The organism is Streptomyces malaysiensis subsp. samsunensis, assembly GCF_024519315.1.
GTDB lineage: Bacteria > Actinomycetota > Actinomycetes > Streptomycetales > Streptomycetaceae > Streptomyces > Streptomyces malaysiensis.
This window is the reverse complement of record NZ_JANIIC010000016.1, coordinates 1-57,671: the sequence shown is the minus strand read 5'-3', so window position 1 is coordinate 57,671 and position 57,671 is coordinate 1. Positions and strand designations below refer to the sequence as shown.

Sequence of the window (57,671 nt, the reverse complement as noted above, 5' to 3'; positions counted from 1 at the left end):
ACGCCTTCCGCCCGTACGCCGTCCACTCCTCAGACACATCGCAGGCGATCAGCCGGCCGTCGGCGGGCAGCGCCCGGGCCATGGCCAGCGCGGAGAAGCCGGTGAAGGTGCCGACCTCGACCACGTGGCGGGCGCCGGTCAGCCGGACCAGGAAGGCCAGCAGCGGGGCCTGCTCCTCGGCGGACTGCATTCCGGCCTGCTGGGGGAGGTTGCGGTGGGTGACCTCGACGAGCTCGCGCAGGACGGGGTCGAGCGGCGGATTGTGCCGCAGGACGTAGTCGTACAGCTCGGCCGTCACCGGTGTGCTCTTGCTCTCGGCCATCGCGGCCTCCTCTTCGGCTCCTCGGCTCCCCGACCCCTCGCGTTCAGCTTCCCAGATGGCGCGGAACGGCGAGCACCCGGCGGCCGCAATCCGGGTTCCCGGAGTTCGAGCTTCTCGAAGATGGCGTTGATCTGCTTCTCGACGGCGCCGCGGGACACAGTGCGACCGCCGCCGCCGGACCGGCGCCGTCCGGTCGGCTCACCGGCCGGGCCACCGGCCTGGTGGACGCGCCGGACGGCCGCCGCCGGTCCGGCCCGCCGATATCGGCCGGACCGAGCGCCGCTTCGGGCCGCACGGCACCAAGGCGGTCTTCTTCGGGCGCGAGGTGCCGGTCTTCCGCGGCGTGATCTCGGTTCCGGCCGGTATGGGCGCGGCCGTCCCGCTCGGGGGTGATGTGGTCAGTCCCGGCCGCGGGAGACGGCGCGGATGACCTGGCTGCGGGCACGGGCCCAGGTGACGGAGGAGCGCTCGCCCAGAGCGCGGACGATGGCCTCGCCGGCCGCGACGCCCGTCTCCTCGACCACGGTCAGCTGGGGTGCCGTCCAGCCGACGTCGGCCAGTTCGCCGTGGCCGGGGCGCCAGGCGCGGTCGGCGGCGAGCAGCAGATCGGCGTCGAGCAGCGAATCGCCCGCGGCGAGCACCTCGTCCGCCCCGGTGCGGCTCTTGATCTCGGCGACGGCCGCGCTCTTGGTGAGCGGCTTGGGCACGGCGTAGATCTTGCGGCCTTGCAGGGAGACCGTCCAGCCGCGCGGCTCGGCCCACTGGGTGAGCTCCTTGACGTAGCTCCCGGGCAGCAGCTCCCGTTCGACCACGAGATAGGCGAACAGGTCCTCGGCCACTCGCTCCTTGAGCAGCCAGGCGGGGTCGGCGGTGGCGCTGAGGTGGGCGCGCACCTCCTCCAGGGGCGCGCATCCGTCGGCGAGCGCGGTGCGCACCCGCTGCTGCCAGTCGGTGTCGGGCTCGCCGTTGACCAGCAGTTGGCCGCCGTTGGCGCAGATCGCGAAGCGGGGGTCGGGGCCGGGGAGGCGGATGCGGCGGTACTGCTCGACGGTGCGGGTGGTCGTGGGGACGAAGACGGAGGTGCGGACCAGCTCGGCGAGCAGACCGGCGGCGGTCTCCGTCATGTACGAAAGCGGCCGGCCCTCGTACGTCTCGACGCACAGCAGCCGCGGGGCCTCGGCGTCCGGCATCTCGAGGCCGAGCGCGGCCGCGGAGTAGATCAGGGTGCGGTCGAGGTCGCTTGCCACCAGAACGCTCATCGTGCCGCCACCGTTCTCTCGTCTCTGCCGGCGATGTCCGCGGTGCTCGCCTTACCGGTGCTGTCTGCCGTGTTCGCCTTACTGGTAGCTGTGTGCGCCGTGCCGACCGCCTTACCGTCGGCTCCGGTGGCGCCCCGGGTGTAGCGCGGGTGGATCAGCCCGACGCAGGTGTACGGAAGCCCGTCGATCTCCTCGACCGGCACTCCGCGCTGCTCGGCGAGCAGCCGCACATGGTCCAGGTCCGCGCCCGCGCCGCGCTGGGCGAGGATCTTCCACGGGACGCGGCGCAGCAGCACCCGGGTGGTCTCGCCGACGCCCGGCTTGACGAGGTTGACGTCGTGGATGCCGTATTCCTGGCTGATCCGCTCGACCGCCGCCCACCCCTCCCAGGTGGGGGTGCGGTCGGTGGCAGCGAGCCGCCCGGCGTCGGCCACGGCCGCCTCGGCGACCTCGGTGAAGCGGGCCGAGACGGTGTCCAGGAAGTGCCCGGAGACATCGGAACCGGCCAGTTCGCGGTAGTACTTCGCGCCGTGGAAGTCGTTCGGCCCGACGAGGTCGGCGCGCAGCACGGTGCGCGATATCAGCCCGGAGACGGTCGAGTTGAGGCATGCGGAGGGGACGAGGAAGTCGTCCCGGGTGCCGTAGGTGTCCACACAGCGGCCGGGGTCGGCGAGCACCGCGATCCGCGGATCGAAGTCCGGGTACGGGGCGACGGCGTCCGACAGCTCGCGGGTGATGGCGCCCTTACCGGTCCAGCCGTCGACAAAGACGACGTCGGACGGGTCGTGGTGGTCGGCCAGCCAGCGCAGCGCGGCGGTGTCGATACCGCGGCCGCGCACGATGGAGATCGCGTAGTGCGGGAGGTCGAGACCGTGGGCATGGCGCGCCCAGCGGCGCATCAGCACCCCGACGGGGGTGCCGGCGCGGGCGAGCGAGACCAGGACGGGGCGTGGGGAGCGCTCCGCGAGCACGAGCTCGGTGACCGCACCGACGGCACGGGCGATCCGGGCGGCGGAGGCGTCCAGGGCTGCCCGGAAGAGCTCCTGGTAGCGCTCGTTCGGCTGGTACTCCACGGGCAGCGACTCGGCGTAGTGCGCGCCCCCGCTCTGGATCGCCTCCTCCCGCTCCTCGGTGGGCGCTTCGAGGGTGACGTGGGAGAAGTCCTGGAGCAGCCAGCCGACCTCTTCGGGCGCGTAGGACGAGAAGTCCGGTCCGCGCAGGGGCTCGTACGACGGTTGGTGCATGTGCGGGGCCTGTCGTTCGGGGACGGAGCGGGGGGTGGGTGGGGTGTGGGGGCGGTAGGACGGCAGGGCGGCCAGCACCAGCCGGTCCGTCTGCGCGCCCAGCGCGGCGAGCAGCCCGTCGGGGGCGTGCAGCGCGGGCGTGTCCGCGGTCGAGTCGACAACGGCGACGACGGCGTCGAAGCGGCGGTCCGGATCGGCGCCGGGCGCCACGTTGTAGGCGTAGCGGGGACCGGGGCCGTCGGCGGGCCCGTCGTGCGCGGGGAAGGTCAGCCGGGTCCGGATGGCGTACCCGGGGTCGTCCACGGCGAGCACGGGCGAGCGGGTGGTGGTCGAATACCGCACCTCGACCCCGTCGAGCGCCTCGTCGAGCGCCTCCGCGATACGCAGCGGCGCGTACATCAGCTCCTCGAACCCGAGGACCAGGACGCGGCGCAGGGGGCGGCGGGGCAGGTCCGGCCCCTGCGTCAGGGCGGCCGTGAGGCGGGTCGCCATGGTGGGGAGGGCCGCTTCCAGGCGGGCGCGGTGGGCGGGGGTGAAGCCGTGACGGCCGCCGTCCGGGAGCCCTTCGGGCCAGCCGAGGTCCACGCGGAGGGCTGCGCCTGCCGGGGGTGCCGTGGGGCCGGGCGCGCCCTCCTGGTCCGCCGCGGCCGCCTCGTGCGCGGCCACCAGTCGCGCGCCGCGCTCCAGGACGTCGTCGGGGAGGTGGACCGCTCCGGCCGCGGCGGCGACCAGGTCGACGCGGGCGCCGAGGTCGGCCGCGAAGGCGTCCAGGCGGGCGCGGTCCCCGGGCGAGCGCATGTCCACCAGGGCGACCACCACATAGTGGTCGCGGGGGAAGCGGCGGTGGAGGGCGGCGATGGTGTTCAGGACCGTACGGCCCGTGGAGAACTCGTCGTCCACGAGCACCAAGGGGCCGGTCGAGGCCAGCAGTCCGGGGTCCTCGGGGAGCAGCAGATGGGAGGTGGCGTGGCTGTGCTCCTCCTCGAAGCCGCCCACCGTGGCGACGCCCGGGACCGGGCGGCGGGTGGAGTGCAGGTACGGGGCGAGGGCGAGGCCGTCCGCGACGCTGTGGCCGAGGCCGGTGGCGGTCTCCGCGTACCCCAGCACCACGGCGCGCGCCGCCGCCTCGTCGCCCAGCAGCTCCCGCACCCGGCGGCCGAGCCGCACCCCCGCGCCGTGGACCGTGGCGGGGCGCTGCGGGACATGCTTGCCGAGGACGTTGGAGACCAGCAGATGCGCCCGCTTGGGGTTACGCCGCAGGGCGAGCCCGAGCAACTCGCGCAGGGCAGCGCCGCCGTCGCCGCGTTGGACACCCTGACGGTCATCGCCGTCGCCGCCGTCCTGGATGCCCTGACGGCCGCCGCCGTCGTCGCCGCCGCCCCGGACACCGTCGCCGTTCCCGCCACCGGCACCGTCGCCACGCTGGGCGCCCTGACCACCGTCGCCGCCGCTGCCGCCGACCCGGACACCGTCGCCACTGGCACCGCCGCCGCCGTCGCCACTGGCACCGCTGCCGCCGTCGCCACCCGGACCGCTGCCGCCGTCGCCGCCGAGGGCGCCCTGGCAGCCGTCGCCGACCCAGCCGCCCGCGCCGCCCCAGCGGCCGTCGCCATCGCCGTCCAGCCGTACTCCCAGCCGGTCCGCGACCCACTGCCCCGACCACACGTTGCCCACGCTCACGCCGTCCTGCGCCTCGTTTCCGTCGTCAGTCGCCCGGGGACGCCCCGGGCCCGTCCCGTCCCGTCCCGGCCCGGTTCGCTCTACGTCCGCAGGCTCGCCGCCAGCAGTTCCACGAAGCTCACATCCTCCCGGGCCACCCCGAAGACCTCCGCGCGGCGCAGGGTCCGCTCGGCCCAGGCACGGTGCGGCTTCACCTCGTTCATTTTGTTGGTGTACGAGGAACGCAACACCCCGCCCCCGCCGCGCTGGGGCTCGAGGATGTCCACCGCGTCGCTGAACTCCTCATGGCTGACGACGGACAGCGCGTGTACGGGGGCCACATGGGTGGGGTGGATGCAGGTCTTGCCCTGGAGGCCGTTGGCCCGGTCCAGCTCGATCTCGCGGAGCAGCCCGTCCATGTGGTGTTCGATCAGCGCGGTGCGCAGGGATTCGGCGCGGCCGCTGCTGAAGGGGCTGATCCGCAGCTGCGGTTTGAACATCCGCTCATGGGGTGTGAAGTACTCCCACACAGGTCCGGTGATCGTGAAGCCCGTGCCATCGGCCCGGCCCAGCATGTTCACCACGTCCGCGATCACGGACGCGACCAGCTGGACGTCGTAGGCGGTCATGTCCGGCGCCCGGCGCAGCCCGTACGCCGAGCACAGATCGGTGACCCCGAGGCGCAGCGCCAGCACCCGCTCCCGGTACTTGTCGACAATCCGGCTGATGCCGCTCAGGGTGTCGGTGCGCGTCTCGCGGTGCATCAGCTCGGGCGATTCGAGAACCGGCATGGCGAAGAGCGGCCGACCGCCCAATGCCTCGGTCACCTGGGCGTTTTCGGCCGACATCAGCGCCTCGAAGAAGGCTCCGCCACGCTCTTCGGTGAACTTCGGCAGTACGAATCCGGACAGCAGTCGTACGCCCGCTCCGAGCCGGTCGATGAGATCCACGATCTGCTCCGGGGTGCGGACCCGGATGAAGAGCAGCGGCAGCTGGGTGCCGGGGCCGAGCCGGGACAGCTCCGCGAGCTGCCGTACGAGGTTCTCCTCCGCCCCCGGCACCTCGGCGTCGTCGATGGAGTCCTCCAGGCACAGCACCATGGACACCACGCCGTGACCTGCCTGTTTCACGATGTCCTCGGCGAGCCGGGGCCGGGTCGCCGGGCAGTACAGGGTCGCGCCGAGCGCGACGGCCAGCGTCCGGGCGGGGGAATCCACGCCGAATTCACCGGGCTCCTGGTGGAAGAGGCTCGCCCGCACCTCGCCCGGCAGATGTTCGAAATGCCGCATGTTACTCCCCGTACTGCCGGTACGCCGCCTCGGTCACGCCGACCCGCGGTTGGCCGATAATCGTACGTGTGGCCATGGGTCAAAAGTTCCCCAAGGGCGTGAAAATCACGTAACCCATGTGCGTCCACGCGGTGTCCGGCATGCCCGCCCTGCCGTCCCGTACCACCTCCGCACCGCCACCCGCCCCGCACCCCTGCGTTGTCCCGGCACCCCCCGGGAAGGCAGGATTGCCGCCATGACGCAGGCGATGCTCAAGGGATCGAACATCCCGCTGGAGGCCACAGCCATACGCGCGGTGCTGCGCTGGACCCCCGGCACGGACGTACCCGATGTCGACGCCTCGGCGCTGCTGCTGGGCACGGACGACCGGGTGCGCTCGGACGAGGACTTCGTCTTCTACAACCAGCCGAACCACCCCTCGGGTCTGGTCCGGCATCTGCCCAAGAAGCCGTTCCAGGACGCGCTGACGGACACCATCGAGGCCGAGTTCTCCGGGCTGGAGCCGGGGGTGCGCCGGGTGGTGCTCGCCGCGTCCGCCGACGGGGGCGCCTTCGGGCAGGTACGGGACCTGAGCCTGCTGCTGTACGACGCCTCCCCCGGTGCGCCGGACGGGCCGGACGCCGAGCCGATCGCGATCTTCGCGGTGCTGCCGGAGACCGGTAAGGAGGCCGCGCTGATCTGCGGGGAGCTCTACCGGCGCGGCGACTCCTGGAAGTTCCGGGCCCTCGGGCAGGGCTATGAGTCGGGACTGGTCGGGCTGGCCACGCAGTACGGGATCTCTGTGGAGGACGGCGAGGACGAGGGCGGCTCGGAGGGCGGCGGAGCCACGGACGCGCCGGGAGCCACCGCCGCTCCCGAGCCCATGGCCGCATCCGCTCCCGAGCCCCCGGCCACCGGGGCGCCCGAGCCCATGGCCGCCGCGGCGTCCGCACCCCCCGCACCGCCTGTCGCGGCGTCCCCGGCGGCCCCCGGCACCACGCCCCCGCAGTCGTCCGAGGAGCCGACCCAGGCCCACCCGCCGGCGTACGGCTATCCGCATCCTGCGCCCGACCCCTGGGACCCGCATCGCACCCAGCCCATGCAGCCCCCCGGGCCGGGCGACAGCTACGCCTATATGCCGTCGCAGGCGCCGCCACCGCCCCCGCAGGCCCCGGGCGCCGGTTACCCCCAGCCGCCCGCCCAGCCCCCGGCACAGCCCGGCTACGGCTATCCGCCCCCGCAGCCGGCGTACGGCTATCCGCAGCCGCCCGCGTACGGCTATCCGCAGCAGGTGCAGCCGACGGGGCCGGTGCCGCCGCCCCCGCCGCCGATCCCGGCCCAGGTGCCGGACCCGCACTTCGTCCTGCCGCCGCAGGGGCCGCAGTTCCAGAACAGATAGCGGACGAGGGGCGGCGGGGCCGCGGGACGGGCCTGCCGCACCCCGGACCGGGGTCACACCCGGCCCGGGGCCGCGCCAGGGCCCCGGGCCGCACCCCGGACCCGGGTCACACCTTGGACTTGTAGCCCCGGCCCCACTGGAGCCCCCATCCGTACAGCCGGTCCAGCTCCGCCTGGAAGCCGTAGACGTACTTCACCTCGCGGCGGACCGTCATCTCGCCCTTGACGTTCTCGATCAGCACGACGGCGCAGGAGCGCGCCTGCGGGGCCCGCTCGTCGAGCGGGATCTCCACCCGCGGCCCATTGCTCGGGTAGAGCGTCACCAGGCCGTGGGTGCGGTCGAAGGCGGGGGTGCCGTCGTAGATGTAGACGAAGACGAGCAGTCGCTTGATGTCGTCCTTGTGGTCCATGTTGACGTAGACCGTCTCACCGGACCCGGAGCCGAACCGGTCGTCCCCGCTGAGCTTGATGTACGGCGGTTCGTTGAGATTGCCGAAGAACTCGCCCAGTGGCTGCACCACGCCCTTGGCGCCGCTCTTCAGCTCGTACATGACCGCGAGGTCGAGGTCGACATTGACCATCGCGGGCCCCTGGGCCTGCACCGGCTCGGGCTTGAACATCCGCAGGGGGTGACGCAGCGAGCCGCGCCCCGCCCTGCTGTTGAAGTCCGAGGTGCGCATCTGCCAGGAGAGGTTGATCCGCAGATTGCCGGTGGCGGCCCCCTGCTTGGTCAGTGAGATCGTCGCGTTCCTCTTGGTCAGTTCGACCACACCGGACGCGTCACCGCTGTCGAACTGACGCCATGCGGACCGTCCCCAGTTGCTCCAGAACGCCATGGTGCGCACCCCCACCCTTCGTGGCTCCGCTGCTTCAAAGCCGCCCGAAAACCTGCCCAACTGCCGCGGGGCGGCCGGGAGGTCGAAGACCTCGGCCGCCCCGCTGAGAGCGTTCCTCAAACGCCGCCGCGTCACACTCCCGGAGGTCAGACTCCGGAGGTGACTTCCGTCTTGGTCTCCGAGCCCTCCCCGGCGGCCGCCTCCCGGCGGTTGCGCACGACCGAGGACCAGTACGAGGCGGCGATCAGCACCACGCCCACCAGGCCGGTGATGACCTCGTTGATCTCGTACTTGATCGTGACCAGCAGGATGACGGCGAGCGCGCCGATCGCGTAGTGCGCGCCGTGCTCCAGGTAGACGTAGTCGTCCAGGGTGCCCCTGCGGACCAGGAAGACGGTCAGCGACCGGATGTACATGGCGCCGATGCCCAGACCCAGCGCCATCTCGAAGATGTCGTTGGTGATCGCGAAGGCGCCGATGACCCCGTCGAAGGAGAAGGACGCGTCGATGACCTCGAGGTAGAGGAAGAGGAAGAACGCGGCCTTACCGGCGAGGCCGACCACGGAGGCGCCGCTGGAACCACGGGCGCCATTACCGCCCCGCTGTGGGCTCGCGGCGGTCTTCACGCCCTCGCCCTCCTCCACGGCCTCGTCGCCCTCGGCCTCTTCGTCGTCCTCCTCGTCCTCTTCGAGCTTGTCCTCGAAGTAGCCGGAGATCCCGCCGACGATCAGGTACGTGAGCAGACCGGCGACGCCGGACAGCAGGACGGTGGCGCTCTTGTCACCGCCGCCATGAGCCACGTCGGTGGCCACGGTGGTGGCGGCGATCAGCAGCGCGACCAGGGCGACGACGATGGAGAACGTGTCCAGCTTGCCCAGCTTGGCGAGCGGCCTCTCCAGCCACCCCAGCCACCGGATGTCCCGCTCCTCGAAGATGAAGTCGAGGAAGATCATCAGCAGGAACATCCCGCCGAAGGCCGCGATGGCCGGATGCGCCGCCGTGACCAGGTGCTCGTACTTGTCCTTGTCGTTGATCGCGAGATTGACGGCCTCGATGGGGCTCAGCTTCGCCGTGACGGCGACGATGATCACCGGGAAGACCAGACGCATACCGAAGACGGCGATCAGAATGCCGATGGTCAGGAAGATCTTCTGCCAGAAGGCGTTCATCTTGCGCAGGATGCCTGCGTTGATGACCGCGTTGTCGAATGAGAGCGAGATCTCCAGGATCGAGAGGATCCCGACGATGGCGAGCCCCTGCCACCCCCAGAGGACGCCGGCCAGGGCCAGACCGATCGCCGTGACGGCGAACGACCAACCAAAGGTTTTCAGGAGCACTGCCTACCCAATCCTTCGTCGTAAGGTCTCCCCCGCGCGAGATACGCGGCTTTACGAAACGTTGACTCCGAAGTCTAGAGCGATGCCACGCAGACCCGACGCGTACCCCTGCCCCACGGCCCTGAACTTCCATTCGCCGCCGTAGCGATAGACCTCACCGAAGATCATCGCGGTCTCGCCGGAGGCGTCCTCGGAGAGGTCGTAGCGGGCCAGCTCCTGGCCGTCCGCCTGGTTCACCACCCGGATGAAGGCATTGCTGACCTGCCCGAACGTCTGGCGCCTGGCCTCGGCCTCATGGATGGAGACGGGGAAGACGATCTTGTCGACCTCGGCCGGGACCTTGCTCAGATCGATCAGCAGGGATTCATCGTCGCCCTCGCCCTCACCGGTGAGGTTGTCGCCGGTGTGCTCGACGGAGCCCTCGGGGCTCTTGAGGTTGTTGTAGAAGACGAAGTACTCATCGCCGAGCACCCGCCCCGACCGGCACAGCAGCGCGCTGGCGTCGAGGTCGAACGGCGCTCCGGTGGTGGAGCGCGCGTCCCAGCCCAGGCCGATGAGCACCTGCGTGAGATTCGGAGCGGCTTTGGAGAGGGAGACATTGCCCCCCTTGGCGAGTGTGACGCCCATGATGCTGGTTCCTCCCCGGGGTGATGCGTGGGTGATGCGCGTCCGGCGCCGCACCCCTGCCTCTGGGGCCAGGGATGCGGCGCCGGATATGGCCTCGTACGGGCCGGACGCGGCCTCGCGGGGCCCGATACGGCCTCGTACGGGCCCTTGACCGGCCTCCGCCGGTTTTCGACAGCCTGCGGCGGCTTTCGACGGCCTGCGGCGGTCGCGGGACCTACCCGCTCAGACGTTGACGCCGAAGTCCTGCGCGATACCGCGCAGCCCCGAGGCGTACCCCTGGCCGATGGCGCGGAACTTCCACTCCGCGCCGTTGCGGTACAGCTCGCCGAAGACCATGGCGGTCTCGGTCGAGGCGTCCTCGGAGAGGTCATAGCGGGCCAGCTCATTGCCGTCGGCCTGGTTCACCACGCGGATGAAGGCGTTGCGCACCTGGCCGAAGCTCTGCTGGCGGGTCTCGGCGTCGTAGATCGACACCGGGAAGACGATCTTGGCGACATCGGCGGGGACACCCGCCAGGTTCACCTTGATCTGCTCGTCATCGCCCTCGCCCTCACCGGTGAGGTTGTCACCGGTGTGCTCGACGGAGCCGTCGGGGCTCTTGAGGTTGTTGAAGAAGACGAAGTTCTGGTCGTTGGCGACCTTGCCCTCGGTGTTGGTCAGCAGGGCGCTGGCATCGAGGTCGAAGTCCGTGCCCGTGGTGGTACGGGCGTCCCAGCCCAGACCTACGACGACCGCGGTCAGGTTCGGGGCTTCCTTGGTCAGCGAGACGTTGCCGCCCTTGCTGAGGCTGACTCCCACGAGTCCTCCCAAAAAAGGTTCGTCAGGAGCACTGCGTGCCCCTTCATCAAAGGTTTCCCATCAGGATCAACGCGTCGATCCTAGTGAGCGGTTCCCGGGCGCTACAGGGTTTCGAGGGCCTTGACGTAGTCGTTCAGGTCCCGGGCGTCGGGCAGGCCGTTGACGACCGTCCAGCGCACCACGCCCTCCTTGTCGATCACGAAGGTGCCGCGCACCGCGCAGCCCTTGTCCTCGTCGAAGACGCCGTAGGCGCGGCTGGTCTCGCCGTGCGGCCAGAAGTCCGACAGCAGGGGGTAGTCGAGACCCTCCTGCTCGGCGAAGACGCGCAGGCTGAAGGGCGAGTCATTGGAGACCGCCAGCAGCTGGACCTCGTCGTTGACGAACTTCGGCAGCTCATCGCGGAGCGCGCACAGCTCGCCGGTGCACACGCCGGTGAAGGCGAACGGGTAGAAGAGCAGCACGACGCTCTTCTCGCCCCGGAAGTCGGAGAGCCTGACCGACTCGCCGTGCTGGTTCTTCAGCTGAAAGTCGGGGGCCTTCGCGCCGACCTCTATCGCCATGGGGATATCCCTTCGTTCTCGTTCGAAAGATCACGTTCGAAAGATCACGTTCGAAGGACGCTCGAATTGATCACGCTCGAATGATCATGTGGTGCGCGTCCACCCTATGTGCAGAGCCCCCCTCCGAAAGGGCACGGAGGGGGGCTCTGGGGTGTGGATTCGCCGGCTTCAGCGCTTGCCGCTGCGAGCGGCCTTGGGCGTGACCAGACGGCTGCCCGTCCAGTCCTTGCCCGCGTTGAAACTCTTGGTCTGGGACAGGCCGGCGGTAGTCGCGGCCTCGTTGATGTCGCTCGGCTCGACATAGCCGTCACGGCCGGTCTTGGGCGTCAGCAGCCAGACCGGTGCGCCGTCGTCGATCATCTGGATGGCGTCCACCAGCGCGTCCGTCAGATCGCCGTCGTCCTCCCGGAACCACAGCACAACGGCATCGGCCACATCGTCATACTCCTCGTCGACGAGCTCCTGGCCGGTGATCTCCTCGATGGCCTCGCGGAGCTCCTTGTCGACATCGTCGTCGTAGCCGATCTCCTGGACCACCTGTTCGGGCTGGAAACCCAGCCTCGCGGCAGGGTTGGTCCGCTCCTCCGCGTGGTCCGCGGTCGCGCTCACGGATTGCCTCCTGTCATCTTGCATTCACTCTTCGAGTCTGTACGTCCCGCGCGCGTACGCGGGGGCTTGGGCGTAGTCCACACGGGCCGGGCGGATCGCGCAAGTACCCGGCCAGCGATCCCGCCCAAACGTTGACGTGTCGCCGCAACTCCCATCATGGAGGAACGACACGCGACGCCGCACGGCCGACCGGATTGCCCGGAGATGTCCGGCTTACGTGTGTGACTAGCCACCTTACGCCGCCACGGGGCCGAACGGTCGTACGCAGACGACCCCGGTCGTGGGCGTAAGGTTGCGATTCGGCCGTCGCACGCCGAGAGCCGTCGGAGCGCCCGTCTCCCCCGGTGATGGTTACCACTGGGTAGAGGTGACGTATCCCGTACCCGAGGTACACGATGGAGAACGGCGCGACAGCAGCAGAGCACGAATCCATGTCCGTGCACAGCACGACCGAAAAGCGAAGGAATAGCGTGGCTTCCGGATCCGATCGCAACCCGATCATCATTGGCGGCCTTCCCAGCCAGGTCCCGGACTTCGATCCCGAAGAGACCCAGGAATGGCTCGACTCGCTCGACGCAGCCGTCGATGAGCGAGGCCGGGAACGTGCCCGCTACCTGATGCTTCGCCTGATCGAGCGCGCCCGCGAGAAGCGCGTCGCCGTGCCCGAGATGCGCAGCACGGACTACGTCAACACCATCGCCACCAAGGACGAGCCGTTCTTCCCGGGCAACGAGGAGATCGAGCGCAAGGTCCTCAACGCGACCCGCTGGAACGCGGCGGTGATGGTCTCCCGGGCGCAGCGCCCGGGTATCGGGGTCGGTGGCCACATCGCCACCTTCGCCTCGTCCGCCTCACTGTACGACGTGGGCTTCAACCACTTCTTCCGCGGCAAGGACCACGACAGCGGCGACCAGATCTTCTTCCAGGGCCATGCCTCCCCCGGTATCTACGCCCGCGCCTTTCTGCTCGACCGGCTGAGCGAGGACCATCTGGACGGATTCCGTCAGGAGAAGTCCAAGCTCGGTCACGCGCTGTCCAGCTACCCGCACCCGCGGTCGATGCCGGACTTCTGGGAGTTCCCGACGGTCTCCATGGGCCTGGGCCCGCTCGGCGCGATCTACCAGGCGCGGATGAACCGCTATATGGAGGCGCGCGGCATCGTCGACACCTCCAACTCCCATGTCTGGGCGTTCCTGGGCGATGGCGAGATGGACGAGCCGGAGTCGCTCGGCCAGCTCTCCCTGGCCGCCCGTGAGGGCCTGGACAACCTGACCTTCGTGGTCAACTGCAACCTCCAGCGGCTCGACGGCCCGGTGCGCGGCAACGGCAAGATCATCCAGGAGCTGGAGTCGCAGTTCCGCGGCGCCGGCTGGAATGTGATCAAGCTGGTCTGGGACCGCACCTGGGACCCGCTGCTGGCGCGGGACCGCGACGGCATCCTGGTCAACAAGCTGAACACCACGCCGGACGGTCAGTTCCAGACGTACGCGACCGAGACCGGCGCCTATATCCGCGAGCACTTCTTCGGTGAGGACCAGCGGCTGCGCAAGATGGTCGAGGGCATGACCGACGACCAGGTCCTGCACCTGGGCCGCGGCGGCCACGACCACAAGAAGATCTACGCGGCGTACTCGGCGGCCAAGGCCCACAAGGGCCAGCCGACGGTGATCCTCGCGCAGACCGTCAAGGGCTGGACGCTCGGCCCGAACTTCGAGGGCCGCAACGCGACCCACCAGATGAAGAAGCTGACGGTCGACGACCTCAAGCGCTTCCGCGACCGGCTGCACCTGCCGATCCCGGACAAGGAGCTGGAGTCCGGCCTGCCGCCGTACTACCACCCGGGCCGGGACTCCGAGGAGATCCAGTACATGCACGACCGCCGCAAGGCGCTGGGCGGCTACGCGCCGACCCGTGTCGTGCGGGCCAAGCCGCTCCAGCTGCCGGGCGACAAGACCTACGCCACGCTGAAGAAGGGCACCGGACAGCAGCAGATCGCCACCACCATGGCGTTCGTACGGCTGCTCAAGGACCTGATGCGGGACAAGGAGATCGGCAAGCGGTTCGTGCCGATCGCGCCCGACGAGTACCGCACCTTCGGTATGGACTCGCTCTTCCCCTCTGCGAAGATCTACTCCCCGCTGGGCCAGACATACGAGTCGGTCGACCGTGAGCTGCTGCTGGCCTACAAGGAGTCGGCGACCGGTCAGATGCTGCACGACGGCATCTCCGAGGCGGGCTGTACGGCCTCGCTGATCGCGGCGGGCTCCGCGTACGCCACGCACGGCGAGCCGCTGATCCCGGTCTACGTCTTCTACTCGATGTTCGGCTTCCAGCGCACCGGCGACCAGTTCTGGCAGATGGCCGACCAGCTGGCGCGCGGTTTCGTTCTGGGCGCGACCGCCGGCCGTACGACCCTGACCGGTGAGGGCCTCCAGCACGCGGACGGCCACTCCCAGCTGCTGGCCTCGACCAACCCGGCGGTCGTCGCGTACGACCCGGCGTTCGGCTTCGAGATCGCGCATATCGTCCAGGACGGTCTGCGCCGGATGTACGGCGAGAACAGCGAGGATGTCTTCTACTACCTCACCGTCTACAACGAGCCGATCCAGCACCCGGCCGAGCCCGAGAACGTGGACCGCGAGGGCATCCTCAAGGGCCTCTACCGCTACCGGCAGGGCGAGAAGGGCGCCATCCCGGCGCACATCCTCGCCTCCGGTGTCGCGGTGCCGTGGGCCGTGGAGGCCCAGCGCGTCCTGGCCGAGGACTGGAACGTCAAGGCGGACGTCTGGTCGGCCACGTCCTGGAACGAGCTGCGCCGGGACGCCGTCGAGACCGAGGAACACAACCTGCTCCACCCGGAGGAGGAGCAGCGCGTTCCGTATGTCACCCGGAAGCTGGCGGACGCGGAGGGCCCGAAGGTGGCCGTCTCCGACTGGATGCGGGCGGTTCCCGACCAGATCGCGCGCTGGGTGCCCGGCACGTACCAGTCCCTGGGCGCGGACGGCTTCGGCTTCGCCGACACCCGCGGCGCGGCGCGGCGCTTCTTCCACATCGACGCCGAGTCGATCGTGCTCGGTGTGCTGACGGAGCTGGCGCGTGACGGCAAGATCGACCGCTCGGTCCTGAAGCAGGCGATCGACCGCTACCAGCTGCTGGACGTCGCCGCGGCCGACCCGGGCCCGGCGGGCGGCGACGCGTAGCCGTCTACGACGGCAGTGACCCGTGACGCGGGGGCGAGCTGGATTCCCAGCCCGCCCCCGCGTCGTCGTACGCCCTGCCCTGGCCAGCACAACCAAGCACGGGGGCTTAGCCCCCGCACCCCGGGTTGGGGTACGGGGGACCCACCCCCGCACCCCCACCCGGCCCGAGGCCATGGGACCCGCCGCGGCGCGGGCCGGGGTCCAGGCGGCTGGGTTTGGGTTCGCCCGGCGCTTCTCGGCGCGGTCATGGACGCGGTGCCGGGCGGCGGGGTCGCATCGGGTCATGGGCGTCCGGCGGGCGCGGACCGGTCGGATGAGCGTCGGGGTCCAGGGGCGGAGCCCATGGTTCGGGAAGGGGCGGGGTGGGGAACGATCAGCCCCCGATGACCGACCGCCCGGGGGCCGGGCAGAGCCCCGCACCCCGGGCGGCGGCGGGATCCGGTGCAGGCCCCGGCCGGGTCAGCCTTCCCAGATCTTGAAAGCCCGTACCTGGTACGGGGTTTCGGGGGACCAGGAGCCCGTGGGATAGGTGTGGAACTCCGCCGTCTCGGCGCATTCGCGGCTCTGATACGCCGTCACCGGACGGCCCGTGCGGTTCGCCAGGGAGGCCGCGGTGGTGCCGGCCGGCAGCGGCACACAGCTTTCGATGTCGACATCGGCCAGTTCATGGGCCTGGCGCGCCCCCGTGAAGCCGTCGCCGCGCCACAGGCACAGCTGACCGGCGGCGCAGTTGCCCAGCCGCGGTGGCGCCGCGGACCGGGCCGCCGCGGCCGGGGCGAGGGTGGCGGTGAGGGCCAGTGCCGAGACGGCGGCCGTAATGATCTTGCGCATGGTGCTTTCGCTCCCCGTGTGGAAAGAACAGAACGGGAGCCAGCGTGTCCGCCGGCTCCCGTTCCCCACCATGGGGTCGATCAAGGTCCACCCTGATAGGGGGTTGACCGCGAGGGGTCAGATATGAACGGCCCCTCCGGCCGCGTCCGCGTTCTCGCCGCGCTTGGTGAAGGCCGCGACCAGGGCCGCGACCACCGAGACGACAGCGGCCACGGTGAAGGCGAGGCCCATCCCTGACACGAAGGTGTCATGCGCGACGGCCGTGATCTTGCCCGCGATCTCCGGCGGAGTGCCCTTGGCGACCGGGGCGATGCCGACCTCGACGGCGTCCGACGCCTTGGACTCCGCGCCCTCGGGCATCGGCGGCAGCCCGGCGTCGGCCCACTTGTCCGACAGCGTACTGTCCACCCGGCCCGCCATGACCGCTCCCAGGACGGCCGTGCCGAGGCTGCCGCCGACCTGCATCGCGGCCTGCTGGAGGCCGCCGGCGACACCGGCGTGCTGAATCGGGGCGTTGCCGACGATGACCTCGGTGGCGCCGACCATCACCGGGCCGAGGCCCAGGCCCAGCAGGGCGAACCACACGGCCATCTCCAGGCCGCCGCTGTCCACGTCCAGCCGGGACATGCCGAACATCGCCACGGCGGTGATCACCATGGCGATCACCAGCGGCGTCCGCGGCCCGAACTTGGTGATCACCGCACCGGCCAGCGGCGAGGCGACGATCATCATCGCGGTGAGCGGCAGCAGCCGCAGTCCGCTGTCGACGGGGCTCATCCCGTGCACGTTCTGGAGATAGAAGGTGACGAAGAACAGCCCGCCCATGAAGCCGAAGGCCATCAGCACCATCAGCACGGTGCCCGCGCTCAGCGGCACCGAGCGGAACATGCTGAGCGGCAGCAGCGGCTCCGGCGTCCGGCTCTCCCAGAAGACGAAGAGGCCGAAGCAGACCACCGCCAGCCCCAGGAAGAGCAGTGTGCGCTGGTCGGTCCAGTGCCAGTCGGCGGCGTTGATGAGCGCCCAGATGAGGCAGAACATCGCGCCGGACAGCAGCACGATGCCGGGGATGTCGAAGGACCGCGGGGCCTTCTCGGCGCGGTGGTCCACCAGGAGCAGCAGTCCGAGGACCACGGCCAGCACGCCGACGGGCGCGTTGATGAAGAAGACCGACTGCCAGTTGACATGCTCGACGAGCAGTCCGCCGACGATGGGCCCGGCGGCGGTGGAGGCGCCGATCACCGCGCCCCAGATGCCGATGGCCATGTTGAGCTTCTCGGCGGGGAAGGTGGCGCGCAGCAGCCCGAGCGCCGCGGGCATCAGCAGCGCGCCGCACAGCCCCTGGAGCACCCGGAAGGCCACGACGAGCGAGACCTCGCCGGAGAAGCCGATGGCCGCGGAGGAGATGGCGAAGCCGACGACGCCGATCAGGAAGGTCTGGCGGTGGCCGAAGCGGTCGCCCAGCTTGCCGGCGGTGATCAGCGCGACGGCGAGGGCCAGCAGATAGCCGTTGGTGATCCACTGCACATCGGCCAGCGAGGCGCCGAGGTCCTTCTGGATGGCCGGGTTGGCGATGGCGACGATCGTGCCGTCGAGGGCGACCATCGTCACGCCGAGGGCGACGGTGAGAAGCGTCAGCCATGGATGACCCCGAAGCCCCTTCGGGCGTTCGGTTATGGGAGGTTCCGGCGCCGAATCGGCGACGGCGGTCGAAGAGGTCATGACCGGAGGCTAATGTCAGCATCTGACAATTGACAAACTGATTCATCCGCCGGTAACTGACGTTTTAGTCACAGGTATCCTGAGCAGCCGCGACGCGGCCCGAAACCGGTAGAAAGCGAGCCGATAGGTGACGACGGACGAGGCAGTGGCGGACACGGGGACACCGCCACCGGCCGGGTTGCGCGAGCGCAAGAAGCGGCGGACGCGGAACGCCCTGGTGCGTGCGGCACTGGAGTTGTTCACCCGTCAGGGATACGAGCGGACCACGGTCGACGAGATCACCGAGGCGGTCGAGGTCTCCCAGCGCACCTTCTTCCGGTACTTCACCAGCAAGGAGGACGTCGCCTTCGCCAGCCAGGAGGCGGCCGAGTGCCACTTCTTCGCCGCCCTGTGCGGCCGCCCCGCGGACGAGGCGCCGCTGGCCGCGCTGCGCGGTGCGGCGCTCGACGCCTGGGGGAGCATCGGGGACTCCATCGAGCAGATGGTGCCGCCCGAGCTCCACATCCGGATGTACCGGGTGATCGAGTCGACGCCGAGTCTGCTCGCCGTGCATCTGCGCCGTATCGCCGAGATGGAGGAGCGGCTGGCGCGCGAGATCGCCCGCCGCGAGGGGCTGGACATCGACGCCGATCCGCGGCCGCGGCTGGTGGTCGCGATGTTCGGCGGGGTGATCCGGGTCGCCGGGAAGCTGTGGGGCGAGAGGGACGAGGGAGACGAGGAAGAGGGGGACAGCGTGGTCACATTGCGAGACCTCACCGCGTTCCATCTTGATTACGTGGGCCCCAGTCTCGCCAAACAATGGGATAAATAGCATCAATTCCGACATAGCTCCCAGGAATTCCCACCCTCAAACGTGAGATGAATCACGGCATTTGGCGCCCGGCACCACGCTTCTCCTAGGGTGTCCCGCGGTGACTTCCTTCTCGGAGCTCGGCTCCCCCTCTCCTGGTTCCACCGCCTGGCGCGCCCTGCTCGCGCTGGCGGTGGTCTTCATCCTCCTCGCCACCACCGGCTGGACGGCCGTGAAGAGCCATCGAGGAGCTCCGGACGCGCTCTCCGCGTCGATCAGCGCCTGGCGCCACGGATCGCTCGGCGGCCGCGCGCTGCCCGATCCGTACGGCTCGCCGCGCACCCTCGGCCGCTGGTTGGACTCGCTCACCACGGCCCAGACGGACCGTCTGGTGCGGCGCTATCCGCTGGCCGTGGGCAATCTCAACGGCGCGCCGGTGGACCTGCGCTACCGCGCCAACCGCGTCGCCCTGACCCGGGCGCGCGCCGATGAGCGCAAGCGGATGCACGACACCCGGCTCACCCCGCTGGGCCGCTCCGACGCGGCCCGCCGGATGCACCGCTATGAGGACCTGCTGATCGCCGGGCGGCAGATCCTCTCCTTCGACCCCTCGGGCGCCGGACGGGCCGCCGAGGTCTTCGGCGACCTCGCCCACGCCAACCGGGTCTCGATCGTGGTGCCGGGCGTGGACACCGACATACTGACGTTCCAGAAGACCGGGCGCCCGTACACCGCGACGGTCGGGATGGCCCGAGCGCTCTACGAGAACCAGCGGGCCGACGCCCCGGACGCCAAGACCGCCGTCATCGCCTGGGCCGACTACACCTCCCCGGCCGGGATCGGCATGGACGCGGCCACCGGCAAGCTGGCCGCCCAGGGCGCGGTGCGGCTGCGCGCGCTGGTCGACGCGCTGCCCTCGCTCTCCCGGGTCTCGCTGATGTGCCACAGCTACGGCTCGGTGGTGTGCGGGGTCGCCGCCCGCGATCTGCCGCCCAAGGTCACCGATATCGCGGTGGCCGGCAGCCCCGGGATGCGCGCCGACCGCGTCTCCGATCTGGGGACCGGCGCCCGGGTGTGGGCTGATGCGCGACTCCGGCGACTGGATCCAGGACATTCCGCATCTGGAGTTCGGCGGGCTCGGCCATGGCGCGGACCCGGTCGCCTCCGGGTTCGGCGCCCGGGTGCTGTCCGCGGACGGGGCGGATGGACACGCCGGATACTTCGAACCGGGCACGACCAGCCTGGACAACTTCGCGCGGGTGGGAATCGGTGCCGTCCAGTCCGTGAGCTGCGGCAACGGCGACGACTGCACCGCGGGGCTACGCTGAGGCCGGGCGCAAACACCGGAAACTCTAGTGACGCGCGTAGCCTCAAAGGGGGACGGGCGGGCCGCCGCCGCATACGATGAGCCGCATGGGTGATGTGCTGGCCGGTTTTCAGACCGTCTGGGAGTTCGACACCGACTCCATGCTCATCCGCTTCGAACGGGGGATTCGTACGCCGAAGCTGCTCCAGGCGCTCGGCGAACGCCGCATCCCCTTCGAGGCGCTGTCCGGGGTGGAGCTCGCCGTCGGCAAACGGGGCACGGTGGTGCTGCGCGCCGTGCCCAGACCAGGCGCCGACCCACTGATGGACGCCGCCGACGGCCAGCTCAAGGACGCGTACGACCCGTACCGCCTGGTGCTGCCGGCCGAGCGGGAGACGCTCGCCGACTACTACGCCGAGCGGATACGCGAGTCCCTCGGCCCCGAGGCGGACCTCCCCGCCGAGGCACATCTGGTGACCGTGCCGACGCCGCCGCTGTCCTTCAAGGCGTACGACGGCAAGGCGTCCTTCGACGGCAAGGCGATCTCCTTCCGCTGGTTCTGGACCGGCGCCTCCTCGGAGAAGTGGAAGGTCGGGGACCAGCGCTTCCGGATCGACGAGCTCACGGGTGTGGAGTGGCGCTCCCCGGAGAGCCGGGGCTCGGCGGGCACCGCCCCCAGGGAGGGCGCCGCCAAAGGCGGTGCCGCCAAGGACGGCACGGCCAGGAACGGCATCGGCAGGGGCTCCCCCAAAGGCGGTGGCCACGGCCATCTGCGGCTGCTGCTGCGCGCCACCGAGAACCAGCCCCCCGGCCGCCCCGACCAGGACCCCGCCGCCGTCGTCTTCGGGATGGGCTACGGCCTCGTCCACCAGTCGCTGCCGTTCGCCGCGGCCGTCCTGGAGGCCGTACGGGCCTCCTCCCCCGTGCCGTGTGCCGAGGGCGCCCCGGCCCCGAACCGGGCCGCCGCCCCGCGCCGCGACCCCGCCGACATCGCCGAGCGCATCCGTCATCTGGGCGAGCTGCACACGGCCGGACTGCTGACCGACGACGAGTTCAGCGCGAAGAAGGCCGAGCTGCTGGCGGAGCTGTAGGTGTCCGGCCCCTCCTCCGCGGCCACCGGCCCGGCGCCGGCCGCCGCCTCCTCCACCGCGCACGAGAGCCTGCCCAAGGCCGCCCGGCGGCAGGCGGGCGCCCTCGCCCGCGCCCTGGTGACCCCCAGTTATCCGGCGACCCCGCTGTTCGCCCAGTCGCCCAGGCGCCGGCTGCGCCGGGTGCCGTACGGCGTGGCGATGGTCCTCACCGCGATCCTGGTCCCCAGCACCGCCCAAGTCCTCTCCCATGACTACGGGGTGGGCGGCGGCGTCGCCACACTGCTCGGCATCGCCCAGACCACCCCGCTGCTGCTGTCCGTCACCCGCCCCCTCCAGGCGTGGTGGATCGTCTTCCTCTCCGATCTCGTCTGCGCCTTCGTGGTGCTCGGCACCGCGGACCACCTCCAGAACCGGGTGTGGCCCTGGCTGCCGGGCGGCATCATCGGCTATCTCTTCCTGCTGCTCGCCCTCGCGCTGCGCGAACCGCGCCGCACCCTGGTGGCGGTGTGGCTGGTCACCGGCGCCGCGGGACTGGCCCTCGGCATGGCCTTCCCGGACAAGAGCAACGGCAGCAATGTGATCCTGTTCGTGCTCAGCGGGGTGGTGCTGCTCGTCGCCGGGGCGCTGCGCGAGCGCGGCGACGCCCAGCGGCGGCTGGCCGAGCAGGAGACGATCAGCGAGGCCGAACGGGCCCGTCGCACCCTGCTGGAGGAGCGCGCCCGGATCGCCCGTGAGCTGCATGACGTGGTCGCCCACCATATGTCCGTGATCACCGTGCAGGCCGACAGCGCCCCGTACCGGATCGGCGGGCTGCCGTCCGACGCGGAGCGGGAGTTCTCCACCATCGCCGCCACCGCCCGGGAGTCCCTCGCCGAAATGCGGCGGCTGCTGGGCGTGTTGCGCAGCGAGGAGACCCGTGGCGAACGGGCGCCGCAGCCAGGTCTCGGGCAGGTGCCACAGCTGGTCGAGGCGACGGTACGGGCCGGGATACCGACCACGCTGACCGTCGCGGACGATGTGGCCGGGCTCGAACCGCTACCGCAGGCCGTGGGGCTGTCCGCGTACCGCATCGTGCAGGAGGCGCTGGCCAATGTGGTGCGCCACGCGCCGGGCGCCGCGACCCGGGTGGCCATCTCGGCCGAGGACCGCTCGGCGCTGACCCTGCTGGTGGTCAACGGCCCGCCCGACAGCGCGCCCACCAAGCCCCTGGAGACCAGCGGCACCGGCCATGGCCTCATCGGCATGGTCGAACGCGTACGGCTGGTCGGCGGCGTGCTCGACACCGGCCCGCTCCCCGACGGCGGCTTCCGCGTCGCGGCCCGCCTGCCCCTGGTAGACCTCGAAGAGACGGACCCGTCATGACCATCAAGGTGATCATCGTCGACGACCAGGCGATGGTGCGGGCGGGGTTCGCCGCCCTGCTCGCCGCGCAGAGCGATATCGACGTCGTCGGCGAGGCGCCGGACGGGCGGGAGGGCGTGGCAGTCAGCCGCCGCACCCACCCCGATGTGGTGCTGATGGACGTCCGGATGCCCGAGATGGACGGGCTCGAGGCGGCCCGGAAGCTGCTGGACCCGCCACGCGGAGTCACCCACCGGCCCAAGGTCCTGATGCTCACCACCTTCGATGTGGACGACTACGTCTACGAGGCGCTGCGCGCCGGGGCCAGCGGCTTTCTGCTCAAGGACGCCCCACCGGCGGATCTGATCTCCGCGGTCCGGGTGGTGGCGGCGGGCGAGGCGCTGCTCGCCCCGTCCGTCACCCGCCGGCTGATCGCCGACTTCGCCCGCCAGCGCCCCGCCCCGCGCCGCGCCGGCCCCGCCCTGCGGCTGGGCGGGCTGACACCACGGGAGACCGAGGTGCTGGAGCTGATCGCGCGGGGCCTGTCCAACCAGGAGATCGCCGAATCGCTGGTACTCGCGGAGCAGACGGTGAAGACCCATATCGGCCGGGTGCTGGCCAAGCTGGGGCTCCGCGACCGCGCCCAGGCGGTGATCTTCGCCTATGAGTCCGGCCTGGTGACCCCGGGTCAATGACCCCGGCCCGGCCACGACCCCTACTGGGGTATGACATCCCACTTGGCACCGGGGGGTGACGTACCGCCACCCGACGGCTCCCTACCCTTCCCTCCGCCACCGATGGAACCACCGAGGGAAGGGGTGAGGACGCGGCCATGTCCCAGACGCCACGCACCGGGCACTACGCGCGACGCCTGATCACCGCCGCGCTCACCATCACCGTCATGGCCGGGACGGCCGGCTGGACCGTGGCGCACGAGGAGCAGGCCATCACCGGGCCGCCGCCGGGGACCGCCGCATGGCGGTCGGACCATTCGCTGGGCGGAGCCGGGCGCGAGCTGCCCGATCCGGCCACCGCCTCGCCCGCCGAGATCGCCCGGTTCTTCGGCCGGCTCACCGACGTCCAGCGGAAGGCGCTGGTCATCCGGCACCCGGACGTGGTGGGCAATCTGGACGGCGCACCGCTGGGCCTGCGTTACGAGGCCAACGCCCGGGCGATCCGGGCCGCCTGGCACAAGGAGCGGACCTCCGACCCCAAGAGCACGCCGGCCCGGCGGTACGCGGCGCTCCTCGAACCCGGCCGCCAGATCCTCGCCTTCGATCCGCGCGGACGCGGCCAGGTGGCGGAGGTGTACGGGGACCTGGCGACGGCCCGGCGCACGGCCGTGATCGTGCCGGGCTCGGACATCGACCTGGACGACTTCGACCGCGCGGGCGACCCGTACGGCGCCCCCGCCGGAATGGCACGGTCGCTGCGGGCGCGGATGGCCGAGGACGCGCCCGCCACCCCGACCGCCGTGATCGCCTGGGTCGGCTACACGACCCCGGTCGGGCTGGGCCCGGACGCCGCCACCAGCCGGCTGGCCAGGGCGGGCGCGCCCCGCCTCGACCGGTTTCTGGCCGGGCTCGCCGTGGCCACCGCGGCGACCGCCGACGCCCCGCCCACCGTCTTCTGCCACAGCTACGGCTCGGTGGTCTGCGGCCTCGCCGCCTCCGCGATGGACCGCGCCCGCGTCTCCGACCTGGTGGTGCTGGGCAGCCCGGGGATGCGCGCGGACAGCGCCGAGGGGCTGCGCACCGGGGCCCGGGTCTGGGCGGCGCGGGACCGCACCGACTGGATCCGGCGGGTGACCGGCTACGACTTCCTGGGCCTGGGCCACGGCGACGACCCGACCGATCCGTCCTTCGGCGCCCGGGTGGTCTCCGCCGAGAGCGCCCACGGCCACACCGGCTACTTCGCCCCGGGCACGGACTCGCTGCGCAACTTCTCGCGGATCGCGCTAGGGGACTTCGAGGCGGTCCGATGCGCAAACGAAGACCGACCCGATCCGGCCCCGGGCCCGGGGCGGGGGCCGGGCCCGGACTGCCACGCGGGCCTCACCTGACCGTGCCCCTCACGGACGGGCCCCGGGCCGCCGCCGCGCCACGCGCCACCACGCCACACGCCACCACGCCACACGCCACCACGCCACACGCCACCACGCCACACGCCACCACGCCACACGCCACCGCGCCACACGCCACCGCCGCGGTCGTCACGCTGTGCGTGAGACCGCGGCGGCGGCAATCCGCCAAACCGCGCCGTCCGGCGCTATTCGCGGCCCGCGCTCGTCGCGCTCATATCGGCGTAGCGGGCGCCCGCCACCTGTGCCGCGATCGGCTCCAGCGCGGCCAGTTCCTCCGCGCTGAGCTTGATGCGGGTCGCGCCGGTGTTCTGCTCGACGCGGGCGCGGGTGCGGGTGCCGGGGATCGGCACCACGGCGAGCCCGTGCACCTGAGCCTGCTGCTGCACCCAGGCCAGCGCGATCTGGGCGAGCGTGGCCCCGCGGACCTCGGCGATCTTCCGGAGCGGCTCCAGCAGCGCGGCGTTGGTGGCCGCGTTGTCGCCGGTGAACCGGGGCTGGAGGCGGCGGAAGTCGCCCTCGCCCAGTTCCTGCTCGGCCTGGACGAAGGAGCCGGTGAGGAAGCCGCGGCCGAGCGGCGAGTACGGGACGACGGTGACGCCCAGCTCACGGGCGGTCCCCACGACGTCCTTCTCGATGTCGCGGCTGAACAGCGACCACTCCGACTGCAACGCCGCGATCGGATGCACGGCGTGCGCCGCGCGCAGCTCCTTCGCGGTGACCTCGCTCAGCCCGAGGTGCTTGACCTTCCCCTCGGCCACCAGCTCGGCCATGGCGCCGACGCTCTCCTCCAGCGGCACCTCGGGGTTGCGCCGGTGCATGTAGTACAGGTCGACATGGTCGACGCCGAGCCGGCGCAGGCTGCGCTCGATGGCCTCGCGGATGTAGGGGCGGTCGTTGCGGATCCGCTGGCGGCCGAACGGATCGTTCTCCTCGCGCACGATGGCGAACTTGGTGGCCAGGGTGATCCGATCGCGGTTGGCCCGGACGAAGGGGGAGATGAACTCCTCGTTCCGCCCGAAGCCGTAGACATCGGCGGTGTCGAAGAGCGTGACGCCCAGCTCCAGGGCCCGCTCCAGCGTGGCCCGCGCCTCCGCCTCGTCGTGGGTCGGTCCGTAGGCCCAGCTCATGCCCATGCAGCCCAGGCCCTGGACGCCGACCTCGGGACCGCCGACTCCGAGGGCGGCGGTCGCGATCGTCTCGTTGGTGCTGTCGCTCATACGGGGTTCAGACCCTCTCCGACGCCCTTCGGGCGTCAGCGTAGACGTCGATCTTGTGGTCGAGGACTTCGAGCGTGCTCCGGAGCTCGGCGATCCGCTCCCGCACGTTCTCGCGGTGCGCGGTCAGCAACTCCTCGCGCTCGGCGAAGGTGTGCTCGCCCTCCCGCACCAGCTCGGCGTAGCGGACCATGTCCGCGACCGGCATCCCGGTCAGCCGCAGCTTGCCGACGAGGTCGAGCCAGTCCAGGTCGCGGTTGGTGAAGCGGCGCTGGCCGGTGTGCGTACGGTCCACGTGCGGCATCAGCCCGATCCGCTCGTACCAGCGCAGGGTGTGCGCCGTCAGCCCGGTGTGGGCGACGACCTCGCTGATCGAGTAGCGGTCCTGCCCGGTGGGCCGGGGGTGCCCGGTGTCCTCCGCGCAGGTGTTCCGCGCCTTCACCGGAGCTCTCTCCATCACGGTCATGCCGATTCACCTCTCGCAGGTCGCCGATCCGCACGCCTCATCGACGTCCTCAACGCTATTGACTTGGAGTGCACTCCAAGCAAGGGGAGATTTGGGGGAACCTTGGGCGCCGTGAGTCGGCGCGGTGCCCGGCACTAGGCTCTGGGTCATGGAGAGCCTGCGGATGATCGAGAACTGGCCGGTCCCGACGGCGGCGGCCGCCGTCGTACGCGCGGACGGCACCCTGGCCGGATCGTACGGCCCGACCGGCCACCGCTTCCCCCTCGCCTCGGTCACCAAGCCGCTCGCCGCGTACGCCGCGCTGGTCGCCGTGGAGGAGGGCGCGGTGGAGCTGGACGAACCGGCGGGGCCCGAGGGCTCCACGGTGCGCCATCTGCTGGCGCACACCTCCGGGCTCGCCTTCGACGAACACCGCTCGGTCGCCGCGCCGGGCAACCGCAGGCTCTACTCCAACGCCGGGTTCGAGGTGCTGGGCGACCATATCGCCAAGGCCACGGAGATCCCGTTCCCGGAGTATCTGCGCCAGGCGGTGCTGGAGCCGCTCGGCATGACCGCCACCGAGCTGCCCGGCTCGCCCGCCAAGGACGGCGTCTCGACCGTGGACGACCTGACGCTCTTCGCGGCGGAGCTCCAGGCCCCGCGGCTGCTGGCGGCCGAGACGCTGGCCGAGGCCACCTCCGTGGTCCACCCGGGCCTCACGGGTGTGCTGCCCGGCTACGGACACCAGCGGCCCAACGACTGGGGGCTCGGCTTCGAGATACGCGACGGCAAGTCGCCGCACTGGACCGGGGCCTCCTCCTCGCCGCGCACCTTCGGCCATTTCGGCCAGTCGGGGACATTCCTCTGGGTGGACCCGGACGCCCGCGCCGCCTGTGTCACCCTCACCGACCGGGCCTTCGGCCCCTGGGCGATCGAGGTCTGGCCCACGTTCACCGACGCGATCCTGGCCGAGCTCCAGCCCCCGGAGCCTCAGGGGCTCGGGCACCCTCAGCCGTAGACCGGCTCCGTGTGCATCTCCCAGATCAGCAGCTCGGCGGGGCCCTCGGCACACGCCTCCAGCCCCTCGGCGCCGGAGATCCGGGCCGCGTCGCCGGGGGTGAGGGTCTCCCCCTCGATGCGCACCGCGCCACGCACCGCGTGCGCGTACACCCAGGGCGCGTCCGGCAGCGCGGTGCGCTCACCGTCCGCCAGCCGCCGCACATGCAGCACCGCCTCGGTGCGCTCCAGCGCGTACGGGGTACCGTCGGCGATGCCGCGCACCACCTCGTACCCGGGGTCCGTCGCGGCGGCGGGGCCCGGCATCAGCCACATCTGGACGAAGGTGAGGGGTTCCACACCCGCGTTGCGCTCGGTGTGCCGCACTCCGCTGCCGGCGCTGAGCCGCTGTACGTCGCCGGGGCGCACCACGGTCCGCGCACCGGTGGAGTCCTCGTGGGTGAGCTCGCCCTCGACGACCCAGGTGACGATCTCCATGTCGCGGTGCGGATGTTCGGCGAAGCCCGCACCGGGGGCGAGCCGTTCCTCGTTGCAGGCGACGAGGGACCCGAACCGCACATTGCCGGGGTCGTAGTGCCCAGAGAAGGAAAAGGCGTGGCGCGTCTCGATGCCCGCGCCCTCCCCGCCCGGATACCGTGCATCGGACCGCTGTATCCACATCACCCGGTCCACGGTAGTGCGCCCCGGACCGCCCGCCCCTGCCCCACCCCCTACCCCCGCGTAAACCTCCCGCCCCCAGCGCACACCACCCGATAAGGCAGTCTTGTCCTCGTGCCTGAACCAGCCTCGAACGCCCCGCATCCGCACAGTGCCACCCTGCGCCGCCTGGAGAAGTCCTCCGGGAAGCTCGCCGCCAACGCCATCGCGCGCATGGACGAGCAGCTGCCGTGGTACCGCGCGATGCCGCCCGAGAACCGCTCCTGGATCGGGCTGGTGGCGCAGGCGGGCATCGCGGCGTTCACCGAATGGTTTCGCCACCCCGAGGCGCCCCAGGCGATCAGCACCGATGTGTTCGGCACCGCGCCGCGCGAGCTGACCCGGGCGATCACCCTGCGGCAGACCGTGGAGATGGTCCGCACGACCATCGAGGTCATGGAGTCGGCGATCGACGACGTGGCGGCCCCGGGCGATGAGTCGGTGCTGCGCGAGGCGCTGCTGGTGTACGCGCGGGAGATCGCCTTCGCCACCGCCCAGGTGTACGCGCAGGCGGCCGAGGCGCGCGGCGCCTGGGACGCCCGGCTGGAGTCGCTGGTGGTCAACGCGGTGCTGTCCGGCGAGGCCGACGAGGGGGCGCTGTCCCGCGCCGCCGCCCTGGGCTGGAACTCCCCCGAGCATGTGTGTGTGGTGCTGGGCACCGCCCCCGACGGGGACAGCGAGCTGACCGTGGAGGCGATCCGGCGGGCCGCCCGCCATGCCAAGCTCCAGGTCCTCACCGGGGTGCTCGGCGACCGTCTTGTGGTGGTCGCGGGCGGTTCGGACAATCCGCTCCAGGCGGCGAAGGCGCTGATCGGGCCGTACGCCCCGGGTCCGGTGGTGGCCGGTCCCGTGGTCTCCGACCTGCTGGCCGCCACCCGCTCGGCGGGGGCGGCGGCGGCCGGGCTGAAGGCGTGCACCGCCTGGCCGGACGCACCCCGCCCGGTGCTCGCCGACGATCTGCTGCCCGAGCGCGCGATGGCCGGAGATCCGGCCGCCCGCGAGCAGTTGGTGGAGGAGATCTACAGACCGCTGGAGGAAGCCGGCTCGGCCCTGCTCGAGACGCTGAGTGTGTACCTCGAACAGGCGAGCAGTCTGGAAGGCGCGGCCCGAATGCTCTTCGTTCACCCGAACACCGTCCGCTACCGGCTACGACGTGTGACGGACGTCACCGGATGGTCACCTTCGGACGTCAGGTCAGCGTTTACTCTGCGCATAGCCCTGATCCTGGGCCGTCTCGCGGACGCGAACATATTGCCCTGACCGTTTGTCGGACCCCCACAATTCCCCTGACGGTTCTTCGTCCTTGTCCTCACGGGCGATTCGACCCGTCCGCAAGAGAGAGTGTGAGAGTGCTCGTACTCGTCGCTCCCGGCCAGGGTGCTCAGAAGCCCGGCTTCCTGACCCCCTGGCTCGACCTCCCCGGCGTCACCGAACGCCTGACGTGGTGGTCGGCCGTCTGCGGCCTGGACCTCATCCACTACGGCACCGAGGCCGATGAGGAGGAGATCCGCGACACCGCGGTGGCCCAGCCGCTGCTGGTGGCCGCGGGTCTGGTCGCCGCCCACGCGCTGTTCGAGGGCATCGGGGGCGCGACCGGACTCGCGGGGCTGCCGAACCGTATCGGCGCGGTCGCGGGCCACAGCGTCGGCGAGATCACCGCGGCCGCGGCCGCCGGTGTGTTCACCGACGAGGCGGCCATGGTGCTGGTCCGCAGACGCGGACTGGCCATGGCGGAGGCCGCGAGCCGCACCGAGACCGGAATGGCCGCCATACTGGGTGGTGAGCAGGACGATGTCGTCGCCCACCTCGACAAGCACGGACTGACCCCGGCGAACGTCAACGGCGCCGGGCAGATCGTGGCCGCGGGCACCGCCGAGCAGCTGGCGGCGCTGGCCGAGGACAAGCCGGAGGGGGTGCGCCGCGTCGTACCGCTCAAGGTGGCCGGCGCGTTCCACACCGACCACATGGCTCCGGCGGTCGCCGCCCTCGAGGCTCTGGTCGCGGGTGTTCCGGTGGCCGATCCGCGGACCGCTTACGTCTCCAACCGTGACGGCGGGGTCGTGACGTCCGGGGCCAGGGTGATCGAGCGGCTGGTCGCCCAGGTGTCCAACCCGGTGCGGTGGGATCTGTGCATGGAGACCTTCCAGAAGCTGGGCGTCACGGCGCTGGTCGAGGTGGCCCCGGGCGGGACCCTCACCGGCATCGCCAAGCGCGCCCTGCCGGGCGTCACCAACCTGGCGCTGAAGACTCCGGACGATCTCGACGCGGCCCGTGCGCTGATCGAGGAGCACGCCGTCCCCGCCCTCGCCACACCGGCCGAAGAGGAGCTCCGAGAAGCATGACCGCGAAGATCAAGCCCAGTAAGGGCGCCCCGCACGCGCGCATTCTCGGCGTCGGTGGCTACCGTCCCACCAGGGTGGTGCCGAACGAGGAGATCCTGAAGCACATCGACTCCTCGGACGAGTGGATCCGTTCCCGTTCGGGCATCGCCACGCGTCACTGGGCCGGTCCGGACGAGACGGTCGCCACCATGTCCGTGGAGGCGGGCGGCAAGGCCATCGCCGACGCCGGACTGTCGCCGGAGCAGATCGGCGGCGTGATCGTCTCGACGGTCTCGCACTTCAAGCAGACCCCGGCGATCGCCACCGAGATCGCGCATCTGCTGGGCACCGGCAAGCCGGCCGCGTTCGACATCTCGGCGGGCTGTGCGGGCTTCGGCTACGGACTGACCCTCGCCAAGGGCATGATCACCGATGGCACCGCGGAGCATGTGCTGGTCATCGGGGTCGAGCGGCTTTCGGATCTGACCGATCTGGAGGACCGGGCGACGGCCTTCCTGTTCGGCGACGGCGCCGGCGCCGTGGTGGTCGGCCCCTCCGAGGAGCCCGCGATCGGCCCGACCGTCTGGGGCTCGGAGGGCGACAAGTCCGACACCATCACCCAGACGCTGCCCTGGGACGTCTACCGCGAGCAGGACGCCGCGGAGGTGCGCTACCCGGCGCTGCGCCAGGAGGGCCAGGCCGTCTTCCGCTGGGCCGTCTACGAGATGGCGAAGGTCGCCCAGCAGGCCCTGGACGACGCCGGGGTCAGCGCGGACGACCTCGACGCGTTCATCCCGCACCAGGCCAATATGCGAATCATCGACTCGATGATCAAAACCCTCAAGCTGCCGGAGCACGTCACGGTCGCCCGTGATGTGGAGACCACCGGCAACACCTCGGCCGCCTCCATCCCGCTCGCCATGGAGCGGCTGTTGGCGACGGGGCAGGCGAAGAGCGGCGACACCGCGCTCGTCATCGGATTCGGAGCGGGTCTCGTCTACGCAGCGACGGTCGTTACCCTCCCTTAGGCTCCATAGTCCATATCCACGCAGCCCCGCAGAAGTCGGACGCTGCGCCACCACCGCAACACACCGAAGAAGGAGCGCCGCAATGGCCGCCACTCAGGAAGAGATCCTCGAGGGTCTCGCCGAGATCGTCAACGAGATCGCCGGTATCCCGACCGAGGACGTCCTGCTGGACAAGTCCTTCACCGACGACCTGGACGTCGACTCGCTGTCCATGGTCGAGGTGGTCGTCGCCGCCGAGGAGCGCTTCGACGTGAAGATCCCGGACGACGACGTCAAGAACCTCAAGACCGTCGGCGACGCCGTCGACTACATCCTCAAGCACCAGGGCTGAGCCCGAATCAAGGCCGGTTGTCGCCACCCATGCGGTGGCAGGTCCAGCACCTTCTACACGTGGAGTAGGAATTCCTGTGAACTCGACCAATCGCACCGTGGTCGTCACCGGTGTTGGTGCCACGACGCCGCTGGGTGGCGACGCCTCAACAACCTGGGAGGCCATGCTGGCCGGCCGGTCCGGCGTCCGCCTCCTGGAGGAGGAATGGGCGGCCGAGTTGCCGGTCCGCATCGCCGCGAAGATCGCGGTGGAGCCGGGCACGATCATTCCGCGTCCGCAGGCCCGCAAGCTCGACCGTTCGGCGCAGTTCGCGCTGCTGGCGGCTCGTGAGGCATGGGCGGACGCGGGCTTCACCGCCAGGGCGGGCGAGGACTCGTCGATCGACCCCGACCGGCTCGGCGCGGTCGTCGCCTCCGGCATCGGGGGCGTCACCACCCTGCTCGACCAGTACGACGTGCTGCGCGAGAAGGGCGTCCGCAAGGTCTCCCCGCACACCGTGCCGATGCTGATGCCCAACAGCCCGGCGGCGAACGTCAGCATCGACCTCAACGCCCGGGCGGGCGCGCACACCCCGGTGAGCGCGTGTGCCTCCGGCGCCGAGGCCATCGGGTACGCCATCGAGATGATCCGCACCGGCCGTGCCGATGTGGTCGTCGCGGGCGGCACCGAGGCATCCATCCACCCGCTGCCCATGGTCGCCTTCGGCAACATGATGGCGATGTCCAAGAGCAACGACGACCCTCAGGGCGCCTCGCGCCCGTTCGACGTCGACCGCAACGGCTTCGTGATGGGCGAGGGCTCGGGCGCCATCGTCCTGGAGTCGGCCGAGCACGCGGCCGCGCGCGGCGCCCGGGTCTACGCACAGGCCATCGGCCAGGGCATCTCGGCCGACGCCCACCACATCACCCAGCCCGAGCCGTCCGGCAACGGCATCGGGAACGCGCTCCAGAACCTGGTGGAGAACACCGGCATCAGCAGTGCCGAGATCGCGCACGTCAACGCGCACGCGACCTCGACGCCGCAGGGCGACCTGGCGGAGATCAAGGCGCTGCGCAAGGTGTTCGGCGACGATGTGGACCACATGGCGGTCTCCGGCACCAAGTCCATGACGGGCCATCTGCTCGGCGGCGCGGGCGGTGTGGAGACGGTGGCCAGCGTGCTCGCGCTGTACCACCGGCTGGCCCCGCCGACGATCAACATCGGCACGCTCGACCCGGAGGCGGACGCGGACATCGTGACCGGCGAGGCGCGGGCGCTGCCGGCCGAGGGCCCGATCGTGGCGCTCAACGACTCGTTCGGCTTCGGCGGCCACAATGTGGTGCTGGCCTTCCGCACGGTCTGACGCGTTTGACACGTTTGACACATCTGACGCGTCCGGCGCTCCGTCGGCCTGACGCGGCGATACGCGGGTGCGGCCCGCCCCCGGCTCCGGCCGGGGGCGGGCCGCTCGTATGCCGGGTTCGTGTGTCAGGGGGCCTCGCCGTCGAAGCTGGCGAAGTACGAGGCCACCATGTCCTCGTCGCCGTGGCCCGCCGCCATGGCGCGGTGGAACCGCTCACTGCCCGCGGCCGCCAGATCCAGCCGCACTCCGGCGCGCTCCCCGGCCTCCACGATCAGCCGGGCGTCCTTCGCGGCGGTCTTGGTGGCGAAGCTGGGCTCCAGGTCGCCCCGGAGCACCTGGGCCGACTTGGCCCGCATATAGCCGTTGTCCAGCGGTCCGCCCGCCACCCCGTCCAGAAAGCCCTGCCAGTCCACGCCAAGCCCCTTGGCGAGGGCCACCGCCTCGGCGGTGGCGTGGGTGACGTTGAGAACCCAGCTGTTGAGCACCAGCTTGAGCCGGGTGGCGGCGGCGGACTCCGCGCTGTCGCCGACCCACACCGTACGGCTGCCGATGGCGTCGAAAACCGGCCAGACCACCGGGCGGACGGAGGCGGGCCCGGCGGCCAGCACCAGCAGCTGACCGTTCTCGGCGGGCTGCTTGGTGCCGAGGACGGGCGAGTCGATGAGGGCGAGTTCCTTCTCACGGGCGAACGCGACGATGGGTTCCAGCGCCTCCAGCCCCGCCGTGGTGGCCTGGGCCCATACGGTCCCGGGGCGCAGCGCGGAGGCGGCCCGCCGCATCGTCTCGAGCGCCACGGCGCCGTCGTAGAGCATCGTCAGGACGACATCGGCGCCGTCCACGGCCTCCGCCGGGGTGTCGGTGACGCGTACGCCGTCCGCGGCGAGCGGCTCGGCCTTGGATCGGGTGCGGTTCCACGCACGGACCTCGAGCCCGGAGCGGGCGAGGTTGCGGGCCATTCCGGAGCCCATGATGCCGGTGCCGAGGACCGCGACGGACGTTGCCGGGAGTTGTTCGGTCATTCCGCCACGCTAAGACCCGTAGCGCGCTCCGGGCCAAAGGGATGGCGGCGCGTCAGGCGATCAGACGACCTGGTGCAGCCAGCGGACGGGGGCGCCCTCACCCGCGTAGCGGAACGGCTCCAGCTCATCGTCCCAGGGCTTGCCCAGCAGCTTGGCGATCTCCGCTTCGAGGTCGCTCTCGCCGCGGACGGAACGGGCGAGGGCGGCGCGCAGCCGGTCCTCGGGGATCAGGATGTCGCCGTGCATTCCGGTGACCGCATGGAAGATGCCCAGCTCAGGGGTGGAGCTATAGCGCTCGCCCTCGGCGGTGGCGCAGGGCTCGGCGGTCACCTCGAAGCGCAGCAGATGCCAGCCGCGGAGCGCGGAGGCCAGTTTGGAGGCCGTACCGACCTCGCCCTGCCAGGAGAACTCGGCACGCCAGGTGCCGTTCGCCGCGGGCTGCTTGATCCAGTCGAGGGTGACACGCACGCCGAGGACGCCCGCGATGGCCCATTCGACATGCGGGCACAGCGCGCGCGGAGCGGAGTGCACATACAGAACTCCACGTGTCGTCACCGGGGCCTCCTGTGCGGTTCGAGGTGCGCCTTCCCCAGCGGCCTCGCGCCCGTAACGGTTCCGCCCGGGACATCGGATCACATTCTGCCCTAGTGATCACTCCCACACCAGTCTCGACGTCACCTTGTGTGAAATTTATCGCGCAGAATTCTCTAGAAAGTGGACAGGATGTGACGGGGCGTAATGTGCTCGTACCGCATAGCGCGTCATGTCGCCGGGGCGGCGCTCATCCGGACAAGAAAAACGTACCGTGGGGACCAGCCGGAGGAGTGACGTACCGTCGGTCCGGATAGATATCACCCAACAGCCGGAGGGGGAACAGCCATGCGGGTCAGTGCGACACGCCGGAAGCGATCGGCGGCCGCTTCTTCGACCACGCGTACGATCGTGCGCCCGTCCCCGCGCACCACCTCACGTACCACCCCGCGCGCCTTCGGGCGCGCCGGTGCGGTGCTGTTCACCACCGCCGCGGTGCTGAGCTCGGCGGGCTGTTTCGGCAGCTCGGACAACCCCTCCCGGCACGGTCCGACCCGTGCGGACAAGAGCCCCGGCGCCAAGCCGGCGATCGTCTGGAACACCAAGCCGACGTCGATCGCCTCCCTGGGCGACTCCATCACCCGCGGCTTCGACGCCTGTTCCGTGCTCTCCGACTGCCCCGAGGTGTCCTGGTCCACCGGCACCGATGTGGACAGCCTCGCCCAGCGGCTGCTGTCCGCCGCCACCGCCCGCGCGGGGACGCACAGCTGGAACTTCGCCAAGACCGGCGCCGTCGTGGCCGACCTCCCCGGCCAGATCGAGGCGGCCGCGGCCCGCAAGCCGAAGCTGATCACCGTGATGATCGGCGCCAATGACGCCTGCCGGAACTCGGCCGACGACATGACCTCCACCGAGCAGTTCCGCACCACCTTCACCTCGGCGCTCACCCGGCTGCGCCGCGATCTGCCGAAGACCCAGGTGTATGTGGCCAGCGTGCCGGATCTGAAACGGCTGTGGTCGGAGGGCCGGAAGAACGTCTTCGGCAGGCAGATCTGGAAGCTGGGCATCTGCCCGTCGATGCTGAAGGACTCCCAGGACCTGGACGCGGCCTCCAACGACCGCAGGCAGCGGGTGGCGGACCAGGTGACGGAGTACAACAAGGTGCTGAAGGACGTCTGTGGGCGGGATGTGCTGTGCCGGTACGACCCGGCGGTGCACGAATACCGCTTCACCACCGATGAGCTGAGCAAATGGGACTGGTTCCACCCCAGCAAGGCGGGCCAGCGGCAGCTCGCCGAAATGGCCTACCGCCGCATCACCGCCTCCGCGCCCTGACCCCGAACGGCGGCCCGGCTTCCCGGCCGGGGCCGGGAGGCCGGGGCGCCCCTCCCTTTATGCGGCTCCGCCGCACGGCAGGGACTCCGCCTCTGGCCCCCGGGGCCAGAGGTGCGGCCCCTGCCCTCCGGGGTCTGGGGCAGAGCCCCAGGTTCGGGAAGGGGCGGGGAGGGGAACAGCCCGCCGCAGGCGTCGCGATTCGTCGGCCCCCCTCTGACCGGCGGACACGAGCATCCTCGCCGCGCGCCGGACGGCGTAGCTCAGCTCGTCGTCCGCACGGGCACCGGCGCCGATACGCGCCGGTCGGCGACGCTGCGGCCTGCTTCCGCCGTGTAGTCGCCCGGGATCAGGCGCCAGGTGCCTGCCGTCTCGTCCCAGATCTCCGCCGCCCGGCGGGGCAGGGGGATGACCGCCTCCGCCGTCTCCCCCGGGTCCGCGGTGAGCGAGGCGAAGCCCGCGAGGCGCCGGACCGGACGCTCCTCGGCGTCGTCCTGGGCGTCATGCTCGGCGTCGCGCTCGGGCACGGTGAGGTACAGCTGCACGACCTCACGCCCGGCCCGGGTCCCCGTATTGCGGACCCGCACGGTCACCGTGCCCAGCGATTCGCCGTCCTCCGCGGGGGTGAAGTCCATCGCCTCGTACGCCCAGTCGGTGTATCCGAGGCCGTGCCCGAACCAGTACGCCGGAGCGATCCCGTCCCGCCGCTCCCAGGCCCGGTAGCCGATGAACACGCCCTCGTCGTAGGCGAGTCGGCCCTCGCTCGGTGTCACCTCGCTGACCGGGGCGTCCTCGAGCCGCTGGGGCCAGGTGGTGGGCAGCCGGCCGCCGGGCTCCTCCGCGCCCAGCAGGACATCGGCGAGCGCGGCCCCCGCCTCCTGGCCCGGGAACCAGCTCAGCAGCACCGCGGCGACCTCCTCCCGCCACTCCATCTCGACCGGGGAGCCGGCGTTGACCACCACCACGGTGGGGGTGCCGGTGGCGGCGACCCGCCGCACCAGCTCGTCCTGACGGCCCGGCAGCCTCAGATGGCGGCGGTCGAACCCCTCGCTCTCGACCCGCTCGGTGGTGGCGACCACCACCACGGCCACCTCGGCCGCCGAGGCCGCGGCGACAGCCTCCCGGATCAGCTCCTCGCCGTCCCGCTCCGGGACCCGGTGCAGCAGGCTGAAGGAGACGGCGTCGAGCAGGGCGTCCTCGGGCCGGGCCACTGCACAGGTGAGGCTGACCTCCACCGGCTCGCCCGCCGTGAGCTCCACCTGGCCCCGGGGCACCGGTGAGCCCATGAACGCCTCGAAGGGGTCGTCGACGTCCGGCGGGAGCTCCTCCCCGTCGAAGACCACCTTGCCGTCCACCACCAGCCGGAGGCCGCCCAGCCCCCTGGTGCCGAAGAAGTGCGCGCCGCTCTCGCGCGGGGTGAAGGTGCCGACCGTCTCCACGGTGTGCAGCTCCTCGAAGCGCACGCCCTCGGGGAAGTCGCCGATCCACTGGACCTGCCCGCCCGGCAGCCGGGTCTCGCCGAGCACCCGCCCGTCGGCCGCCCGGACGACGGCGCGCAGCTCGAACCCCTGGGCGGCGGGGGCGAGTTCCTTGGTGGGGTCGGCCCCCACGGCGTAGTCGAGCCGGATGTCCGGCGGCAGGGCGGCCCGCAGCCCGTCCAGCGGGGAGACCACATGGTCGGGGAAGACCACCGCCGAGCCGCCGCCCAGCACCCGGGCGTCGCGCGCCGCGGCGCCGATCAGGGCCAGCGACCGCACCCCGCCGGGGGCTGCGGTGTCGAGGGGCAGCACCGCCTCCCGGCCGCCCGCGGGCTCGTTCCGCAGCAGCACGAAGGACCGCCGGGCGATCTCGCGGGCCAGCGCGTCCCCGTCGATGGGGCCGGGCCGGTCGGCGGGGGCGACGGCCGGGGCCGCGCCGTCCAGGACACCGACGCGGGCGGCCAGGGTGAGCAGCCGCCGCACCGCCTCGTCCAGCTCCGCCTCGGTCACCCGGCCCTCGCGCACCGCGGCGGCCAGCGCCTCGCCGTAGACGGTGCGCGGGCCGGGCATCGCGACATCGAGCCCGCCCTTGATCCCCCGCACGGTGTCACGGGCCGCCAGCCAGTCGGAGACGATGAAGCCGTCGAAGCCCCACTCTCCGCGCAGCACCCCCTGCTGGAGCTCGCGGTGCTCGGTCATGCTCGCGCCGTTGACCCCGTTGTAGGCGGCCATGACGCCCCAGGGGCGCGCGTTCTTGACGATGGCTTCGAAGGGGGCGAGGTACAGCTCGCGCAGCGCCCGCGCACCGATCTGATTGTCGACGGTGAAGCGCTCGGTCTCGGCGTCGTTGGCCACGAAGTGCTTGACGGTGGTGCCCACTCCGCCTTCCTGCACCCCCGTCACATAGCCGGTGCCGATCTCGCCGGTGAGATATGGATCCTCGCTGTACGCCTCGAAGTGGCGGCCGCCCAGCGGGGAGCGGTGCAGATTGACCGTGGGCGCGAGCAGCACATGGACGCCCTTGCGCCGCGCCTCCTGCGCGAGGAGGCGGCCCGCCCGCCGGGCGAGCTCCGGGTCCCAGGACGCGGCGAGCGCGGTGGGGCTGGGCAGGGCGATGGAGGGGTCGTCGGCGGTCCAGTGGACACCGCGGACGCCGATCGGGCCGTCCGACATCACCAGGGAGCTCAGCCCGATCTCCGGAACGGCGGGCAGGCTCCACATGTCCCGCCCGGACAGCAGCCGCGCCTTGGTGTCCAGATCCAGCAGGCCCAGGGCCTTCTCCACGGCCTGGGCCGTGCCGTCCTCGCCGATCGCGTCCGCCATCGCTCGCCCCTCCCGGTGCGGTTCCCGTCCGGTCTCGTTCAGTCTCGTCCGGTCTCGTTCGCGGCCATCGTGGACCCGAGAACCTGTCACCCGGTAGGTACCGTTATCGATTCGTTACCAAACATGCTCTACGGTACGAGCATGGAGAGGGCGACGGAGCGCGGTACCAGACGCGGTGCGGAACGGCGCGCGGAGATCGTCCGCTCCGCGCTCGAAGTGATCGCCGAGCGCGGCTACCGAGGCACGACCCTCGCGGCGGTCGCCGAGCGGGTGGGGCTGACCCAACAGGGGCTGCTCCACTACTTCCCCACCAAGAACTCCCTGCTCATCGCCGTGCTCGAGGAGCGAGACCAGTGGGACACCGGCTCCGCGCGGCGCGACGGGGGGAACGTATGGCCGCTGGACCTGCTCACCTCGCTGGTGGAGTACAACGCGATGCGCCCCGGTATCGTCCAGACCTTCTCCGCGCTCCTCGGCGAGAGCGTCACCGACGACCACCCCGCGCGCGGCTTCTTCACCCAGCGCTATGCGAAGGTGCGCGCCGACATGGCGGCCACCCTGCGCGGCGAGTTCGGCGACCGGCTCCCCGGCGGGCTCACCCCCGAGGCCGCCGCGCCGCTGGTGGTGGCGGTGATGGACGGGCTCCAGTTCCAGTGGCTGCACGACCGGGACGCGGTGGACATGCCCGCCCTCTTCCGGGCCTTCGTCTCCCTGCTGGGGCAGGGAGACGAAACGGCCCGGGGGTGACGGCGCCCGCGGGCCCTCCCATGACGCCGGTTCAGCCGTCGGCTGCGCGGTGGGCGCGGCTCAGCCGTCGACGGCCGTGGGAACGGACGAAGTCCCCCGGCTCGCCACCAGTCTGACCTCCCGCTCGACGCCGACCGTGGTCCTCGGCAGCGGAACGACGGAGTCGCCGCCGTCGAACTTCAGCAGCGTGCCCTCGGCGTCCGCGGGGCCCGGCCCGTACTGCCCCACATCCGCCCCGTCGATCATCCAGCGGTGCCGCTGTCCGTCGCAGACCGCGTTGTGGCCGCCGAGGCCGTGGCGCTCCTGGCCCTGGGCGAGGGTGATGAGAACGCTCGCCCGTACGTTCTCCGATTCTCCCGGGACACACCGGTAGCTGCCGTACAGCGAAACCGACCCGTCCGGGGTGACGTCCCCGGTGCGGTCGATGGTCAGGTCGTCGGTCCAGAGCATGGGCAGACGCGGCCCGTCGGGCCGCTCCCCCCAGGCGGCCGGGCCCGAGCCGGGCCGCGGTGACGGGCGGTCGGGCACGGCGGGCGCGGCCTGGGCGGCCGGTGCCGCCATGAGGAGAGCGGTAAGGGCGCCGAGGGCGCGGCGGCGGTTGCGCATGGACGTACGTACCTCCTGGGGCGGGGAGCGGATTCCCGTTGCCGATTCCCGCGGCGGATGTCCCACCGCGGGCTCCCGCCGCGGATTCCGCCGCGTCCTCCCGGGCGGAGTCGCCGGAACGGATGCCCGTGAGCGGGAGCTCATTGCCCGTACAGCTACCGGGCGCCCGAATCCGTCCGGGGGAACCTCACCCCCGGGCGGCGTGTCCGGCACCGCCCAATGGGTGGCCGCCGGGCGCCCTGTTGACTCCGCGGCGCCCTTACGGTGCCCGTCCCTCCGGGGCCGCCTCTCCGAACGTCTCCTCCGCCGGGGTCACTTGGCGCGGTGTCACGGGATCGCCCCGCAGCCCCGGGGCCAGGGTCAGGGTGACGGCGACGGAGACCGCCGCCATCACGGCCATCGCCACGGCCGGTGAGGTGGGCTGGGCCAGCGCGCCCGCGAGGGCGGCGGACACGCCCTGCATGGTGAGCATGCCGGAGGAGTGCAGCCCCAGGGCCTGGCCGCTCATCTCGTCCGGCGTCAGGGCCATCAGCCGCTGCTGGAGCGGCAGTGTGGCCGAGAAGCCGATCGAGGCGAGGGCGACGGCGGCCAGTGCGAGCGGCAGCGGCGGATGCAGGGCGAAGACCAGATACGGCGCGGCGAGCAGCAGCCGCAGGGGCGCCGCGAGCCGCTCCCGCCGGTGCGGCGGCAGCAGCCGTCCGGTGAGGAGGTCCCCCGTCAGCATGCCGAGGGAGCCGACGGCGAAGAGCAGTCCGGCGTGGCGGGGAGCGTAGGGCACGAAGAGGGATTCACAGCCGACGATCAGCCCGTTGGGCACCCAGAGCGCGTAATAGACGTGGCGGCGGGGCGCGGAGGACCACAGCCGGGCGTTGCCGCGCCAGGTCTCGGCGACCGAGGGCCGGCCGCCGGTCCGGGCCGGGCGCGGGCCCAGGCCGAACCGGGCGACGGCCGCGGCCAGCAGATACAGCGCGGCGGCGGTGAGCAGGGTGCCGCGCGCCGAGAGTGCGGTCACGAGGAGGCCACCGGCCGCGTATCCGCCGATCTGCATCGTGCCGCCCGACATGTTGATCACCGAACGGCCCAGCAGATAGCCGTCCTTGGGCAGGATCTCGGTGAGCAGTCCGTAGCGGACGGCGCCGCCGAGTGCGGCCACCGCGCCCAGCCCGAACACGATGGCGAGGACGGCCGCCATGGGCAGCCCGGGGAGGGCCAGCGCGGCGGTCCCCAGGGCGAAGAGCACCGCGAGAGAGGACAGCGCGGCGCGCGGCGGCAGCCGGTCGGCCGCCGACAGCAGCGCCAGCGCGCCCACCACCTGGGCGAGCGAGGGGCCGAACATGCTGAGCGCGGAGAGCAGCGGTGAGCCGGTCGCCGCGTAGACCAGGGTGCCCAGGGCGAGGCCGCTCGCCGTCGAGGCGGCCACCTGCGTGGCGGAGGTCAGGAACAGCGGGGTGAACTCCGGCGTCCGGAACACTTCTCGATAGGTGCGCATGGCCTCAGGCTCGGGAGTCCCCGCGCGACGGCGTTAATGTTTCGCGCGGACGCGAAAGGACGCGGGACCACGGGGTGGCGGGGGTGGCCGGATGGGGCTGTGGCTGGTCGACGCGGATACCCTCGCGGGCAGCCGGTTCGTCCTCTCTCCCCTGGCCGAGACCACCGCGGCCCTGATCACCCTGGAGCGTGCCGCCGCCGCGCACCCGGGCGAGCGCGCCTGGCTCGACGCCCATCTGCCCGCCTACCGGGCGCGGTTGGCCGACGACCCGGTCACCGCGCTGCTCGTGCGGGCCGCGCTGGGCCGGACCTGGCTCGCGGACTTCCTCACCCTGACGCCGACGGGCGGGGACGAGCCGTCCCTCGAAGAGGGGCTGGACCGGATGCGCGCCACGGCCCCGGCCGCCGCGCGCCGCGACCTCGCCGTCTCCCTGGGCCGCTCCCCGCTCCCGGCCGCGCTGTGCCGCGACGATCTGCCGGGGCGGCTCGCGGATCTGCTGGAGTGGGTGTGGACGGAGGCCGTACGCCCCTCCTGGCCGCGCCGCCGCCGGATCATCGAGGCCGATGTGGTGGCGCGCACCGGCCAGGTGAGCCAGGGCGGCTGGGCGGCCGTGCTGGACGGTATGCGGCCGGGGATGCGGTGGTTGGGCGGGAGCCGGCTCCAGATCAACACCCATGACAACCCGCCCCGCGCCGTCCACGGCGCCCAGTTGCTCTTCGTCCCCGTCACCCCCGTCGCCGGATGGGTCTCCTGGGACGCGCCGCACCGCTACGCCGTGGTCTACCCATGCGCCGGGGCGCTGACCTCCCCCGGCCCTCCCCCGGCCCCCGACTCCCTGGCCCGCCTCCTCGGCCCGGCCCGCGCGGGCGTCCTGCTCCTCCTCGACACCCCGAAGAGCACCACCCACCTGGTGGCCCTCACCGGCCAGACCCTGGGCTCGGTCGGCCGCCATCTGCGCGTCCTGCGCGAGGCCCGCCTGGTCCGGCGGCGCCGGGCGGGACGGTCGGTGCTGTACGACCGGACGACGGCCGGCGAGGTGCTGGTGGCGGCGCAGCGCGGCGGCCGGTAGTCCACGCGCCGCAATGAACATCCCTATAGCCATGTTGTCGTGCGGGATGATCGGTCATGATGGTTATTGATCGGTCATGATGGGTCGTCACGTTCGAACGTCAGTCGACGCACAACCATTGACACCCCCGACGTGCCCTGACTACGGTCACGCCAAGATTTCGAACGTATGACGAAATATCGAACATCGCGAAGGGTCGATTGCTGTGCGCATCACCGGTATCAGTACGCATGTCGTCGGCACCCCCTGGCGCAACCTCACCTATGTGCAGGTCCACACGGACGAGGGGATCACCGGCGTCGGCGAGACCCGCATGCTCGGGCGGACCGATGCGCTGCTGGGATATCTACGGGAGGCCGAGACCAATCACCTGGCCGGATCGGACCCGTTCGCGGTGGAGGACCTGGTCCGCCGGATGAAGTACGGCGACTACGGCCGGGCCGGTGAGATCGTGATGTCCGGGATCGCCTGTGTCGAGATGGCCTGCTGGGACATCAAGGGCAAGGCGCTCGGGGTGCCCGTCTGGCAGCTGCTCGGCGGAAAGGTGACGGACAGGGTCAAGGCGTACGCCAACGGCTGGTACACCGTCGAGCGCACGCCCGAGGCGTTCCACAAGGCGGCCGCCAAGGTGGTCGAGCGCGGCTACCGGGCGCTGAAGCTGGACCCGTTCGGCACCGGCCACTTCGAACTGGACCACGCCGAGACCCTGCATTCGATCTCCCTCGTGGAGGCCGTGCGGGACGCGATCGGGCCGGAGGCCGAGCTGCTGGTGGAGATGCACGGGCGGTTCAGCCCGGCCACCGCCGTCCGGATCGCGGGGGAGCTGGAGCGGTTCCACCCCTCCTGGCTGGAGGAGCCGGTGCCGCCGGAGAACCTCAAAGCGCTCGCGAAGGTCGCGGACAAGACGCCGCTGCCGATCGCCACCGGTGAGCGCATCCACGACCGGATCGAGTTCCGCGAGCTGTTCGAGTCGCAGGCCGCCGACATCATCCAGCCCGACGTCGGCCATATCGGCGGCATCGGTGAGACGCGCAAGCTGGCCGCCACCGCCGAGACGCACTACGTACTGATCGCCCCGCACAATGTGGGCGGTTCGGTGCTGACCGCCGCCTCGCTCCAACTCGCCGGGTGCACCCCGAACTTCAAGATCCTGGAGCACTTCAACGACTTCGCCGACGCGGAGATCAAGAAGGTGGTCAAGGGCGCCCCGCAGGTCGTGGACGGCTACTTCCAGCTCTCCCATGAACCCGGTCTCGGCGTGGAGCTGGACACCGACGCGGCGGCCGAATTCCCCCAGCAGCAGGCCCGTTTCGACCTGTGGGCCGAGGGCTGGGAGAAGCGGGATCCCACCGGGGGGCGAGGCGAATGAGCGCCGCGGAACCTCGCGCCGCCGCCGGGCATATGAGCCGCGCCGAAGACGTCCTGGTGCTCGACGGGCCCGGCAGCCACCGGCTGGAGAGCCGGGCGGTGGCCGCACCCGGCCCCGGGGACGCCCGGGTGCGGGTCCACGCCTCCGGGATCTGCGGCAGCGACCGCGAGCTGTACCAGGGGAACCGGCCCGAGGGGTACGTCCGCTACCCCGTGACCCCCGGCCATGAGTGGTCCGGGACGGTCGAGGCGGTCGGCGCGGGCGTCCCGGAGGCGCTCGTCTGCCGTAAGGTCGTCGGCGAGGGGTTCCGCAACTGCCAGGTGTGCGACCGCTGTCACGCCGGGGACACCACCTTGTGCACCGCCGGGTACGAGGAGACCGGCTTCACCCAGCCCGGGGCGATGGCCGACACCCTCACCCTGCCGGCCCGGCTGCTGCACCCGCTGTCCGACGACGCCGACCTGGGCGCGGCCGCCCTGCTGGAGCCCGCCGCCTGTGTCGCCGCCGCCGCGCTCAAGGCCCGGGCCCGGCCCGGTGAGCGGGTCGCGGTGGTCGGCACCGGCACGCTCGGCATGATCGCCGTGCAGTTCCTCGCCGCCGTCTCCCCCGCGCGGCTGCTGGTGGTGGGCACCCGCCCGGACCGTGAGCAGCTCTCGCTGTCCTTCGGCGCCACCGCCTTCCGCGTCCGCGACCAGCTGTGCGACCAGCTCTCGGGCTATGACGTGGTCATCGAGACCGCCGGATCGGCCTCCGCCGCCCGTACCTCCGCCTCGCTGCTGAGACGCGGCGGCAGGCTGGTGCTCACCGGCATTCCGGCGGCGGGCGCGGAGGGTCTCGACCCCACCGATCTGGTGGTCCGCCAGATCGAGGTGCAGACGGTCTTCGGGGCCCCGCCCGCAGCCTGGTCGCACGCCGTACAGGTCTTCGACGCGGGGCTGCTGACCCTGCGGCCGCTGATCACCCATGAGCTGCCGCTCACCGACTTCGCCTCCGCGATCGAACTGGTCGGCGGCGGCGATCCGGCCGTCGGCAAGGTGCTGCTGCGCCCGCGGGGCGTCGGATAGCGCAAATGGGCACATGTGGCAAGCCTCCCGTACCCGTCTCCAGTCATCCCACCAGACTCCCGGACCGTCTCTAGTCATCACCCCAGCCCCACCCGGACAACGATGTCCTGGGCAGCACCAGCCGGACGCCGAACCACCGGCCATCACTCCACAGGGAGCACCGTGACCGCCGCCTCATCCGCCTCTCCCGGCCCCCGCCGCCCCGCCGACGCGGCCCTCGCCCCGCTCGGCCACGCCGCGCCCGCCCCCGACCCCGCCGACGCCTCCGCGCACACCTTCCCCGACGGCGGCACCTGGCGCACCGAGATCCCGTCCGTCGAGGGTCCGGAGGCGCTGGCCACCGTGTTCAAGGAGGCCGGGCGGCTGGATGTGCCGATCCACCGGATCAGCCAGGGCAGCGGCGTCTGGATGCTCACCGATGCCGAGATCACCGAGATGGTGGAGTGCTGCGCCGAGCGGAACGCCGAGCTGTGCCTGTTCACCGGCCCCCGCGGCACCTGGGACATCGGCGCCGCCACCCGCTCCGACTCCGGCGGCGGGGGGCTGCGCGCCCGTGGCCATGACGCGGTGGCCGGATGTGTGGAGGACGCGCTGCGCGCGGTCTCACTCGGTGTGAAGTGCCTGCTGGTCGCGGACGAGGGGGTGCTGTGGCTGCTGAACCGGCTGCGGCAGCGCGGCGAGCTGCCCGCGGACACCACCTTCAAGCTGTCCGCGCTGGTCGGCCCGGTCAACCCGGCCTCGTTCGCGGTGTACGAGCAGCTCGGGGCCGACTCCATCAACATCCCGTCGGACCTGACGCTGGAGCACCTCACCGAGATCCGCCGGGTCTCCCGCGCCCCGATGGACTTCTACGTCGAGGCCCCGGACGACCTCGGCGGCTATGTCCGCCTCTATGACGCGGCGGAGCTGATCCGGCGCGGCGCCCCCATCTATCTGAAGTTCGGGCTCAGCAAATCCCCGGGGATCTACCCGTACGGCGCCCAGCTGCGGGACGTGGCGCTGGGCAGCGCCCGTGAGCGGGTGCGTCGCGGGCGGCTCGTGCTCGACCTGCTCACCCGGCTGGGCGCGGACGGCGGGATGTCCCCGCTCGGCTCCCGGCTGCCAGGTCCGCTGCGGCGTTTCACCGCCGACGCGGACCATCGCGAATCCTGACGTCCCGACATCCCGACGCAACGACGCTCCAGGGAAGGACCCCAACACCATGCGCACGGTAAGAGGAGCACGAGCCGCGGCGATAGGCGCCGGCCTCCTCGCGCTCTCGCTGACCGCCACGGCCTGCGGCCAGGAAGCGGTCGGCGGCAGCCGGTACAAGAGCAAGGAAAAGGGAGGAACGATCGGCATCGCGATGCCGACGAAGTCCTCCGAGCGGTGGATCACCGACGGCCGCAATGTGGCCAAGCAGTTCCAGGCGGCGGGCTACAAGACGGACTTGCAGTTCGGCGAGGACGACGTCCGCACCCAGGTGGCCCAGCTCGAAAACATGATCACCAAGGGCCACCGGCTGCTGGTGATCGCGCCGATCAACGGCGGGGCGCTCAACGACGTCCTGAAGCAGGCCCATGACGCCAACATTCCGGTGATCTCCTACGACCGGCTGCTGCTGGGCACGCCGAACGTCGACTACTACGCGACCTTCGACAACGAGAAGGTCGGCAGGCTCCAGGGCCAGTACATCGTCGACAAGCTGGGGCTGGCCAAGGGGCGCAAGGGCCCGTTCTCCATCGAGCTGTTCGCCGGCTCGTCGGACGACAACAACACCCGGTACTTCTACAACGGCGCGATGAGCGTGCTCAAGCCGTACATGGACAAGGGTGAGCTGATCGTCCGCTCCAAGCAAACGAGCCTCAACCAGCTCTACACCGAGAAGTGGAGCGGAAGCGCGGCGCAGGACCGCATGGAGGACCTGCTCAACAAGTCGTACAGCACCGAGGACGTCGACGCCGTCCTCTCGCCGTACGACGGCATGTCCATCGGCATCCTCTCGGCGCTCAAGAGCGCCGGCTACGGCACGAAGGCCAAGCCGTTCCCGGTGGTGACCGGGCAGGACGCCGAGCTCGCCTCCGTGAAGTCCATCATCCGGGGCCAGCAGACACAGACCATCTACAAGGACCTGCGCAAGCTGGCGAAGGCGACCGTGCAGATAGCCAAGGCGGAGCTCACCGGCGGCAAGGCCCCGATCAACGACACCAAGTCGTACGACAACGGCAAGAAGGTCGTGCCGACCTATCTGCTCAACCCGGTCAGCATCGACAAGTCCAACACCCAGGTGCTGGTGGACCAGGGTTACTACACCGCGTCGCAGCTGAAGTAGGGCGGTACCGGGCTATGAGCACCATTCTCGAACTGCGCTCCATCACCAAGACGTTCCCCGGTGTGAAGGCGCTCTCCAATGTCAATCTCCAGGTCGGCGAGGGCGAGATCCATGCCCTCTGCGGGGAGAACGGCGCCGGAAAGTCCACCCTGATGAAGGTGGTCAGCGGCGTCCATCCGCACGGCAGCTACGAAGGCGAGATCCTCTTCGAGGGCGAGACCTGCGCCTTCAGGGACATCCGCGCGAGCGAGCAGCGCGGCATCGTCATCATCCACCAGGAACTCGCGCTGATCCCCTATCTGTCCATCGCCGAGAACATCTTCCTCGGCAATGAGCACTCCAGGCGCGGCCTCATCAGCTGGAACGAAACGCTCAGACACGCGACCGCGCTGCTGAAGCGGGTCGGTCTGACGGATTCCCCGCAGACCCGCGTCACCGATATCGGCGTGGGCAAACAGCAGCTGGTGGAAATCGCCAAGGCGCTCTCCAAGGAGGTGAAGCTGCTCATCCTGGACGAGCCGACAGCGGCGCTCAACGATGAGGACAGCGGAAAACTCCTCGATCTGCTGCTGGAGTTCAAGGCGCAGGGCATCTCCTGCATTCTGATCTCCCATAAGCTCAATGAGATCCGCCGTGTCGCCGACTCCGTCACCATCCTGCGCGACGGCCAGACCATCGAGACGCTGACCGTCCGGGAGACGCCCGAGGCGGCCCCCGAGGTCTCCGAGGACCGCATCATCCGCGGCATGGTCGGCCGCGACCTCGACCACCGCTTCCCCGACCGCACCCCGTACGAGGGCGAGGACGCCTCCGAGGTGGCCATGGCCATCGAGGACTGGACCGTCCACCACCCCATCGACCAGCAGCGCAAGGTTGTGGACGGGGTGTCGCTGAACGTGCGGCGCGGGGAGATCGTCGGCATCGCCGGGCTGATGGGCGCCGGCCGCACCGAACTCGCCATGAGCGTCTTCGGCCGGACCTACGGGCGCTACTCGGGCGGCCGGGTGTTCCGGGACGGCCAGGAGGTCCGCACCCGTACCGTCCCGGAGGCCATCGACCACGGCATCGCGTACGTCACCGAGGACCGCAAGCGCTACGGGCTGAACCTCGAGGACACCATCAGCCGCAACGTCTCGCTCTCCTCGCTCGGCAAGGTGGCGCGCCGCGGTCTGGTCAACGAGCACGAGGAGTCCCGGGTCGCCGAGCGGTTCCGCAAGACGATGAACATCAAGGCACCCACGGTCTTCGAGCGGGTCGGCCGGCTCAGCGGCGGCAACCAGCAGAAGGTCGTGCTCAGCAAGTGGATCTTCGCAGGTCCGGAGGTGCTGATCCTCGACGAGCCGACCCGCGGCATCGACGTCGGGGCCAAGTACGAGATCTACACGGTCATCAACGACCTGGCGGCGCAGGGCAAGGCCGTCGTCTTCATCTCCTCCGAGCTGGGCGAGCTGCTGGGGATGTGCGACCGGATCTACACGATGGCGGCCGGGCGGCTGACCGGGGAGGTTCCCCGGGCCGAGGCGAACCAGGAAGTCCTGATGCGCCATATGACAAGGGACAGAGGAGACGAAGGATGAGCACGGCCACCCAGAAGACCGAGAGCCCGGCCCCACCGCCGGCCGAGGGCTCGCCCAGCGTCGGGACGTTGCTGCTCCAGGGCCTGCGGTCCAATATGCGGCAGTACGGAATGCTGGTCGCGCTCGCCCTGATCATCGTCATCTTCCAGATCTGGTCCGACGACATCCTGCTGCGGCCCGGCAACGTCACCAGCCTGGTGCAGCAGAACGGCTACATCCTCATCCTCGCGATCGGCATGATGATCGTGATCATCGCGGGGCATATCGATCTGTCGGTCGGATCGCTCGTCGCCTTCGTCGGCGCGGCCGCCGGCGCGATGATGATCAAACACGATATGCCGTGGGGCCTCGCGGTCGTTCTCTGCCTGCTGATCGGCGCGGCCGCCGGGGCGTGGCAGGGCTTCTGGATCGCGTACATAGGCATCCCGTCCTTCATCGTCACCCTGGCCGGAATGCTGGCCTTCCGCGGCGGCACCCAGATCCTGCTGGACGGTCAGTCCCTGTCGCCGTTCCCCGACGGCTTCGAGAAGCTGAGCACCGGCTTCATCCCGGAGATGGGCCCGTACACGCAGTACCACAACCCCACGATGGTGATCGGCCTGGTCGTCTGCGCCGCCGCCGTCTGGCAGGAGTGGCGCGCCCGGCAGCAGCGGGCCGCCTATGAGCTGGACATGGTGCCGCTGGGGCTGTTCTTCGTCAAGTGCGCCGCGATCGTGGCCGCCGTGATGGCGTTCACCATGACGCTCTCCAGCTGGCACGGGGCGCCGTACGGGCTGCTGATCCTGGCCGTGCTCTTCGTCCTCTTCAGCTTCGTGATGCGCAACACCGTGGTGGGGCGGCATGTGTACGCCCTCGGCGGCAACCAGCCGGCGGCCAAGCTCTCGGGTGTCCGGGACAAGCGCGTCACCTTCATGGTCTTCGTCAACATGGGTGTGCTGGCCGCCCTCGCCGGTCTGGTCTTCGCCGCCCGGCTGGGCTCCGCCACCCCCAGCGCGGGCCTCAACTTCGAACTCGAGGCCATCGCCGCCGCGTTCATCGGCGGCGCCTCGGCCAGCGGCGGCGTGGGCACGGTGCTCGGCGCGATCATCGGTGGTCTGGTGCTCGGCGTGCTCAACAACGGTATGTCCCTGGTCGGCATCGGCACCGACTACCAGCAGGTGATCAAGGGTCTGGTGCTGCTGGCCGCAGTCGGCTTCGATGTCTGGAACAAGCGCAAGGTCGGGTCGTAACCCATCAGCTGTCCCTCATGGAACTAGCCTTATGGAGCCGCATATGACCACGAGCAGACGCACGGTGATCACGGCGGCGGCGGCCGGACTGGCGGCTTCGGCCGCCACGACCGGCACCGCCTACGCGAAGGGCGGAGGAGGAGCGGTGAGCGAGGAGAGCGCCGGGCGCGGAGCGGACTCCGCGGGCCGGGGAGGCGCGGTGAAGGAGCACTTCGGCACGCTCGAGGACGGCACCGCGGTCGACCGCTGGACGATCGAGAACGGCCGCACCCGGCTGCGCGTGCTCAGCTACGGCGGCATCGTGCAGGCCCTGGAGATCCCCGACCGCCACGGCCGCCGCGCCAATGTCTCGCTCGGCTTCGACGACCTGGACTCCTATGTGGCGGACAGCCCGTACTTCGGCGCCCTCATCGGCCGCTACGGCAACCGCATCGCACGCGGCACCTTCACTCTGGACGGCAAGAAGTACCAGCTGCCGATCAACGACGGGCCGAACAGCCTGCACGGCGGCGACAAGGGCTTCGACAAGCACGTCTGGTCCGTGGAGGCGTTCCGCAAGGGCGCGGACGTGGGGCTCACCCTGCGCCGGGTGAGCCCCGACGGCGAGATGGGCTACCCCGGCACGCTCACCGTGCGGGTGGACTACACGCTCACGGTGGCGGGCGACTTCCGCATCGACTACGAGGCCACGACCGACAAGGCGACGGTCGTGAACCTCACCAACCACACGTACTACAACCTCGCCGGGGAGGGCGGCGGCTCCGTCTACGACCACCGGCTGGAGATCGCCGCCGCCCGCTACACCCCGGTCGACAAGACCCTCATCCCCACCGGCGAACTCGCCAGGGTGGCCGGGACCCCGTTCGACTTCCGCCGCGCCAAGGAGATCGGCCGGGACATCCGGGAGGCGCATCAGCAGGTGCTCTACGGACAGGGGATCGACCACAACTTCGTGCTGGACAAGGGCATCACGAGCCGTCCGGAGCACTTCCTGACGGTGACCGAGCCGGAGTCCGGCCGGGTGATGCGGATCGCCACGACCGAGCCCGGTGTGCAGTTCTACACCGGCAACTTCCTGACGGGCACGTTCGCGGGCACGTCGGGGCGGGTCTACCGGCAGGGCGACGCCTTCGCCCTGGAGACCCAGCACTTCCCGGACTCGCCGAACCAGCCGTCGTTCCCGTCGACGGTGCTACGGCCGGGGCAGACCTACCGGTCGACGACGGTGCACTCGTTCTCCACGCGCTGAGCGGCTCCGCCGCGCGCGGCCCTGTAGTTCATCGGTTCCCCTCCCGTCCTGTGCTCAAGAGCACGGGACGGGAGGGTTTGCCGTCTCCCGCAGTCCCCCGGCCTCCGGCCCCCGTCATCCGTCATCCGTCACTCCTCACCCGAGAGGACCCCCGTATGAGACCGATACGCCCCCGGCTCGCCCTGCTCGGCGCCGCCCTGCTCGCCGCCGCTCCCCTGGCCCTCGCCACGCCGACGACGGCCGCAGCCGACGCCATCGCCCCCACCGTCGCCCCCACCGTCGAGGAACAGCGGCTCGACCAGGCCGCGCCCCAGGAGATCCTGCGCCGCAGCGGTTTCGGCGATGTGGCACCGGACTTCGCCCGCGCCCTGGCGGGCACGCACTCCACCGCCGAGGCCGAGCGCGTGATCACCCGTGACGGCCGGGCGCTGTGGCGGCGTGCCGTGGACCGCGTCCAGGGCCGGGGGCCCGCGGGCGGGGACCTCAGCAGGGGCGACGACCGGCCGCTGTACTGGGCGCGGCTCGGGATGACCCGCGCGCTCGGGCAGTGGCAGCCGGGCTTCCCGCTCACCGACGCCCGCCGCGCCGCGCTCCTCGCCGCGCTGGAGCGCACCTCACGCGGACAGGACTCGCTGGACCTCCCGGCCGGTACGAAGATCAAGCGCATCGTGGTCACCGGCTTCGACCCGTTCCAGCTGGACGCCGACGTACGCCGCTCCAACCCCTCCGGCGCGGCGGCGCTCGCGCTGGACGGGACGACGATCCGCACGGACAGCGGCACAGCCCGCGTCGAGACCACCGTCTTCCCCGTCCGCTGGGCGGACTTCGCGGACGGCACGGTCGAGCGGACCCTGCTGCCCTCCTTCGGTCCCGGTCCGCGCCGGGTGGACGCGTTCATGACGGTGAGCCAGGGCCGGGCGGGCCGCTTCGACGTCGAGCGCACCAACGGCGCCTGGCGGGGCGGCTACCCGGACAACGCCAATGTCTCCCGCACCGAGACCGTCCCCATCCCGGCCGGTGTCCCGACCCCGAACCCGCAGCCGCAGTGGACGACGACCACGCTCCCCTACGAGAAGATCGTCGCGGCGGCCACCGGTCCCGTTCCCGTCTACGACCACACCGAGGTCACCGAGATCCCGGCGGGCGCCACGACCCCGGTGGTCCGCCCGGACGGCCCGACGGCCGGCTCGACGGCACGCGCGGGCGGTGGCGGCGACTACCTCTCCAACGAGATCGCCTACCGCGCCACGCTGCTGCGCGACGCGGTCGGGCTGAAGGCCCCGGGCGGCCATCTGCACACCCCGGTCCTCCAGTTCGGCGCGGGCAACACGGACCCCGCCACCGGCCAGGTCACCGACCCCGACTTCGTCCGTAACCGCGAGGCCATCACCGCCCAGGTCCGCTCGGTCCTCACCGTGGTCGCGACGACGACCCGTTGAGACGGGCGGGCCCCGTGACGCCCCCTGTACGACTTGCCTCGTACCTGCATGCGTGATCCACTGCGATGTACGAGATACTTCGTACATTGAACGCGGAAGGAAGGCTCATGTCTGAGCAGGCACGCGCCACGGTGGCGGTCACGGGCGTCACCGGGGCGCTGGGCAGTCGGATCGCGGCCAGGCTCGCCGAGCGCGGCGTTCCCCAACTGCTCGTGGGGCGCGACACCGATCGCGTCCCCGAACTGCCGGGGGCCGAGCGGCGGGGGCCGGCCGCATACGCCGACGCGTCCGCGATGCGCACCGCGCTCGCGGGCGCGTCGACGCTCGTGCTGGTCTCGGGGCGTCCCCTGGGGCGGCGGCTGGAGGAGCACGCCACCGCGGTCGAGGCCGGGGTGGCGGTCGGGGTGCGGCGGGTGCTGTATGTGTCCCTCATCGGGGCGGGGCCCACCGCCACCTACCGCAACGCACGCGACCACTGGCTGACCGAGCGGTTCCTGGTGGAGTCCGGGGTACGCCACACGGTGTTCAGGGCGGGCATCTACGCGTCCACACCGGCCGCCCTCGCCGATGAGGAACTCGTGGTGAGCGGGCCCGGAGGCGACGGCCGGGCCGCCTTCGTCACCCACGACGACATCGCCGATGTGATCACGGCCGTCGCCCTGGACGACGGACCCCGCTCCGAACACGACGGGGCGACCCTGGAGGTCACCGGCACCGAGGCCCTCACCCTGGAGGAGATGGTCTCCCGGATCGCCACGGCCACCGGGCGGCCCTATCGCTATGTCCCCGAGAGCGTGGAGGAAGCCTTCGCACGGCGGTGGCGGCAGGACATCAGCGGAGTGCAGATCGAGAGCTGGATCTCGTGGTACCAGGCCATCTCGAAGGGCGAGGTGTCCGCGGTGACCGATGTGGTCCCGCGGATCACCGGCTCGCCCGCGACCCCGGTCGAGCGGGCAGGGTGGTGGCCAGCGCCCGGGAGCGCGGGGCGGTAGCCGGTCGGCCGTATGCCGCTTGGTTGTCACGGGGGTTGTGCGCCGCTTGGCGTGTGTCGCTTGGCTGTTGTAACGGGGTCGTACGCCGTATGGCCGTCGCGGGGACCGTGCACCGCATGGCCGTACGTCGCTACGACCCGCCGTTGGCGCCGTTCAAGGCGCCCGCCGCGGTCTCGCCCTGCGGTGCGGGCTCGTCCTCGCCCGTCAGATCGCGCACCAGCAGGGTCGCGCCCGCGACGGCGCCCGGCATCAGGAAGACCGCGACCAGGGGGAGGAGGAAGAGGACGGACAGCGGGACGCCGAAGCCGAGGGAGAGCAGGCGGCGCGAGCGCAGCATGCGGCGGCGCTCCGTCAGCAGGATGCCGCGGCGCAGCAGGGCTATCGAGGTCAGCTCCTCGGTGAGGAAGAAGGCGGTCACACAGAAGGCCAGCGCGGGGATCACGGTCTGGCCGACGCCCGGGATGAAGCCGAGCGCGAAGAAGAGCACGCTCCAGAGGGTGACGCGGATGAGCAGCACGATGGCCTCGCGCAGGCCGATCCACACCTCCGCCCAGACCGACATCCCGGACTCGGGGACCGCGCCGCCCTCGGAGCGGTCGACCTCCTCGGAGAGCGACTCGTAGAAGGGCTGGCCGACCAGGAGCGTGACCGCGGTGAAGGTGATGATGGCGAGGAAGAGGCAGATGGCGGCGAAGAGGATCGAGAGCGCGCCGCGGAAGATGCCGAGCCAGGGTGAGGACCAGTCGTCGGCGAAGGGCGTGGCCCATGCGATGACGTCATCGGTCCAGAGGAAGAGGGCGACGAGGGCCGCCGCGTATCCGACGAGGGTGATCAGGGCGGGAATCATCCCGAACCCCCACCATCTCCCGTGCCGGGCCACCCAGCGCTGCCCCTTCATCAGATAGCCGAAGCCACTCACAAGATCACGCATGGGCCGAAGCCTACTGGCCCGGTGTGACACGTCGGGGGGTGCCAGGAGAAGTCGACTCCGACTCCCCTGACGTGCACGCCGGCACCGCGACGACCGGGGGCTGACGGCTTTCAGAGCCTGCCCGCGCCCGACTGGGCGGTGACGGTCGCCACGACGGAGGACGCCGGTTCCGCCGTGTACGCGTACGGCGGGGTGGTGAAGCCGCCCGTCCGGGAGATCTCGGTGGCCGCCCCGCCCAGGTCGTTGCCGCGCAGCACCGCATAGCCGTCGACATCGCTGTCCCGGCTGGTGGTGACGGCCACCTCGGTGTCACGGAAGACGTTGTTCTCGACCAGCGTCTGCGCGCCCATCCGGGAGTGCACTCCGGTTTCCGCGCCCTGGACGTAGTTGTCGTAGAAGTGTCCGGTGCCGAAGCGCAGGCTGGGGATGCGGGAGTACACATTGGTGAACCAGTTGTGGTGGTACGTCACCTTGAGGTGACCGGTGTCCTCGCTCGCGTTGTTGTCGCTGTGGCCGACCAGGCTGCCCTTGAAGTGGTCGGCGAACTTGTTCCAGGAGACGGTGATGTTGTCCGAGCCGTGGTTGATGTCCAGCAGACCGTCGTAGCAGTCCTTGTCGTGCTCGCGGTCGGCCGAGAAGGTGTTGTGGTCGATCCACACCTTTGTCGACTTCTGCATGGTGATGCCGTCGGACGGCTTTCGGGGCTTGCTGATGTTGGGGTTGCGGACGATGACGTTCGTCGACTCCTTCAGCCGCAGTCCGCCGCCGGTGAAACCGGAGCCCGAGCCCACACCCAGCACGGTGGTGTTGGAGCCGATGTCCACCTGACCGGTGAGGGAGATCAGCCCGGAGACCCTGACCACCTTGGCCTTGTCGCCCGTGACGGCGGCCTTGAAGGCGTCCAGGGAGGTCACGGTGGTGGCGGTGGCGTTCCCGCCGCCCGTGGTGCCGGCGCCGAAGCCGATGGGGGTGGTCTCGGCGGCGGGGCGTGTGGCGGTGGCACGTGCGCTGTTGGAGCGTGCGGAGTCGGCCGGGTCCGTGCCATGGGCGGAGACCGTGGAGAGGCCGCCGAGGGCGAGCGCCGCGGACCGGCTTTGCCGCGCCGGGGCCGGGCACCAGATTCCGGGTGCCCGGTCCCGGCTCGGGCTCAGGATCAGGCTCAGGCCAGGCGGATGACGTTCCAGGACAGCGGCTCCAGCGTGGCGCGCAGGGCGCCGTCCGCGAGCGCCGTGCCCTCGCCGGGGTGCGGGGTGACGCGCTCGGGGTCCGCGAGGGTGTTACGGGCCTCGGAGTCGGCGTCCGCCAGGACGGTGTGCTCCACCACACGGGTCACCGGCAGCGCGTGCAGGGCGATCTCCAGCGGGAGGGGCCGGTGCTGGTCGCGGTTGACCGCGAAGACGGTCACCGCGCCGGTGGACTCGTCGAGGACGGCCGTCGCGTGCAGCAGCGGGACCTCGCCGTGGACGGCGGTCTCGTACGTCGGGCTGTCGACGTTGACCTGGAGCACCCGACCGCGCCCGTGGGCCGACGCCTGCGCGAAGGGGTAGAAGGTGGTCTGCCGCCAGGCGGGGCCGCCCGGTTCGGTCATGATCGGAGCGATGACGTTCACCAGTTGGGCGAGGCAGGCGACGGTGACGCGGTCGGCGTGGCGGAGCAGGGCGATCAGGAGCGAGCCGACCACGACGGCGTCGGTGACGGAGTAGCTGTCCTCCAGGAGACGCGGGGCCTCGTCCCAGTTGGGCGGTTCGGCGTTGTGGTGGTGGGTCTGGTACCAGACGTTCCACTCGTCGAAGGAGAGGTTGATCCTCTTCTTCGACTTCAGCCGGGCGCCGATGTGGTCGCAGGTGGCGACGACGTTCTCGATGAAGGACTCCATGTCCACGGCCGAGGCGAGGAAGGAGTCGCGGTCGCCGTCGCGCTCCTCGTAGTAGGCGTGCAGCGAGATGTGGTCCACGAGGTCGTAGGTCTCCCGCAGGACCGTCGCCTCCCAGGTGGCGAACGTCGGCATCGACTGGTTGGAACTGCCGCAGGCCACGAGCTCCACATCCGGGTCGATCTGGCGCATCGCGCGGGCGGTCTCGGCGGCGAGCCGTCCGTACTCCTCGGCCGTCTTGTGGCCCGTCTGCCAGGGGCCGTCCATCTCGTTGCCCAGGCACCACAGACTGATGCCGTACGGGTCCTTGTCGCCGTGGCCGATCCGGAGGTCCGCGAGCGCGGTACCGGACGGGTGGTTGACGTACTCCTGGAGCTCAAGGGCCTCGGCGACACCGCGTGTGCCGAGGTTGAGCGCCATCATGGGCTCGCCGTCGACCTTACGGACGAAGTCCATGTACTCGGAGAGCCCGAACCGATTGGTCTCGGTGGAACGCCAGGCGAGATCGAGCCGCCGCGGCCGCGCCTCGACCGGGCCGACGCCGTCCTCCCACTTGTAGCCGGAGACGAAGTTGCCACCGGGATACCGGATGACACTGACGCCCAACTCCCTGATCAGCGCGAGGACATCGGTACGCAGCCCGGCCTCGTCGGCGGCCGGGTGGCCCGGCTCGTGGATGCCGGTGTAGACGCAACGTCCGAGGTGCTCGACGAACGAGCCGAAGAGGCGGGGGTTGACGTCGCCGACGGCGAAGGCGGGGTCGAGGGTGAAGCGGGCGGAAGCGGAAACGGAAGTGGAAGCAGCAGAGGAAGCGGAAGCGGTTTGCGGCGGCATGGCGGCCCATCTCTTCGGGTGTCGCGAATACGCGGCTACACGGCCAACACGGCTATTCGATATCTCGACCAGCGCTCGTTTCTCCGAACGCGACCGTAAGATCTCGCCACGGCGTGCGTCAATGGCGGGGCGAGTCGGGTTGTCCGGGCTGCGCGGCTTGGTTGGACGCGGGTTTCGTCTCGCGCCTTCGGCGCAAATTGAGCAGCGGGGGCGGGGGTTCCGGGGCGCGGCCACGCCGCCGACTGACGGGCCCCTGGGGCGCGATGCCGGTGGCGGCTGCCGTCATCCGGGGGCCAGGCCCTCGCCGGACTGACGGAAGTTGGGCGCCGGGGCGCGGCGCCGTCGGCCGACAGGCCGGGGTCCGGTACCCCCTTCTTGAAAACGTTTGATCTGAAGCAACTAATTTATCAAGCGATTTCGAGAAGGTACCCCCCAACCCCCGCTGTCCGGCATCGGCCCAAGCCCCCGGCCGGGGAAGCCGCCACCGGCGCTCACCCCCACCGGCCCGGCGGCCGGCGACGCAGCCCGCGCCCCCAC

General features: G+C 71.1%; 48 protein-coding genes and 2 pseudogenes (1 of these 50 running past the window's edge). 27 read left to right on the top strand and 23 right to left on the bottom strand.

The genetic code is table 11. The features are described 5' to 3' along the window. Positions 1 to 322: the start of an O-methyltransferase gene (locus NQU54_RS15950; RefSeq protein WP_099016907.1), read on the bottom strand. It extends 371 nt beyond the left edge of the window; only the first 322 of its 693 coding nucleotides appear in the window; it begins with the start codon at positions 320 to 322; the stop codon falls past the left edge of the window. Between the two features lie 229 nt (positions 323 to 551). On the opposite strand from NQU54_RS15950, the pseudogene NQU54_RS15945 reads away from it, so the two are divergent. Then, positions 552 to 689, top strand: a pseudogene (locus tag NQU54_RS15945) (DedA family protein); the annotation flags it as partial. Between the two features lie 31 nt (positions 690 to 720). On the opposite strand, the gene NQU54_RS15940 reads toward NQU54_RS15945, so the two are convergent. The 3 genes from NQU54_RS15940 to NQU54_RS15930 form a co-directional block, all read right to left on the bottom strand. Beyond that, on the bottom strand, positions 721 to 1,581 hold the full coding sequence (locus NQU54_RS15940) for an HAD family hydrolase (RefSeq protein WP_257631636.1): 861 nt from the start codon (positions 1,579 to 1,581) through the stop codon (positions 721 to 723). Then, positions 1,578 to 4,172 carry a phosphoribosyltransferase gene (locus tag NQU54_RS15935; protein ID WP_372505898.1) on the bottom strand — a complete coding sequence of 865 codons (2,595 nt, stop codon included), beginning with the start codon at positions 4,170 to 4,172 and terminating at the stop codon, positions 1,578 to 1,580. The genes NQU54_RS15940 and NQU54_RS15935 overlap by 4 nt, the downstream gene beginning before the upstream one ends. Before the next feature lie 413 nt (positions 4,173 to 4,585). Further along, entirely contained in the window at positions 4,586 to 5,773 is a 1,188-nt protein-coding gene (locus NQU54_RS15930; protein ID WP_257631634.1) for an HpcH/HpaI aldolase/citrate lyase family protein, read from the bottom strand. A 235-nt stretch (positions 5,774 to 6,008) separates the two neighbouring features. On the opposite strand from NQU54_RS15930, the gene NQU54_RS15925 reads away from it, so the two are divergent. Next, positions 6,009 to 7,151, top strand: a complete 1,143-nt coding sequence (locus tag NQU54_RS15925) for a TerD family protein (RefSeq protein ID WP_257631633.1) — start codon at positions 6,009 to 6,011, stop codon at positions 7,149 to 7,151. 106 nt (positions 7,152 to 7,257) lie between these two features. On the opposite strand, the gene NQU54_RS15920 is transcribed toward NQU54_RS15925, so the two are convergent. The 6 genes from NQU54_RS15920 to NQU54_RS15895 form a co-directional block, all read right to left on the bottom strand. Further along, a complete protein-coding gene (locus NQU54_RS15920) occupies positions 7,258 to 7,986 on the bottom strand; it encodes a TerD family protein (RefSeq protein ID WP_069866343.1) in 729 nt (242 codons plus the stop codon). A 146-nt stretch (positions 7,987 to 8,132) separates the two neighbouring features. Then, a complete protein-coding gene (locus NQU54_RS15915) occupies positions 8,133 to 9,323 on the bottom strand; it encodes a DUF475 domain-containing protein (RefSeq protein ID WP_257631632.1) in 1,191 nt (396 codons plus the stop codon). A gap of 51 nt (positions 9,324 to 9,374) precedes the next feature. Continuing rightward, a complete protein-coding gene (locus tag NQU54_RS15910) occupies positions 9,375 to 9,950 on the bottom strand; it encodes a TerD family protein (RefSeq protein ID WP_100807357.1) in 576 nt (191 codons plus the stop codon). A gap of 222 nt (positions 9,951 to 10,172) precedes the next feature. Beyond that, a complete protein-coding gene (locus NQU54_RS15905) occupies positions 10,173 to 10,748 on the bottom strand; it encodes a TerD family protein (protein WP_069866243.1) in 576 nt (191 codons plus the stop codon). Positions 10,749 to 10,849: 101 nt separating this feature from the next. Beyond that, the gene (locus NQU54_RS15900; protein WP_079257464.1) at positions 10,850 to 11,308 is read right to left on the bottom strand and encodes a peroxiredoxin; all 459 of its coding nucleotides are present in this window, start codon (positions 11,306 to 11,308) and stop codon (positions 10,850 to 10,852) included. A 168-nt stretch (positions 11,309 to 11,476) separates the two neighbouring features. Beyond that, positions 11,477 to 11,917 carry a DUF3052 domain-containing protein gene (locus NQU54_RS15895; RefSeq protein WP_069866239.1) on the bottom strand — a complete coding sequence of 147 codons (441 nt, stop codon included), beginning with the start codon at positions 11,915 to 11,917 and terminating at the stop codon, positions 11,477 to 11,479. 470 nt (positions 11,918 to 12,387) lie between these two features. Here NQU54_RS15895 and aceE point away from each other — a divergent pair, with 470 nt between their 5' ends. Then, on the top strand, positions 12,388 to 15,117 hold the full coding sequence (gene aceE, locus NQU54_RS15890; RefSeq protein ID WP_257631631.1) for a pyruvate dehydrogenase (acetyl-transferring), homodimeric type: 2,730 nt from the start codon (positions 12,388 to 12,390) through the stop codon (positions 15,115 to 15,117). Positions 15,118 to 15,576: 459 nt separating this feature from the next. On the opposite strand, the gene NQU54_RS15885 is transcribed toward aceE, so the two are convergent. Further along, entirely contained in the window at positions 15,577 to 15,948 is a 372-nt protein-coding gene (locus NQU54_RS15885; RefSeq protein WP_257631630.1) for a peptidase inhibitor family I36 protein, read from the bottom strand. 117 nt (positions 15,949 to 16,065) lie between these two features. Then, on the bottom strand, positions 16,066 to 17,667 hold the full coding sequence (locus tag NQU54_RS15880; RefSeq protein ID WP_079153099.1) for an MFS transporter: 1,602 nt from the start codon (positions 17,665 to 17,667) through the stop codon (positions 16,066 to 16,068). Positions 17,668 to 17,794: 127 nt separating this feature from the next. Here NQU54_RS15880 and NQU54_RS15875 point away from each other — a divergent pair, with 127 nt between their 5' ends. The 6 genes and pseudogenes from NQU54_RS15875 to NQU54_RS15850 all read left to right on the top strand — a co-directional run bounded on the left by NQU54_RS15875 (position 17,795) and on the right by NQU54_RS15850 (position 24,257). Continuing rightward, complete coding sequence (locus NQU54_RS15875; protein WP_257631629.1) at positions 17,795 to 18,478, top strand: TetR family transcriptional regulator; 684 nt, start codon at positions 17,795 to 17,797, stop codon at positions 18,476 to 18,478. Positions 18,479 to 18,578: 100 nt separating this feature from the next. Next, positions 18,579 to 19,785, top strand: a pseudogene (locus tag NQU54_RS15870) (alpha/beta hydrolase). Positions 19,786 to 19,870: 85 nt separating this feature from the next. Then, entirely contained in the window at positions 19,871 to 20,854 is a 984-nt protein-coding gene (locus NQU54_RS15865; RefSeq protein ID WP_069866229.1) for a DUF4429 domain-containing protein, read from the top strand. Then, positions 20,855 to 22,216: a sensor histidine kinase gene (locus NQU54_RS15860; protein WP_257631628.1), complete on the top strand. Its 1,362-nt coding sequence runs from the start codon at positions 20,855 to 20,857 to the stop codon at positions 22,214 to 22,216. It abuts the gene before it with no gap. Continuing rightward, positions 22,213 to 22,890, top strand: a complete 678-nt coding sequence (locus NQU54_RS15855) for a response regulator (RefSeq protein ID WP_069866225.1) — start codon at positions 22,213 to 22,215, stop codon at positions 22,888 to 22,890. The genes NQU54_RS15860 and NQU54_RS15855 overlap by 4 nt, the downstream gene beginning before the upstream one ends. 137 nt (positions 22,891 to 23,027) lie before the next feature. Continuing rightward, positions 23,028 to 24,257 carry an alpha/beta hydrolase gene (locus tag NQU54_RS15850; protein WP_257631627.1) on the top strand — a complete coding sequence of 410 codons (1,230 nt, stop codon included), beginning with the start codon at positions 23,028 to 23,030 and terminating at the stop codon, positions 24,255 to 24,257. A 206-nt stretch (positions 24,258 to 24,463) separates the two neighbouring features. On the opposite strand, the gene NQU54_RS15845 is transcribed toward NQU54_RS15850, so the two are convergent. Together NQU54_RS15845 and NQU54_RS15840 are read right to left on the bottom strand one after the other, a co-directional pair. Next, positions 24,464 to 25,495 carry an aldo/keto reductase gene (locus NQU54_RS15845; RefSeq protein WP_257631626.1) on the bottom strand — a complete coding sequence of 344 codons (1,032 nt, stop codon included), beginning with the start codon at positions 25,493 to 25,495 and terminating at the stop codon, positions 24,464 to 24,466. Positions 25,496 to 25,502: 7 nt separating this feature from the next. After that, entirely contained in the window at positions 25,503 to 25,958 is a 456-nt protein-coding gene (locus tag NQU54_RS15840; RefSeq protein ID WP_069866219.1) for a MerR family transcriptional regulator, read from the bottom strand. 148 nt (positions 25,959 to 26,106) lie between these two features. On the opposite strand from NQU54_RS15840, the gene NQU54_RS15835 reads away from it, so the two are divergent. Continuing rightward, positions 26,107 to 26,955: a serine hydrolase domain-containing protein gene (locus NQU54_RS15835; protein WP_257631625.1), complete on the top strand. Its 849-nt coding sequence runs from the start codon at positions 26,107 to 26,109 to the stop codon at positions 26,953 to 26,955. Here the strand turns inward: NQU54_RS15835 and NQU54_RS15830 are convergent. Then, positions 26,946 to 27,614: a pirin family protein gene (locus NQU54_RS15830; RefSeq protein WP_257631719.1), complete on the bottom strand. Its 669-nt coding sequence runs from the start codon at positions 27,612 to 27,614 to the stop codon at positions 26,946 to 26,948. The two genes, NQU54_RS15835 and NQU54_RS15830, sit on opposite strands and share 10 nt — an antisense overlap. Before the next feature lie 111 nt (positions 27,615 to 27,725). Between NQU54_RS15830 and NQU54_RS15825 the strand changes: the two genes are divergently transcribed. From NQU54_RS15825 to NQU54_RS15805, 5 genes are all read left to right on the top strand, one after another. Beyond that, the gene (locus tag NQU54_RS15825) at positions 27,726 to 28,910 is read left to right on the top strand and encodes a PucR family transcriptional regulator (RefSeq protein ID WP_257631624.1); all 1,185 of its coding nucleotides are present in this window, start codon (positions 27,726 to 27,728) and stop codon (positions 28,908 to 28,910) included. A gap of 89 nt (positions 28,911 to 28,999) precedes the next feature. Further along, entirely contained in the window at positions 29,000 to 29,992 is a 993-nt protein-coding gene (locus tag NQU54_RS15820) for an ACP S-malonyltransferase (protein WP_069866213.1), read from the top strand. Further along, positions 29,989 to 30,999 carry a ketoacyl-ACP synthase III gene (locus NQU54_RS15815; RefSeq protein ID WP_257631623.1) on the top strand — a complete coding sequence of 337 codons (1,011 nt, stop codon included), beginning with the start codon at positions 29,989 to 29,991 and terminating at the stop codon, positions 30,997 to 30,999. The genes NQU54_RS15820 and NQU54_RS15815 overlap by 4 nt, the downstream gene beginning before the upstream one ends. Before the next feature lie 82 nt (positions 31,000 to 31,081). Beyond that, on the top strand, positions 31,082 to 31,330 hold the full coding sequence (locus NQU54_RS15810) for an acyl carrier protein (protein WP_020871568.1): 249 nt from the start codon (positions 31,082 to 31,084) through the stop codon (positions 31,328 to 31,330). A 76-nt stretch (positions 31,331 to 31,406) separates the two neighbouring features. Continuing rightward, positions 31,407 to 32,672 (top strand): beta-ketoacyl-[acyl-carrier-protein] synthase family protein, encoded by a 1,266-nt coding sequence (locus NQU54_RS15805; RefSeq protein ID WP_167501373.1) that lies wholly within the window; start codon positions 31,407 to 31,409, stop codon positions 32,670 to 32,672. 125 nt (positions 32,673 to 32,797) lie between these two features. On the opposite strand, the gene NQU54_RS15800 is transcribed toward NQU54_RS15805, so the two are convergent. Beyond that, positions 32,798 to 33,691: an NAD(P)-dependent oxidoreductase gene (locus NQU54_RS15800; protein ID WP_093706638.1), complete on the bottom strand. Its 894-nt coding sequence runs from the start codon at positions 33,689 to 33,691 to the stop codon at positions 32,798 to 32,800. 60 nt (positions 33,692 to 33,751) lie between these two features. Continuing rightward, entirely contained in the window at positions 33,752 to 34,246 is a 495-nt protein-coding gene (locus NQU54_RS15795; RefSeq protein ID WP_069866205.1) for a DUF3145 domain-containing protein, read from the bottom strand. A gap of 324 nt (positions 34,247 to 34,570) precedes the next feature. Between NQU54_RS15795 and NQU54_RS15790 the strand changes: the two genes are divergently transcribed. Continuing rightward, positions 34,571 to 35,557 (top strand): SGNH/GDSL hydrolase family protein, encoded by a 987-nt coding sequence (locus NQU54_RS15790; protein ID WP_306278756.1) that lies wholly within the window; start codon positions 34,571 to 34,573, stop codon positions 35,555 to 35,557. A gap of 260 nt (positions 35,558 to 35,817) precedes the next feature. Here the strand turns inward: NQU54_RS15790 and NQU54_RS15785 are convergent, their stop codons facing one another. Continuing rightward, positions 35,818 to 38,355, bottom strand: coding sequence for a beta-glucosidase (locus tag NQU54_RS15785; protein WP_257631621.1), 2,538 nt, complete (start codon positions 38,353 to 38,355; stop codon positions 35,818 to 35,820). A gap of 123 nt (positions 38,356 to 38,478) precedes the next feature. Between NQU54_RS15785 and NQU54_RS15780 the strand changes: the two genes are divergently transcribed. Then, a complete protein-coding gene (locus NQU54_RS15780; RefSeq protein ID WP_372505891.1) occupies positions 38,479 to 39,102 on the top strand; it encodes a TetR/AcrR family transcriptional regulator in 624 nt (207 codons plus the stop codon). Positions 39,103 to 39,162: 60 nt separating this feature from the next. On the opposite strand, the gene NQU54_RS15775 is transcribed toward NQU54_RS15780, so the two are convergent. Together NQU54_RS15775 and NQU54_RS15770 are read right to left on the bottom strand one after the other, a co-directional pair. Continuing rightward, positions 39,163 to 39,708 carry a DUF6299 family protein gene (locus NQU54_RS15775; protein ID WP_257631619.1) on the bottom strand — a complete coding sequence of 182 codons (546 nt, stop codon included), beginning with the start codon at positions 39,706 to 39,708 and terminating at the stop codon, positions 39,163 to 39,165. Positions 39,709 to 39,967: 259 nt separating this feature from the next. After that, positions 39,968 to 41,197, bottom strand: a complete 1,230-nt coding sequence (locus tag NQU54_RS15770; RefSeq protein ID WP_257631618.1) for an MFS transporter — start codon at positions 41,195 to 41,197, stop codon at positions 39,968 to 39,970. Between the two features lie 91 nt (positions 41,198 to 41,288). Here NQU54_RS15770 and NQU54_RS15765 point away from each other — a divergent pair, with 91 nt between their 5' ends. From NQU54_RS15765 to NQU54_RS15720, 10 genes are all read left to right on the top strand, one after another. Beyond that, entirely contained in the window at positions 41,289 to 42,266 is a 978-nt protein-coding gene (locus NQU54_RS15765) for an ArsR family transcriptional regulator (RefSeq protein WP_257631617.1), read from the top strand. A 205-nt stretch (positions 42,267 to 42,471) separates the two neighbouring features. Further along, positions 42,472 to 43,635 (top strand): mandelate racemase/muconate lactonizing enzyme family protein, encoded by a 1,164-nt coding sequence (locus tag NQU54_RS15760; RefSeq protein WP_069866194.1) that lies wholly within the window; start codon positions 42,472 to 42,474, stop codon positions 43,633 to 43,635. Further along, positions 43,632 to 44,699 carry a zinc-dependent alcohol dehydrogenase gene (locus tag NQU54_RS15755; RefSeq protein WP_372505890.1) on the top strand — a complete coding sequence of 356 codons (1,068 nt, stop codon included), beginning with the start codon at positions 43,632 to 43,634 and terminating at the stop codon, positions 44,697 to 44,699. Before NQU54_RS15760 ends, NQU54_RS15755 begins: the two co-directional genes overlap by 4 nt. Before the next feature lie 162 nt (positions 44,700 to 44,861). Continuing rightward, on the top strand, positions 44,862 to 45,851 hold the full coding sequence (locus NQU54_RS15750; RefSeq protein WP_257631616.1) for a hypothetical protein: 990 nt from the start codon (positions 44,862 to 44,864) through the stop codon (positions 45,849 to 45,851). A gap of 49 nt (positions 45,852 to 45,900) precedes the next feature. Next, the gene (gene chvE / locus NQU54_RS15745) at positions 45,901 to 47,010 is read left to right on the top strand and encodes a multiple monosaccharide ABC transporter substrate-binding protein (RefSeq protein WP_257631615.1); all 1,110 of its coding nucleotides are present in this window, start codon (positions 45,901 to 45,903) and stop codon (positions 47,008 to 47,010) included. Positions 47,011 to 47,024: 14 nt separating this feature from the next. Continuing rightward, complete coding sequence (mmsA, locus tag NQU54_RS15740) at positions 47,025 to 48,587, top strand: multiple monosaccharide ABC transporter ATP-binding protein (protein WP_257631614.1); 1,563 nt, start codon at positions 47,025 to 47,027, stop codon at positions 48,585 to 48,587. After that, positions 48,584 to 49,816: a multiple monosaccharide ABC transporter permease gene (mmsB, locus tag NQU54_RS15735; RefSeq protein ID WP_257631613.1), complete on the top strand. Its 1,233-nt coding sequence runs from the start codon at positions 48,584 to 48,586 to the stop codon at positions 49,814 to 49,816. Before mmsA ends, mmsB begins: the two co-directional genes overlap by 4 nt. Positions 49,817 to 49,859: 43 nt before the next feature. After that, on the top strand, positions 49,860 to 51,065 hold the full coding sequence (locus tag NQU54_RS15730) for an aldose epimerase family protein (RefSeq protein WP_257631612.1): 1,206 nt from the start codon (positions 49,860 to 49,862) through the stop codon (positions 51,063 to 51,065). A 155-nt stretch (positions 51,066 to 51,220) separates the two neighbouring features. After that, entirely contained in the window at positions 51,221 to 52,504 is a 1,284-nt protein-coding gene (locus NQU54_RS15725) for a pyroglutamyl-peptidase I (RefSeq protein ID WP_257631611.1), read from the top strand. A 107-nt stretch (positions 52,505 to 52,611) separates the two neighbouring features. Next, positions 52,612 to 53,496 (top strand): NAD(P)H-binding protein, encoded by an 885-nt coding sequence (locus NQU54_RS15720; protein WP_257631610.1) that lies wholly within the window; start codon positions 52,612 to 52,614, stop codon positions 53,494 to 53,496. Between the two features lie 130 nt (positions 53,497 to 53,626). Here the strand turns inward: NQU54_RS15720 and NQU54_RS15715 are convergent, their stop codons facing one another. The 3 genes from NQU54_RS15715 to arfA all read right to left on the bottom strand — a co-directional run bounded on the left by NQU54_RS15715 (position 53,627) and on the right by arfA (position 57,134). Beyond that, the gene (locus NQU54_RS15715; RefSeq protein ID WP_257631609.1) at positions 53,627 to 54,427 is read right to left on the bottom strand and encodes an EI24 domain-containing protein; all 801 of its coding nucleotides are present in this window, start codon (positions 54,425 to 54,427) and stop codon (positions 53,627 to 53,629) included. Between the two features lie 110 nt (positions 54,428 to 54,537). Next, positions 54,538 to 55,548: a pectate lyase family protein gene (locus NQU54_RS15710; RefSeq protein WP_257631717.1), complete on the bottom strand. Its 1,011-nt coding sequence runs from the start codon at positions 55,546 to 55,548 to the stop codon at positions 54,538 to 54,540. Between the two features lie 38 nt (positions 55,549 to 55,586). Then, on the bottom strand, positions 55,587 to 57,134 hold the full coding sequence (arfA, locus tag NQU54_RS15705) for an arabinosylfuranosidase ArfA (protein WP_257631608.1): 1,548 nt from the start codon (positions 57,132 to 57,134) through the stop codon (positions 55,587 to 55,589). Positions 57,135 to 57,671 lie beyond the last annotated feature (537 nt).

Bases quoted from the DNA above. Each gene is read 5' to 3' on its own strand.
- NQU54_RS15880 (WP_079153099.1), bottom strand. From the start codon at position 17,667: ATGACCTCTTCGACCGCCGTCGCCGATTCGGCGCCGGAACCTCCCATA.
- NQU54_RS15800 (WP_093706638.1), bottom strand. From the start codon at position 33,691: ATGACCGAACAACTCCCGGCAACGTCCGTCGCGGTCCTCGGCACCGGC.
- NQU54_RS15830 (WP_257631719.1), bottom strand. From the start codon at position 27,614: ATGTGGATACAGCGGTCCGATGCACGGTATCCGGGCGGGGAGGGCGCG.
- NQU54_RS15920 (WP_069866343.1), bottom strand. From the start codon at position 7,986: ATGGCGTTCTGGAGCAACTGGGGACGGTCCGCATGGCGTCAGTTCGAC.
- NQU54_RS15815 (WP_257631623.1), top strand. From the start codon at position 29,989: ATGACCGCGAAGATCAAGCCCAGTAAGGGCGCCCCGCACGCGCGCATT.
- NQU54_RS15775 (WP_257631619.1), bottom strand. From the start codon at position 39,708: ATGCGCAACCGCCGCCGCGCCCTCGGCGCCCTTACCGCTCTCCTCATG.
- NQU54_RS15855 (WP_069866225.1), top strand. From the start codon at position 22,213: ATGACCATCAAGGTGATCATCGTCGACGACCAGGCGATGGTGCGGGCG.
- NQU54_RS15770 (WP_257631618.1), bottom strand. From the start codon at position 41,197: ATGCGCACCTATCGAGAAGTGTTCCGGACGCCGGAGTTCACCCCGCTG.
- NQU54_RS15910 (WP_100807357.1), bottom strand. From the start codon at position 9,950: ATGGGCGTCACACTCGCCAAGGGGGGCAATGTCTCCCTCTCCAAAGCC.
- chvE (WP_257631615.1), top strand. From the start codon at position 45,901: ATGCGCACGGTAAGAGGAGCACGAGCCGCGGCGATAGGCGCCGGCCTC.
- NQU54_RS15900 (WP_079257464.1), bottom strand. From the start codon at position 11,308: ATGGCGATAGAGGTCGGCGCGAAGGCCCCCGACTTTCAGCTGAAGAAC.
- NQU54_RS15785 (WP_257631621.1), bottom strand. From the start codon at position 38,355: ATGGCGGACGCGATCGGCGAGGACGGCACGGCCCAGGCCGTGGAGAAG.
- mmsA (WP_257631614.1), top strand. From the start codon at position 47,025: ATGAGCACCATTCTCGAACTGCGCTCCATCACCAAGACGTTCCCCGGT.
- NQU54_RS15765 (WP_257631617.1), top strand. From the start codon at position 41,289: ATGGGGCTGTGGCTGGTCGACGCGGATACCCTCGCGGGCAGCCGGTTC.
- arfA (WP_257631608.1), bottom strand. From the start codon at position 57,134: ATGCCGCCGCAAACCGCTTCCGCTTCCTCTGCTGCTTCCACTTCCGTT.
- NQU54_RS15725 (WP_257631611.1), top strand. From the start codon at position 51,221: ATGAGACCGATACGCCCCCGGCTCGCCCTGCTCGGCGCCGCCCTGCTC.
- NQU54_RS15715 (WP_257631609.1), bottom strand. From the start codon at position 54,427: ATGCGTGATCTTGTGAGTGGCTTCGGCTATCTGATGAAGGGGCAGCGC.
- NQU54_RS15755 (WP_372505890.1), top strand. From the start codon at position 43,632: ATGAGCGCCGCGGAACCTCGCGCCGCCGCCGGGCATATGAGCCGCGCC.
- NQU54_RS15720 (WP_257631610.1), top strand. From the start codon at position 52,612: ATGTCTGAGCAGGCACGCGCCACGGTGGCGGTCACGGGCGTCACCGGG.
- NQU54_RS15885 (WP_257631630.1), bottom strand. From the start codon at position 15,948: ATGCGCAAGATCATTACGGCCGCCGTCTCGGCACTGGCCCTCACCGCC.
- NQU54_RS15840 (WP_069866219.1), bottom strand. From the start codon at position 25,958: ATGACCGTGATGGAGAGAGCTCCGGTGAAGGCGCGGAACACCTGCGCG.
- NQU54_RS15835 (WP_257631625.1), top strand. From the start codon at position 26,107: ATGGAGAGCCTGCGGATGATCGAGAACTGGCCGGTCCCGACGGCGGCG.
- NQU54_RS15810 (WP_020871568.1), top strand. From the start codon at position 31,082: ATGGCCGCCACTCAGGAAGAGATCCTCGAGGGTCTCGCCGAGATCGTC.
- NQU54_RS15780 (WP_372505891.1), top strand. From the start codon at position 38,479: ATGCTCTACGGTACGAGCATGGAGAGGGCGACGGAGCGCGGTACCAGA.
- NQU54_RS15940 (WP_257631636.1), bottom strand. From the start codon at position 1,581: ATGAGCGTTCTGGTGGCAAGCGACCTCGACCGCACCCTGATCTACTCC.
- NQU54_RS15865 (WP_069866229.1), top strand. From the start codon at position 19,871: ATGGGTGATGTGCTGGCCGGTTTTCAGACCGTCTGGGAGTTCGACACC.
- mmsB (WP_257631613.1), top strand. From the start codon at position 48,584: ATGAGCACGGCCACCCAGAAGACCGAGAGCCCGGCCCCACCGCCGGCC.
- NQU54_RS15925 (WP_257631633.1), top strand. From the start codon at position 6,009: ATGACGCAGGCGATGCTCAAGGGATCGAACATCCCGCTGGAGGCCACA.
- NQU54_RS15930 (WP_257631634.1), bottom strand. From the start codon at position 5,773: ATGCGGCATTTCGAACATCTGCCGGGCGAGGTGCGGGCGAGCCTCTTC.
- NQU54_RS15730 (WP_257631612.1), top strand. From the start codon at position 49,860: ATGACCACGAGCAGACGCACGGTGATCACGGCGGCGGCGGCCGGACTG.
- NQU54_RS15845 (WP_257631626.1), bottom strand. From the start codon at position 25,495: ATGAGCGACAGCACCAACGAGACGATCGCGACCGCCGCCCTCGGAGTC.
- NQU54_RS15790 (WP_306278756.1), top strand. From the start codon at position 34,571: ATGCGGGTCAGTGCGACACGCCGGAAGCGATCGGCGGCCGCTTCTTCG.
- NQU54_RS15850 (WP_257631627.1), top strand. From the start codon at position 23,028: ATGTCCCAGACGCCACGCACCGGGCACTACGCGCGACGCCTGATCACC.